Source organism: Bradyrhizobium sp. (genome assembly GCF_030654605.1).
Classification (GTDB): Bacteria; Pseudomonadota; Alphaproteobacteria; order Rhizobiales; family Xanthobacteraceae; genus Bradyrhizobium.
Window position 1 is genome coordinate 1 of the sequence record NZ_JAURXB010000123.1, and the last position, 56,286, is coordinate 56,286.

Genomic DNA, 56,286 nt, shown 5'->3' on the forward strand with positions numbered 1-56,286 from the left:
CCTCCACCGAGGCGCTCGGCGCCACCGCCTTGCACAGTCCGTATTCGGCGGCGAAGGCCGGCGTTGCCGGCCTGACCCGATCGCTCGCGGTGGAACTCGGCCGCGACGGCATCACCGTGAACTGCATCTGTCCCGGCCCGAACAGGACCGCGATCACGGAGCGGATATCGGAGGAGCACAAGACCATCTACGCCAAGCGCCGCACCGCGCTCGGCCGCTACGGCGATCCCGAAGAAGTCGCGCACATGACGCTGAGCCTGTGCCTGCCGGCGGCGTCGTTCCTGACCGGCGCCGTGATCCCGGTGGACGGCGGCCTGATGGCCCGCAACGCCTGAGGGCGGGCATGCGCTCGATAACGTTGACATCGTCCGGTCCGGGAGTAGCTTTTTGCCCAAACAGGGCGGAATAACCGCTCGCCCCGATCAGGAGAAACGTGCCATGGCCATCACGATCCGGCAGATTCACCCGCATTTTTTCGGCGAGGTTTCGGGCGTCGATCTGCGCAAGCCGCTGACGCCGCAGGAGGCCCGGGAGATCGAGGCCGGCATGGACAAATATGCCGTGCTGCTGTTCCGCAACCAGGACATCACGGACGAGCAACAGCTGGCGTTCGCGCTGAATTTCGGCGAGCGCGAGAACGCGCGCGGCGGCACCGTCACCAGGAAGGAAGATTATCGGCTGACCTCCGGACTGAACGACGTCTCCAACCTCGGCAAGGACGGCAAACCGCTGCCGAAGGATCACCGCACCCATCTGTTCAATCTCGGCAACAGCCTGTGGCATTCCGACAGCTCGTTCCGCCCGATTCCGGCGAAATTTTCGCTGCTTTCGGCGCGGGTGGTCAACCCGAAGGGCGGCAACACCGAATTCGCCGACATGCGCGCGGCCTATGACGCGCTCGACGACGACACCAAGGCCGAGATCGAGGACATGATCTGCGAGCACTCGCTGATGTATTCGCGCGGCTCGCTCGGCTTCCTCGATTACACCGATGAAGAGAAAGAACTGTTCAAGCCGGTGCTGCAGCGGCTGGTGCGCACCCATCCGGTGCACGGCCGCAAGTCGCTGTATCTGTCGTCGCATGCCGGCGCCATCAAGGGCATGACGGTGCCGGAAGCGCGGCTATTGCTGCGCGACCTCACCGAGCACGCCACGCAGCGCGAATTCGTCCACGTCCACAAATGGACGCTGCATGATCTCGTGATGTGGGACAACCGCCAGACCATGCACCGCGTCCGCCGCTACGACCAGTCGCAGCCCCGCGACATGCGCCGCGCCACGGTAGCCGGCACCGAGCCCACGGTGACGCAGCAGGCGGCGGAGTAGTTGCCTCGTCGTCCCTGCGAACGCAGGGACCCATACGCCGTGCCATCTCTTGTGGAACGAGACCGTCGATAAAACACGATGGATCACCATCGTGCTCACGATAGTGTACCGGGAGTATGGGTCCCTGCGTTCGCAGGGACGACAGCTGTGGCATGTCAGACTTCGGCGTAAAATCGCCTAAGCATGCCCGGCTTCGTTCGACAGCATGCCGGGATCGATGCCGATCTTGCGCAGCGCGCGCAGGTATTTTTCCTCGACGTCGCGGCCGAAGATCAGGTCCGGATCGGCGTCGCAATGCAGCCAGCCATTGTCCTGAATTTCGGTTTCCAGCTGTCCCGGCGCCCAGCCGGCATAGCCGAGCGCGAGGATCGCGTGCTTCGGGCCGGCACCCCTGGCGATCGCCTTGAGAATGTCGACGGTCGCGGTCAGGCAAATACCCTCATCGATCTGCAGCGTCGCATCCTTGATGAAGAAATCGCTGGAATGCAGCACGAAGCCCCGGCCGGTCTCGACCGGGCCGCCTTTCAGCACCTTCATGCTCTCGGCATTTTCGGGCAGCTTGATCTGATCGGCCTTCTTGATGATGTCGAGCTGCACCAGCAATTCCGGGAAGTCGATGCTGCCGGCCGGGCGGTTGACGATGATGCCCATGGCGCCTTCGGACGAATGCGCGCAGAGATAGATCACCGACCGCTCGAAGCGGGGGTCGCCCATCACCGGCATTGCGATCAGCAACTGACCGTCGAGATAGCCCTGATTGGACAAATTGTCGCCAGCGCCGGCGGCAGCTTGACGGCGAGCAGTCCTCGTTCTTTTGCCTTCAGGGTCCATCCGCAAAGGACTCTCGTGTTGATGTCCATCCTGATATTGGGTGGCCGATCTGTCAATCAAGCATCGCGCCGTATTTCGTCCCGCATCACAAGCAATTCAATGGTTTACCGCCCCGGCAGCCTGTAAAGACGGTCTCATGACCGTCATAGTTCCCCTGCCGGCCGCACTCCGCCTGGCCGTTGCCGTAGTTGCGTCATCCCTGGCGATCGAGGTCCATGCCGGGGATTCGTCGCCATGGCAGCGGGACGGCCACTCCGCGGTGCGGTTGCTGGCGGGTTCGCGCAGCGGCGCGGTGCTGCTCGGCGGCATCGCGTTTCAGCTGCAGCCAGGCTGGAAAACCTACTGGCGGACGCCCGGCGATTCCGGGGTACCGCCGCGCTTCGATTTCTCGAAATCGGACAATGTCGAAGCCGTCACGGTGCTGTGGCCGGCCCCGATGAAGTTCGATGACGGCGCCGGCGGTCAATCCCTGGGCTACAAGAGCCAGGTGGTGCTGCCGTTGCGGATCGTCGCCAAAAATGCCGACAAGCCGGTAACGCTGCGCGCCGATATCAGTTACGCGGTCTGCGAAAAGCTCTGCATTCCCGTCGAAGCCAGGGCCGAGCTCGCCTTCACCAGCGTGGCCAGCACCGAGGACAGCGCGCTGTCCGCCGCCCTCGACACCGTGCCGAAGCCCGCCACTATCGGCGATCCCAATCCGCTGACCATCCGCGACGTCAGGCGCGACGGAAAGGCGAACGTGCTGGTCGATGTGGCCGTGCCCGACGCGCGCGAGGTCAGCCTGTTTGTCGAAGGACCGACGCCGGACTGGGCGCTGCCGGTTCCGAAGCTGATCGAGGGCGGGTACCCCGGGGTCAAGCGTTTCGGCTTCGAACTCGACGGCCTGCCGCCCGACGCCAAGCCGGAAGGCGCCGCGCTGAAGTTCACGCTGGTCGGCGGCGACAAAGCCTATGAGTTCAATGTCAATTTGAACTGACCCGTGTCGTCCCCGCGAACGCGGGACCCATGCGCTGCGGCGGATCCGTTTGGCCTCAGGTGTTCAACACCTTCCCAACCAATAAACCCCTGTGGTTATGGGTCCCTGCGTTCGCAGGGACGACGAGGAAGCCACTGATTCTTAACGAATAGTTGATAGGTCCTGACATCGCCGCGCCTTGCGCGGCTTCAGGGATTTCCGCTGTGGCCGTGATGGACACTGATTCCGCACCCGCCTTGCCCGCAGGCCCGATCGCGCGGCTGCGGTCGATGCTCGGCCGTCTGCTCGGCGGCACCAGCGAGGCCTCCGTCACCAGGCGCCTCGCCGGCACGGTGTTCATCATTCGCGTCGTCAGCGCGGCGATGGCATATCTGTCGCAGATCCTGCTGGCGCGCTGGATGGGCGGCTCGGATTACGGCGTCTACGTCTATGTCTGGACCTGGGTGCTGCTGCTCGGCAGCATGATGGATTTCGGCATTTCGGCGTCGGCGCAGAAAATCATCCCGGAATATCGCGCCAGCGGCGACGCCGCTTTGCTGCGCGGCTTCCTCTCCGGCAGCCGCTGGATGACGTTTGCCGTGTCCGCCCTCGTCTCGGCATTGCTGGCGGGTATTGTAAGAATGCTGTCGCCGTGGCTCGATCCCAATTCGGTGGTGCCGCTGTACATCGGCTGCATCACGCTGCCGGCCTTCGTGGTCGCCAATACCCAGGACGGCATCGCCCGCTCGCATGACTGGATGCGGCTCGGCCTGATGCCGCAATTCATCGTGCGGCAATCGCTGATCATCGGGTTTACGGCGGGCGCCTTCGCGCTCGGCTTCAAGCTCGGCGCCACCGCCGCGATGCTGGCCAGCGCCGCCGCGGTGTGGATCGCCATGATCGGGCAGATGTTCGTGCTGAACCGCCGGCTCGGCGGCCATGTCGATCCCGGCCCCAAGGCCTACGATTTCCGCGGCTGGCTCGCGGTCTCGCTGCCGATCCTGCTGGTGGAGAGCTTTTATTTGTTGTTGTCCTACACCGACGTGCTGGTGCTGCAGCAGTTCCGCTCCTCGGAAGAGGTCGGCGTCTATTTCGCCGTGGTGAAGACGCTGGCGTTGGTGTCCTTCATTCACTACGCGATGTCGGCGACGACGGCGCACCGCTTTGCCGAATATCACGCGCTCGGCGACAGAGCGCGGCTGTCGGCCTACGTCGCCCACGCGATCAAATGGACGTTCTGGCCGTCGCTCGCCGCAACCATCGTGCTGCTGGCATTGGGCAAGCCGCTGTTGTGGCTGTTCGGGCCGCAATTCGTGGTTGGCTACGACATCATGTTCATCGCCGCCATCGGCCTCGTGGTGCGTTCGGCGATCGGCCCGGTCGAGCGGCTGCTCAACATGCTCGGCCACCAGATGATCTGCGCGCTGGCCTATGCGCTGGCATTCGTGGCGAACCTGGCGCTCTGCATCCTGCTGGTGCCGAAATTCGGCGGCCACGGCGCGGCAGCGGCGACCTCGATCGCGCTGGCGTTCGAGACCGTGCTGCTGTTCTGGATCGTGCGGAAGCGGCTCGGGCTCCACGTGCTGGCGTTCGGGAACAGGAAGTAGCCTCTCCGCGTCATGCCCGGCCTTGTGCCGGGCATCCACGTCTTTCTTCCTTACCACAAGCAAGACGTGGATGGCCGGGACAAGCCCGGCCATGACGAATGAATGTCGGACGCGACGCCCCCGCCTACCCCGCGGTCCAGCCGCCGTCGATCGACAGGTTGGCGCCGGTGATCTGCGCCGCGTCGTCGCCGCAGAGGAACAGCGCCAGCGCCGCCACCTGCTCTGACGTGACGAACTCCTTGGTCGGCTGCGCCTCCAGCAGCACGTCGCGGATGACCTGCTCCTTGGTCAGGTTGCGCGCCTTCATGGTGTCGGGAATCTGCTTCTCGACCAGCGGCGTCCAGACGTAGCCGGGGCTGATGCAGTTGCAGGTGATCTTGTGGGTGGCGAGCTCCAGCGCCACGGTCTTGGTGAGGCCGGCGATGCCGTGCTTGGCCGACACATAGGCCGACTTGAACGGCGAGGCGACCAGCGAATGCGCCGAGGCGGTGTTGATGATGCGGCCCCAGCCGCGCTTCTTCATGCCGGGCACCGCGGCGCGAATGCCGTGAAACGCCGAGGACAGGTTGATCGCAATGATGGCGTCCCACTTCTCGATCGGGAAGTCCTCGACCGGCGACACGAACTGGATGCCGGCATTGTTGACGAGGACGTCGACCGAACCGAAGGTGCTTTCGCCCAGCGCAACCATGCCGGCGATCTCGGTGGGTTTGGTCATGTCGGCGGGCGAATGCACCGCCTTGACCTTGAAATCGGTCTCGATGGCCGAGCGTTCCTTCTCGATGTCGGCGGCAGCACCCATGCCGTTGAGAACGATATTGGCGCCGGCGCCGGCGAAGGCGCGCGCATATGCCAGTCCGATGCCGCTGGTCGAGCCGGTCACAACAGCGGTCTTGCCCGTCAAAATACCCATTCGATTCACTCCTTGTTGCCATTGAGGGTACCGTCCCTCGCCAGATCGTAAGTCATCATGGTTTCGCCGGATTGCGGCCGCTCCAGCATATCCCTGTGGCGCATCGACAAATGAACGTCGCGCTCGCCCGAGCCCCAATGCTCGACCATCCCGACGCGCGAAAAATCGTAATCCTTCGAAGACGATTCGTAGTTCTTGCTGCGGTAGATCAGGTGCACCACCGTGACGGTGCTTTCCCTGGTGGCTTCACACAGGATTTCGACCGACGGATCGTTCCTGAGATAGTCCGGCAACTTGCCGATCAATTCGCGCAACGCCTTGCGGGTGTTGTGAACCTGCTTGTTCTTGTCGGTATTCATGCGGGTGCGGCTGGAGAAGCGGATGTCCTTCTCGCGCTCGGCCGCCTCGAGCAATGATACCGGCAGCTCACCACGCGCGCTGAACAGGTCGACCTGGAAGATCAGGAGATCGCGGTCGGTTTCCTCATCCAGCACGTAATCGAGCGGCGTATTGGAGGCGATGCCGCCGTCCCAGAAATGCTCGCCGTCGATCTCGACCGACGGGAAGCCCGGCGGCAGGGCGCCGGATGCCATGATGTGCTCCGGTCCGATCTTCTTGCCGAGCTTCTTCATCTCGTAATTGTCGAAATACTTGAAGTTGCCGGACGCCACGCCGACGGCGCCGATGCTGAGCCGGGTTTTCAGGTCGTTGATGCGGTCGAAATCGACCAGCCGCTCCAGCGTCTGCTTCAGTGGCGCGGTGTCGTAATAGCTCAGCGACTGCGGGCTGCCCTGCGGCCACAACGGCGCCGGCGGGACGCGCGGCCTGAAGAAACCGGGAACGCCGAAGGTGGCGATCAACGCGGCGCTGGTCTCGTTGAACAGCGATCGGCCCCGATCGCTCGTGGTGACGGGTTTCCATGGCACCGGCGAGGAAACCATCTCCCAGAATTCCTTCAGTCGCTCTACCCGCTTTTCGCGCGGATTGCCGGCGATGATCGCGGCGTTTATGGCGCCGATCGAGATGCCGGCAATCCATTCCGGCTCGAAATCATGGTGGCACAGCGCCTGATAGGCGCCGGCCTGATAGGATCCCAGCGCGCCGCCGCCCTGCAGGACGAGCACGCGCTGCGCCTTTGCGGGCGTGTGGTCGGGTGCGGGATGGGGATTGTCCGTCATGATCCTCGGTCGAACATCAGAAAAGCGATTGCACCGTGGCGTCAGTTGGCGACGGCGTCAATCAGCCAGGCCGCAGGTGCGGATCACGCCGTGGTTATCGCTTTTCCGATGATGCCAGAATGAGCGTCCAGAACACCTTGTATTTGGTGTTCGGAGCATAGGTCGCCGCGATGCCTAAATTTGTGACACCGTTCTTCAGCATATTGGCCTTGTGGGGCGGCGAGTCGCGCCAGCCCGAAAAGGCTTCCGCCATGGTGTGATAGCCGGCGGAGACGTTTTCAACCGCCACCGTCGCGGGATAGCCCGACGCATTCAGGCGTTTCGCCAGTGGTCCCTTGACGTCGTGGTCGAGCTTGTTGCGGGCGGCCATCGCCTGCGACTGCTGCTCGGCGAGCTTCATCAAGTCGGGATCGACCGCCACGGCGCCGAGGCCGTTGTTCTGCCGGTAGAGCGAGATCATCGAGGCCGCGGCCTGCGGATCGAGCCTGGCGCTGCCATTGGCCATGCTGAGATACATGGTGGGTTGCTCGGTCACGGGTGCGTCCGCCGCACAGCCGCCCAGCGCCAGCAGCCCTGTTATCGCGACCGTCGCGCGCGTGATTCGAAGGTTCCCCATGGCTGCGGTTGTTGCACAGGAACCGTGGCTGAATGGTGAACGAGGGGGACGATTTTTACTCCGCCGTCGTCACCCGCGAAGGCGGGTGACCCAGTACGCCGGGAAGGCAAAGTTTGAGGGCGGTGATTACTGGATCCCCGCCTTCGCGGGGATGACGGCCGGGATGGTTGCGCGACTGTGCTTCCGAATGACGGGCCTAATCCTGCCCCGCAAAAATCCGGTAGCGGCGGGGGTGCAGGCTGACGATATCGCCGGGCTGCAGCTCGCGGTCCCGGGGCGCGTCGATCTCGATCACGGTGGTGCCCTCTCCCGCCGAGAGTGCCACTTCGGCGCGCTGGATCGGGCCGAAGGTGCGGACATGCCGCACCGCGCCCTCGAACGCGCCGCTGCCGGCCGGCCCAACCGCCATGTCGTGGCGGCGGACGAACAGTTTTGATGCCCCGGAGGTGACGCCATCCGCTGATATATTCAACGGCTTGCCGCCGAGTTCGACGCAACCGTCGCGCACCTCGACCGGCAGCACGATGGATTCGCCGATGAAGCTGTGCACGAACGCGGTCGCCGGATTGTCGTAGACGTCGCCGGGCGTGCCGATCTGCACGATGCGGCCCTTGTCCATCACCACCACCCGGTTGGCGACTTCCAGCGCTTCTTCCTGGTCGTGAGTGACGAAAATCGAGGTCACGTTGATCTCGTGATGCAGCGAGCGCAGCCATTGCCGCAGCTCCTTGCGCACCTTGGCGTCGAGCGCGCCGAACGGCTCGTCGAGCAGCAGGATGCGCGGCTCGATCGCGAGCGCCCGGGCGAGCGCAATGCGCTGACGCTGGCCGCCGGACAGCTGGCTCGGGTAGCGGCTGGAAAGCCAGTCGAGCTGCACCAGATCCAGCAATTCCTTGACCCGCGCGCGGATGGCGGCCTCGTCCTTGCGAACCGCGCGCGGCTGCACCCGCAGGCCGAACGCGACATTCTCGAACACCGTCATGTGGCGGAACAGGGCATAGTGCTGGAACACGAATCCGACGTGACGCTCGCTGGCGCCGTGCGCCAGCGCGTTCTCGCCGTCGATCGAAACCTCGCCGGCGTCGGGCCAGTCCAGCCCGGCGATGATCCGCAGCAGCGTGGTCTTGCCCGAGCCCGACGGCCCGAGCAGCGCCACCAGCTCGCCATTGGCGACCTTCAGGTCGACATGGTCGAGCGCGGCAAACGCGCCGAATTTCTTCACGATATTCTTGACTTCAATCACCAGGTAGCTGTCCTTCGTCCAGATGCCGCTCGAGAATGGTCTTCGCCACCAGCGTGATCAGCGCCAGCATGGCCAGCAGGGAAGCGATCGCGAACGCCGCCACGAATTGATACTCGTTATAGAGGATTTCGACCAATAGCGGCATGGTGTTGGTCTCGCCGCGAATATGCCCTGACACCACCGAGACCGCGCCGAACTCGCCCATCGCCCGCGCATTGCACAATAGCACGCCGTATAGCACGCCCCATTTGATATTGGGCAAAGTGACGCGGAAGAAGGTCTGCAGGCCCGAGGCGCCGAGCGAGATCGCGGCCTCTTCCTCCTGGGTGCCCTGCTCCTGCATCAGCGGTATCAGCGCCCGCGCAACGAACGGGAAGGTCACGAAAATGGTGGCCAGCGCAATGCCCGGCACCGCGAACAGGATATGAACGTCATTGGCCTGCAGCCACGGCCCCCAAAAGCCCTGCGCGCCGAACAGCAGCACGAAGACCAGGCCCGAGATTACGGGGCTCACCGAGAACGGCAGATCGATCAGCGAGATCAGGAAGGTCTTGCCGCGAAAGTCGAATTTCGCGATGGCCCAGGCCGCGATCACGCCAAACACCAGATTGAGACCGACCGAAATCGCCGCCACCATCAGCGTCAGTTTGATGGCGGACAGCGCTTCCGGATCCGACAGGGCTGAAAAGTAGGCAAAAACCCCCTTGGAGAACGCTTGCGCGAATACCACGACCAGCGGCAGCACCACGAACACGGTGAGGAAGGTCACGGCCATCGCGATGAGGACGACGCGAATGATCCTGGGCTCGGTCCGCAGATCTTCCCGTGCCGAAGTAATTAAAATTTGCGGCTGATTCATTTTATCAGCCTCCAATGCGCCGGGATGCGGGTTTGCGCCCAGCGCTGTAGACGATTGACCGCGAAGATGATCAGGAACGACGCCACCAGCATGACGACGGCGATCGCGGTGGCGTCGGCATAGCGGAATTCCGAGAGCCGGATCACGATCAGCAGCGGGGCGATTTCGGAGACGTTCGGCAGATTGCCGGCAATGAAGATCACCGAGCCGTACTCGCCGACCGCGCGCGCGAAGGCCAGCGCGAACCCGGTCAGCAGCGCCGGAACGAGGCTGGGCAGGATCACCTTGGAGACGGTATGCCAGCGGTTGGCGCCGAGGCTGGCAGCAGCCTCCTCGATTTCGGCGTCGAGGTCGATCAGCACCGGCTGCACCGTCCGCACCACGAAGGGAATGCCGATGAAGATCATCGCGACGAAGATTCCAAGCGGCGTGAACGCCACCTTGATGCCGAGTTCGGCCAGCGGTGCGCCGAGCCAGCCTTTTTGCGCGAACAGCGAGGTCAAGGCGACGCCGGCCACCGCGGTTGGCAGCGCAAAGAGAATGTCGACGATGGCGTCGAACAGCCGGCGGCCCGGAAAACGGTACCGCACCAGCGCCCAGACGATGATCATTCCCATCACCAGATTGACGATGGCGGCGGCGAAGGCGAGGCCGAACGAAATCTTCAGCGCACTCAAGGTGCGACGGCTGGTGAGAATGCCCCAGAACTGGTCGAGGCTGAGCTCAAAGCTCTTGAGGAACAGGCCCGCGAGCGGGATCAGAATGATGACGGAGAGCCATGTCAGCGTCAGTCCCATGGTGAGACCGAACCCCGGCAGACTGCTGTGTCGTCCCGCGCCTCCGTTGCTCACAATGCCCCCTGCCCCCGGCCAGATCAGTTCTTGTAGATCTGGTCGAAAATGCCGCCTTCGGCGAAGTGTTCCTTCTGCGCCCTGGTCCAGCCACCGAACAATTCGTCGATGGTGAACAATTCAACCTTGGCGAAAGATTTCTCGTATTCCTTCGCGATCTCGGCATCGCGCGGACGATAGGAATTGCGTGCTGCAATTTCCTGACCTTCTTTGGTATACCAGTATTTGAGGTAGGCCTCGGCCGCGGCGCGGGTGCCTTTCTTGTCGGCGACCCTGTCGACCACGGAGATCGGCGGCTCCGCCAGGATCGACAATGGCGGCGACACCATCTCGAACTTGTCCTTGCCGAATTCGCGCTGGGCCAGAAACGCCTCGTTCTCCCAGGCCAGCAGCACGTCGCCGACGCCGCGCTCGACGAAGGTGACGGTCGAGCCGCGCGCGCCGGTATCCAGCACCGGCACGTTCCTGAAGAGGTCGCCGACGAACTGCCTCGCCTTGTCGGCCGAGCCGGTTTTCTTCAGCGCGTAGCCCCAGGCGGCCAGATAATTCCAGCGTGCGCCGCCTGAAGTCTTCGGGTTCGGCGTGATGACGCCAACCCCGGGCTTGATCAAATCGTCCCAGTCCTTGATGCCCTTGGGATTGCCTTTGCGCACCAGGAACACGATCGTCGAAGTGTAGGGTGACGCATTTTGCGGCAAGCGCTTCTGCCAGGCGGCAGGAAGGAAACCCTTGGCCGCAATCGCATCGATATCGTAGGCGAGCGCCAGCGTGACCACGTCGGCCTGCAGGCCGTCGATCACGGCGCGAGCCTGCGAACCGGAGCCGCCATGCGACTGCTTGATATCGATGCTCTTGCCGGTTTCTTTCTGGTAGGCACGCGCAAACGCCTTGTTGAATTCCGCATAGAGCTCGCGCGTCGGATCGTAGGACACGTTGAGCAGCGACACATCGGCGGCCAGCGCAGAACCCGCCCAAAGCAGTCCCGCGACGAGCGGCAGAACACGACGGACCATCTCGATCTCCATTCGCACCGACGACGGCTTTGTCATCGAGAAGCACGCGCACATAACTCGCGATGAATGGCCTTTAAGTCAACGAAACCGCGTTTCAATGTTTGCGGCGTCGCAGCGTCATTGTTCTATGAAGTCTTGACCGTATGGATGCCGCATTCTGTCTTGGCTCTACCGCGCCAGCGGCCGGCACGCGCATCCTCGTCCGCCGAGGTCCGGCTGCTGCAGGGCATGCAGCCGACCGAGAGATAGCCCGATGCCGCGAGCGGATGCGGCGGCAGCCTGGCAAGCCGGTAGATTGCCTCGATCCCCTCGCGCGAGACATTGGCGAACGGATTGAACTTCAGCCTGACGCCGTCGTCCTCGACCACGGCAATGTCGGCGCGCAGCCCGCCCTGGAAACGCTTGCGTCCGTTGATCCATGCCGAGAACGGCGCCAGTGCGCGGGCCAGCGGCTCCACCTTGCGGATCCGGCAGCAGGCGTCGGGATCGGAGAACCACAATTCGCGGTCGGGATCCTCGCGCGACAGCGCTTGTTCCAGCGGCTTGATCGAACGGACGTCGCGCAGCCCCAGCGTCGCGACCAGCGTGTCGCGATAGGCCAGCGTCTCATCGAACAGCCAGCCGGTATCGAGAAACACCACGGGTATCGCCGGATCGACGTCGGCCATCACCTTGAGCAGCGCCGCCGATTCGGTCCCGAACGACGACACCACGGCGAGGCGTTCGCGACCGACTGTTTGCAAGGCCGCGGCGATCACTTCCGCGGGCGATGCGTTGCGCAACGCAAGATCAAGCTCCGGCGCCGGCGGCAAGCCGCCTGCTTTCAATGCCGGCTGCACCTGATCTGCGCGCGCGTTCATTGGCCGGCGCTCTCGGAATGGCGCAGCTGCATGCGCCGGTGCAGCGCCGTGATGCGGCCGTCGCCGGTCGGCTGGTAGAACACCGAATAACGCTTCACCGTGGCGGCAAACGCTTCCGCGTCGCTTTCCTTGTTGACCTGGAAGGCGTCGAAGCCGGCGCGCAGCATGAACACGAACTGGTCGCGCAGCACCTGTCCGGTGGCGCGCAACTCACCGCGATAGCCATGCCGCTCTCGCAACACGCGGGCCTGGCTGTAGGCGCGGCCATCGCGGAAGTTCGGGAACACCAGCGCGACCACGGCGAGCCGGTCGAGCCAGGGCACGAGATCGTCGATATCGCGGTTGTTCGGCCAGATCACGCCGGTCTTGCCGGCCCGGCCCGACAGGGCCTCCGCATCGGCGAGAAAACGCGCGGCGGAAATCAGGATCCCGCCATCATCCGGAATCCCGGCATCGTCGGCCACATGGACCAGTGCGTCGGCGGCGATTTTTCCGCCCTTAACGAGTGGCATAGACCCGCTCCCTGAAAGGTTCGACGCCCAGCCGCTTCACCGCATCGATGAAAAGTTCGTCGGGGCGCGCGCGCAGCGCAAGATAGGCTTCGACGATATCCTCGATCACATCGGCGACATCGCCATAGGGCACGGCGGGCCCGATCAGCGTTCCGACCTCGGCCTTCTCGTCGGCGCGGCCGCCGATCGTGATCTGATAGAATTCCTCGCCGTTCTTCTCGACGCCGAGAATACCGATATGGCCGACGTGATGATGGCCGCAGGCATTGATACAGCCCGAAATATTGATATGCAGCCGCCCAATCAGATTGGCGGTGTCGTGATTGGCGAAGCGCCGGGTCAATTCCTGCGCGATCGGGATCGAGCGGGCGTTGGCGAGCGAACAGTAATCCAGCCCCGGGCAGGCGATGATGTCGGAGACCAGATTGACGTTCGGCGTGGCGACGCCGATCCTGTCGAGCGCCTTCCACAGCGCCGGCAGATCGCGCCTCGCGACATGGGGCAGCGCGAGGTTCTGCTCGTGGCCGACGCGGATCTCACCGAAGGAATATCTGTCCGCGAGATCGGCGATGGCATCCATCTGGTCGGCGGTGGCGTCGCCGGGCGGACCGCCCACCGGCTTCAGCGACAGCACTGCGATCGCGTAGCCCGGCACCTTGTGCGGGAAGGTCGAATTCTTGCGCCAGGCTTCGAAATGCGGATCATGCGCCGCCTTCTTCAGCTCGTCCGGCATGTGCGGCAGCTTTTCGTAGGTCGGATAACTGAAGCGCGAACGGATGTCCTCGATCACGGAATCGTCGATCTGAAGCGCGCTGTCGCGCATCTGCAGCCATTCCTCCTCGACCTCCCTGGCGAATTTCTCGATGCCGAGTTCGTGCACCAGGATCTTGATGCGCGCCTTGTAGATGTTGTCGCGGCGACCGTACTGGTTGTAGACGCGCAGGATGGCTTCGACATAGCTCAGGAGATCGTGGCCATGCACGAACGGCTTTATCGTCTTGCCGATGAAGGGGGTGCGGCCGAGGCCGCCGCCGACCAGCACCTCGAAGCCGGTTTCGCCGGCCGCATTCCTGTAAAGCCGCAGACCAATATCGTGCACCTTGATCGCGGCGCGGTCGTGATCGGAGGCCGTGATCGCGAATTTGAACTTGCGCGGCAGGAAGGAGAATTCCGGATGCAGCGTGGTGTACTGCCGCAGCAGCTCGGACCAGATGCGGGGATCCTCGATCTCGCCCGGCGCGACGCCGGCCCACTGGTCCGAGGTGACGTTGCGGGTGTTGTTGCCCGAGGTCTGCATGGCGTGAATGCCGACGTCGGCAAGATCGGCCAGCGCATCCGGCAGTTCGGCAAGCTTGATCCAGTTGAACTGGATGTTCTGCCTCGTGGTGAAATGGCCGTAGCCGCGATCGTATTTGCGCGCGACATGCGCCATGCGCCGCAACTGCTCCGACGACAGCGTGCCGTAGGGGATCGCGACCCGGAACATGTAGGCGTGCAATTGCAGATAGACGCCGTTCTGCAGCCGCAGCATCTTGAATTCGTCCTCGGTGAGTTCGCCGGACAGCCGGCGCTTCACCTGATCGCGAAATTCCGAAACGCGTTCGTTGATCAGCGTGCGATCGAGTTCGTCATATGCATACATGGCTGATGGCCTTACGCCGGGACCGGGAGGTCGATGGTGACCCCCGCCGAGCGGATGTGTTCGCGCAGATTGCCGGGTTTGATCTTGCCGGAATCCCTGATCTCGACCGGCGCGATATAGGCACCGATCGCACCGACATCGTCGGCGACGGATTCGGCCAGCAGCGCCCGGGCCTCATCGGCGGTGCGAACGATCGCCGCGTCCGACAATTCGGCCGACCAGCCCTTGGCGGCGGTGCGCCAGATCACGATGCCATCCCAGGTACGGTTGGCGGTGATGACGGACGGTCCTGATATCTTGATCTTTTGTTGCAGCGGAGAGGTCATGCGGCGGTTTCCAGCAGTTTGGAGAGCACTCGATTGGGATCGGCTTCGCGCCATGGCGCGGAATGCGCGACGACGTCGCCGATGATGAGAATGGCGGGGCCGCCGTCGATCTTCTCGACCAGGTCGGGCAGATCCTGCAAAATTCCGACCGCGGCCTGTGCATCCGGGCGCGTGACCCGCGCGAACACGCCGACCGGGGTTTGCGGCGAACGTCCGGCGGCCAGCAGGCCCGATCGGACCGATGGCGCCGCGGTCATTCCCATGTAGACGACGACCGTCATCTTCTCGTCGGTCAAGGTTGACCAGTCGACGGTTTCAGCATCCGTGGCCTTGTGCGCGGTGAGAAACGTAATCCGCAGCGCCTCGTGCCGGAAGGTCAGCGGCACTTCGAATTGCGCGGCGGCGCCGAGCCCTGCGGTAATTCCCGGCACCACCGAATAGGCGACGCCGGCCGCGCGCAGCGCTTCGACTTCCTCGCCGCCACGGCCGAACACGAAGCCATCGCCGCCCTTCAGGCGCACCGTGCGCTGGCCCGATGTCGCGGACTCGATCAACAGTCTGTTGATGGCGTCCTGGCCGATGCCGGGCTTGCCGACGCGACGGCCGACCGGCACGCGCGACGCATCGCGACGCACCCGATCGAGAATCTCCGGTGAGACCAGCTCGTCGTAAAATACCACGTCGGCGTCCTGCAGCGCGCGCAGCGCCTTGATGGTCAGAAGGTCCGGATCGCCGGGGCCGGCGCCGACCAGCGTCACCCTGCCCTCGGCCTTTCCCGACTCGAGCGCGCCGGCAAAGGCGGAAGCGTCGGGAATATCGTTCAGCGCGGCTTCTGCCTCATCCTTGCGGCCGGCGAGCACCAGCGCACCGATCGGGCCATCGAACACGCGCTCCCAGAAGCGGCGGCGCAGCGCAAGTTCGGGAATGCGACCGTTGATGGTCTTGCGCCAGCGGCCGATGAACGTGGCGAGATCGCCGATTCGCGCCGGCAGCACCGCTTCGATGTGCTCGCGCACGCGGCGCGCCACCACGGGCGAAGTGCCGCCGGTGCCTACGGCAATGACGACGTCGCCGCGATCGACGATGGCGGGAAAGATGAAAGTCGAATGGGCGAGGTCGTCCATCACATTGACGGGAAGGCCGACCGCTTTGGCTCGCGCCGACATCGCAACCCCGATGTCGCCGGCGCCCGCGCACAGGATGGCGATGATGCCGTTCAGATCCGAGGTCAGCGGATCACCCTGCGCCAGTTCGATCCGCGCCGCCTCGTCAGGCTCAAGCCCGCTCACATCGTGCTGGCCATCGGTCGCGAAGTAGCGGACACGCGCGCCCGCCGCGGCCAGCAGGCGCAATTTCGCCCGCGCCAGATCGCCGGCGCCAACAAGCAGCACCGGTCCGGTTTGCAGATCGAGAAAGACTGGCAGGAATCGCATGCGACACTCGCTGCCCCAACTTGCGGGGTTGACTAGAATTATTTTCTATATATGTCTCGTTCAATGCCCGCAAAGAGAAAATTTCTTCTTCTCTATTGCGATGCAACTTTAGAATTTTCCCCTACAAAGGCCAAGGGCCAGAGATGCATCTTCTCGACAACGATTCCCCGGTCGCCCGGCTGCGTCGCGCAGACCCGCCCAACGGATCTTCGGCCCTGCCAATGTCATCGCAAATTTCACCCGATGGACGGCTGCCTCCCCCCGGCATGGACCACCTCGATGCGCTCGAGGCGCAGAGCATCTATATTTTCAGGGAAGCCTTCGCGCGGCTGAAGAAGCTGGCGCTGCTGTGGTCGCTCGGCAAGGATTCCAACGTCATGATCTGGCTGGCGCGCAAGGCCTTCTTCGGCCGCATGCCGTTCCCGGCCCTGCATGTCGACACCGGCAAGAAATTTGCCGAGATGTACGCGTTTCGCGATCGCTACGGCAAGGAATGGGAGCTCGACCTGAAGATCGAACCCTGCCCGCCGCTGGAGACCATCGACCCGACCCTGCCGCCCGCGGCACGATCCGCCGCGCGCAAGACCGACGGCTTGAAGCTCGCGCTGGCCAAACATGGATTTGACGGATTGATCGCCGGCATTCGCCGCGACGAGGAGGCCACCCGCGCCAAGGAGCGGGTGTTCTCGCCGCGCGGCACCGAAGGCGGATGGGACGTGCGCGACCAGCCGCCGGAATTCTGGGACCAGTTCAATGCCTCGCCGCCGCCGGGCGCGCATTTACGCATTCACCCGATCCTGCATTGGACCGAGGCCGATATCTGGGCCTACACCCAACGCGAGAACATTCCGATCATCCCGCTGTACCTGGCCAGGGACGGCAAGCGCTATCGCTCGCTGGGCGATCAGGACATCACCAACCCCGTGGCTTCGACCGCCTCGAATATCGAGGAAATCCTGATCGAGCTCGACGGCACGAGGGTGCCGGAGCGGGCGGGCCGCGCGCTGGATCATGAAACCGAAGACGCCTTCGAGCGGCTGCGCGTCGCCGGCTATCTCTGACGGATATCGAATTGAGCGCGCCCATGAACATGATCATCCCCACCGCGACACTGGCCACGCCGAACGGCACCACGCGCCCGCAAGTGCGCATCGTCATCGTCGGCCATGTCGATCACGGCAAGTCGACGCTGGTGGGACGCCTGCTGCACGAAACCGGCAGCCTGCCCGAGGGCAAGCTCGAAATGCTGAAAGCGGTCAGCGCCCGGCGCGGCATGCCGTTCGAATGGTCGTTTCTGCTGGATGCGCTGCAGACCGAGCGCGACCAGGGCATCACCATCGACACCACCCAGATCAGGTTCCGCACCCGCTCGCGCGACGTGGTGCTGATCGACGCGCCCGGCCACGCCGAATTCCTGCGCAACATGATCACCGGCGCCTCGCAGGCGGACGGCGCGGTCCTGATCATCGACGCGCTGGAAGGCGTGCGCGACCAGACCCGGCGTCACGGCTATCTGCTGCATCTTCTCGGCGTCAAACAGGTCGCGGTCGTCGTCAACAAGATGGACCGGGTCGATTTCAGCGCCGAGCGCTTCACAGAAATCAGCGACGAGATATCGACGCATCTGATCGGCCTCGGCGTGACGCCGTCGGCGGTGATTCCGATTTCGGCGCGCGACGGCGACGGCGTTGCCGAACGTACGCCGCGGATCGAATGGTATGATGGCCCCACCGTGGTCGAGGCGCTGGATGCGCTCGAACCGGCTCGGCCGCTGGAAACGCTGGCGCTGCGGCTGCCGGTGCAGGCGATCTACAAGTTCGACGACCGCCGTATTGTCGCGGGCCGCATCGAAGCCGGCAGCCTTGCCGCCGGCGACGAGATCGTCATCATGCCCGCCGGCAAAATCGCCAGGATCAAGTCCGTCGAGAGCTGGCCGGTGACCCCGGTGCAGGGAAGCCAGGGCGCCGGGCGCTCGGTCGGCATCACGCTCGACCGCGAACTGTTCGTCGAGCGTGGCGACGTCATCGCCCATGTCGGCAGCGCGCCGCGCGACACCCGCCGGATCCGCGCGCGGATTTTCTGGCTGCACGACAAGCCGCTGGTGGAAGGCGCCTCGATTCTGGTCCGGCTCGGCACGCGGGAAACCCGCGCCAATGTGGTCGCCATTGAAAAGGCGGTCGACCCCGGCGAACTCTCCAGCGTCGAGACCAAGGCGATCGCGCGCAACCATGTCGGCGAGATCGACATTTCGCTGGCGCAGCCGATCGCCGCCGATCCCTACACCGACAATCCGCGCACCGGACGCCTCGTCATCGAGGTCAATGGCCGCATTGCCGGCGGCGGGCTGGCGCTGTCGGTCGCTTCAGGCCAACGCGCCATCCCCGTCGATATCGTGCCGGTGGAATCCGCGTTGCGGGCCGACGAGCGTTCGGCGCGCTATCGCCACGGCGGCGCGGTGGTGTGGCTGACGGGATTGCCGGGCTCCGGCAAGTCGACGCTGGCGCGCGCGCTGGAACGCCGGCTGTTCAGCGCCGGCGGCTCGCCGGTGCTGCTGGACGGCGACACGCTGCGCGCCGGGCTCAACAGCGATCTCGGTTTCTCCGCACAGGACCGCAGCGAAAACATTCGCCGGCTTGCAGAGGTCGCGGTTCATCTGGCGCGCAACGGCCACATCGCCATCGTCGCCGCGGTGTCGCCATCGCGCGAAGATCGCGCCGCGGCGCGCCGCATCGCCGACACCGAGTTCCGCGAGATCTATGTCGCGACCCCGGTCGAGGTGTGCGAGAGCCGCGATCCCAAGGGCCATTACGCCAAGGCGCGCGCCGGCGCCTTGCACGGGTTTACGGGCACCGGCAACGACTACCAGCCGCCGGCCGGTTGCGAGTTGACGATCGACACCTCGAGGCGCTCGGTCCCCGACGCCACCGACGAGATCGAGCGGATGCTGACGAGGACGGGCATTCTGTTCGACGAACTGGTCGATCTCGCCGCCAATATCTGAGACTTTCGGAGGCCTCTTTGGGGCCTTCTCATCGACCCGGCTTTATGGCTAAAAGGGCCCCAGAAATTGCCCTTTGGCGCGCTTTTTGCTGTGTTCACCCCAGAAAACAGCCTGTAGCCGCCGTTTCCCGCCGAGAAAGCCCGCAATGAATCGTATCGATGCCCATGGACTGAAGATCGCCCCCGTTTTGTTCGATTTCATCGCCACGGAGGCGACCCCCAAGACCGGGATTTCGCCCGACGCGTTCTGGGCGGGGCTGGCGGCCATCCTCCAGAATCTCGCGCCGAAAAACCGCGAATTGCTCGCCTTCCGCGACGCCCTGCAGGCGAAGATCGACGGCTGGCATCGTGCCAACAAGGGCAAGCCGTTCGACATGAATGCCTATACGGCATTTCTGAAGGAGATCGGCTATCTGCTGCCGGAGCCTGCGACCCACACGGTCGAAACGGCCAACGTCGACGAAGAGATCGGAAAAATCTGCGGGCCGCAGCTGGTGGTGCCGCTCACCAACGCACGCTACGCCCTGAACGCCGCCAATGCGCGCTGGGGCAGCCTGTACGATGCCTTCTACGGCACCGACGCGATCCCGCATGATCCCGGCGAAGGCGGCAAGAGCTACAACAAGGCGCGCGGCGACAAGGTCATCGCGAAGGCAAAGGCCTTTCTCGATGCCGCCGTGCCGCTGGCGACCGGAAGCCACACCGATGTGATTTCCTACAGCGTGACCGCGGGGCAACTCGCCGTCAAACTGAAGAGCGGCAACGCCACCGCGCTGAAAGACAGCACGCAGTTCGCCGGCTACCAGGGCGATCCCTCAGCACCGACCGCGATCCTGCTGGTCAACAACGGCATGCATATCGAAGTCGTCATCGACCGCGGCCACCTGATCGGCAAGGACGACCCGGCAGGCGTTGCCGACATGATCCTGGAATCGGCGGTCTCCACCATCCTCGACATGGAGGACAGCGTCGCGGCTGTCGATGCCGAGGACAAGGTGCTGGTCTATCGCAACACCCTCGGCCTGATGGACGGCACGCTCTCGGCCGACTTCGAGAAGGGCGGCAAGACGCTGCAGCGCGCGCTCAATCCCGACCGCGTCTACACCACGGCAGACGGCAAGCAGCTCACGCTGCACGGCCGCAGCCTGCTGTTGATGCGCAATGTCGGCCATCACATGTTTACCGACGCGGTGCTCGACGCTTCGGGCGCCGAGATTCCGGAAGGCATTCTGGACGCCGCCGTCGCCGGCCTGCTCGCGATCCACGATCTCAAGGGCAAGTCGAAGACGAAGAACAGCCGCACCGGCTCGGTCTATATCGTCAAGCCGAAGATGCACGGCCCCGATGAGGTGGCATTGACCTGCGAGCTGTTCGGCCAGGTCGAGAAGATGCTCGGTCTGCCGGAAAACACCATGAAGGTCGGCATCATGGACGAGGAGCGCCGCACCACGGTCAACCTCAAGGCCTGCATCCAGCAGGCCTCCAGGCGGATCTGCTTCATCAACACCGGCTTCCTCGATCGCACCGGCGACGAAATCCATACCTCGATGGAAGCCGGTCCGATGATCCGCAAGAACGACATGAAGGCGCAGCCCTGGATCAAGGCCTATGAGGACTGGAACGTCGACAACGGCCTGATCGACGGCCTGCCCGGCCATGCCCAGATCGGCAAGGGCATGTGGGCCGCACCCGACAAGATGGCGGACATGCTGGCGCAAAAGGTCGGCCATCCGCAGGCCGGCGCCACCACCGCCTGGGTGCCGTCGCCGACCGCCGCCACGCTGCACGCGCTGCACTATCACCAGGTCAACGTACAGGCGCGCCAGCAGGAGCTGAGCAAGGGCGGCCCGCGCGCCAGGCTGTCGGACATTCTCACCATCCCGGTGTCGCAATCGAACTGGGCGCCCGATGACGTCAAGCAGGAGATCGACAACAACTGCCAGGGCATTCTGGGTTACGTCGTGCGCTGGATCGACCAGGGCGTCGGCTGCTCGAAGGTGCCCGATATCCACGACGTCGGCCTGATGGAAGACCGCGCCACCTTGCGGATCTCGAGCCAGCATCTGGCGAACTGGCTGCATCAGGGCGTCATCAGCAGAGAGCAGGTGATGGAATCGCTGAAGCGGATGGCGGTCGTGGTGGACGGACAGAACGAGGGCGATGCCGAGTACCGGCCGATGGCGCCCGGCTTCGACGGCGTCGCCTTCAAGGCCGCCTGCGACCTGATCTTCAAGGGCCGCGAGCAGCCGAACGGCTACACCGAGTTCATCCTCACCGCACGGCGCCGGGAAGCCAAGGCGGCGGGTTGATCGCAGGATTCAGGTAAGCGGCGGGCACGCCGGTGAAATTGGAAAAGCCCCGGCCTTGGCCGGGGCTTTTTCGTTGAACCGTCGCGACCGGTCTAAAACACCGCGAGTAATTTCAGCAGCGAGATCACGCCGATGACGATGACGACGACGCGGGCGATCTGCTTGGCGCGGCCGTCCAGCGGCAGCAGGTTGATCAGATAGAGAATGAGGATAACGACGAGAAATGTGACGAGTGCGCTGATGAGCATGCGGGTCCCCTGAGGCGTCGTGAAAGCACGATTGGCTGCTCATTCAACGCCTTTGGACCTGCCGGGTTCCCGCGACGGAACCTTATATTCATTGCGAGAGATCCATGATTTCAGTGCCACTCAGTGTGTGTCACTCCCTCGCCAGCACCGGCACGCGCTGGTAGCGGGCCTGGAGCCGGTCCGAGGCGGGCGAGAAGTTGAGGGATGCGCCGCGCCTGTCGGGCCGGCCGGCGACCATCAACCCGTCCGCGGCGGCGACGATGTCGCCCCGTCGCAGGGTCGGATCGTCCTCGATCTTGACCGGGGCGAGCCCGATCTGGTCCTTGCCGTTGCAGGTGCATCCGGCGACCAGTTCCTCACGATAGCGAAACGCATTCGGCAGTTCGGAATAGGGTTTTCCGGTTTCGGTCGCCGCATGGTCGATGCTGCTGCCATAGACCAGCTTGGTGTCGCTGGCCGGGCAGAAGTTGTTGCATGCCTCGGCGCGGCTCTTATTGTCCGGCCCGTTGACCGGGAAATAGCGTCCGTCGCAGGTGCGCACGCAATAGGCCTGGCCGACACCGTAACGCGGGCGGGCCTCGCGCTGCGGGGCGACAACCGGACCGTCATCGGCCGCGAACGGCATGTGGATTTGCGGCGCCCGCGAGCGGCCGAAGCCGCCGAACAGCTGGGAGAAAAAGTCCTGCGCCTGAGCGGCCGGCGCCAGCGCCGAGGCGCACAGCAACGCCGCTGCACCCCACGCCAGCCGCTTGCCCAAATGCCGGTTCATAGCGGTCTCCCGATCAATACAGCGACGACGTCGAAAGGTTCATCGCCTGGCGGCCCGGGACGGCCGTCGTTGCGACCGGACGCTGCGCCGCGGCCGGACGAACGCTGATCGTCGTCCTGGTCGCCGGGCTGCGCGTCGCCATCAGCGGCGCGTTCTTCGGCAGCACCACCACCCTGGTGCCGATGGTGACGCGGCCGAACAGGTCGGCGACGTCTTCATTGGTCAGCCGGATGCAGCCCGACGAGACGAACTTGCCGATGGTCGAGGGATCGTTGGTGCCGTGAATCCGGTAGATGCTGGAGCCGAGATACATGGCGCGCGCGCCGAGCGGATTGCCCGGGCCGCCCGCGACGAAGCGCGGCAGATAGGGCTGGCGCGCGATCATCTCGGAAGGCGGGGTCCAATCCGGCCACTCGGCCTTCCTGGTGATGTTCTGCACGCCGGACCACGTGAAACCTTCGCGGCCGACGCCGACGCCGTAGCGAACGGCGCGACCCTGGCCGAGCACGTAATAGAGGTAGGTGTTGCCGGTATCGATCACGATGGTGCCAGGGGCTTCGTGGGTGTCGAAGGCGACGGTGGCGCGCTTCAAGCGCTCCGGCATCACGACAGCATCGTCGCCGTCATCCGCGGGCTGCGCCGGCGCGACCATCAGATTGTCCGACGGAAACGCCATCGGCGCGCTGGAGGCGTAGCCGAGCAGCTGGGCGCTCGCGCTTTCGAGCAACGCGGGCGACAGCAGCATCGCGGTGCCAAGGATCAGCGCGCCGGTCGCGCGCCACGAAAGCCTGCGAGTGCCTGCGAATGTCTGTGCCATGACCTGCCCCAATGCGATGCGCATCAATTGATGCTCTGGCCAATCAACCCGGCCGGGGCGGCAAGGTTCCGTTCGACTCGGGGCGGAACGCCCTTGTCAACCAGCCGGCGCTTCACGTTCTTGCGACGGAACTTTCGGTTCCGACGCGGGTTAAGCCGGCGTATTCGCCCGGTTCGTCAGCCGCGACCGCGACCCAAGCCAGATTCGCCGTAGCGCGGGGGAGAGCCAATTGCGTGTCCTTCCCAATGAGCGTGCGGCGCCCGCCGAACCAGCAGGCAAGCCGCTGCCCGACAGCAAGAACGAACAGCCGCCGGTGATCCGCCGCGCCGAAGTGGTGGCCTTCGCGCTGGTCGCCCTTCTCATCATCTGCATCGTCGCCGTGCTCTATGCCGCCAAGGCATTCTTCTTGCCCGTCACGATGGCGTTCGTGGTCGGCACCATGCTGGCGCCGGCGGCACGCTATCTCGAGCAGCACCGCATTCCGCGCGCGGTGTCCGCGGTCATGATCGTGGCCGCGGCCTGCACCTTGGTCGCCTTCATGGTCGGGCTGATCGCCTCCCCGGTGATCGAATGGAGCGCGCGGCTTCCCGAACTCGGCTCGCTCATGAAGGACAAGCTTCATGTGTTCGATCGTCCGCTGTGGCTGTGGCAGCAAATGCAGTTGGCGCTGGGCGGATCGGAAACCCTGCCGGGCGCCTCGTTTCAGTTGCCCAAGATCGAATGGGTGCAGCCGACCCTGGAATTCCTGTCGCCGACCTTCGCCGAATTCCTGCTGTTCCTGGTAACCCTGATCCTGTTCATCGCCAGCTGGCCGGACCTGCGCCGCGCTTTGGTCATGACATTCGGTGACCGTGAATCGCGGCTGCGAACCCTGCGCATCGTCAATGCGGTCGAGGAGCATCTCGGCGGCTATCTGCTGATGGTCACCACCATCAACCTCGGTGTCGGCGTGGCGACCGGCATCATTTGCGCGCTGACGGGGATGCCGAACCCGGCCGCGCTCGGCGCGCTGGCCGCGACCTTGAACTTCATCCCGATCATCGGACCCGTGTTCATGTTCGCGATTCTGACCGTGGTCGGCGTGGTCGCCTTTCCGACGCTGGCCGAGGGACTGCTCGGGCCCGCCTTGTTTGCCGGGATGACCTTTCTCGAAGGTCATTTCCTGACGCCGGTCATCGTTGGCCGACGCCTGCAATTGAATGCGCTCGCCGTGTTCATCGCGCTGGCGTTCTGGACCTGGCTGTGGGGACCGATGGGCGCCTTCCTGGCCTCGCCGATCCTGATCGTGGCGCTGATCATCAAGGTGCATCTGATGCCCGACGATTCGGTACAGCTGCCGGGACACTGATCACCGCGGTTTCAGCCCGGGAACTTCCTGCAAACCCGGACGTTTGTGGCTTACGCAATACCAATGCTTTGAGAAGGATGCAGCAGCCGTGAAAAACGATATTTCCGCCCTGACCGACCAGATCACCGACGTGCTCAATACGTTCGCCGGCAGCGCCGGCAAGCAGGCGCGCCGCGGCTACAAGGAAGCCCGCGCCAATGTCGACGCAGCGTACGACGATATGGCCGAACGCGGCAGCGCCATGATGGACTCCGCCTATGACGCCGCCTCCTCGCTCGAGGAATCGCTGGAAGACGTCATTACCCAGCGCCCGCTGGCGACCGTGGGTATCGCGCTCGGCATCGGCTTTCTGATCGGCGCGGCATGGCGGCGGTAGAACTGACCGGTCGAATTGGCGCCGGTAACGGCATGACGCGAAAGTCCAGACGCTGAACGGATGGCGGCGCTGACGCGCCGCCGTCGCTTTCGCTCAAATTTTTTCAAATCGAGGCAATGCATGTTCGGGCGAATGATCGACGATTTCAAGGAGAGCACCGGCACCGCCCTGCGGCTGACCTCGCTGGCCGCGGCGGCGGCTTTCGCGCTGCTGGTCGCCACATCGTTTCTGTGCGCGGCGCTGTTCGTGTTCGTCCTGCAGAAATATGGTCCGGTCGAAGCGTGCCTGGCGGGGGCCGGCGTATTCCTCCTCGTCACGCTGATTGCGGCCATCTGCTACAAGGTGCGCCAGAACCAGATCCAGGTTCGCGCCGAGGAAGCTGCCCGGGAAGCCGCACGATCGGCGAAATCGGCGGCCTCGCACATGCTGGCCGATCCGATGCTGCTGGCCGCCGGCCTCCAGCTGGTTCGCGCCATCGGTGTCAAGAAGCTGATCCCGATTCTCGCGATCGGCGGACTGGCGCTGGGCTTCATGATGAGCCGCGGCGCGAGTGAAGGCGGCGACGAGGCGGAAGCGGAAGCGCCGGCGGAGTGAGTTTGGGAAATTCAGACGCGGCGTAGGTCGCAGTTCCCGGACGCAATCTCTCAACGTCGTCCCTGCGAACGCAGGGACCCATAACCCCGGTCTTCTTTTATTGCGAAGATATCTAACACCGGCGTTCTCACCGATAAGCCGCGGCGTATGGGTCCCTGCGTTCGCAGGGACGACGGATGAGGGATTCTGCTTTCATAATGCAGATACAGCTTCGCGATCTCGCGGCGCGTTTCGCCCGAGGTTTGCCATCAACTGCCGCCCTCTTCAATCAGAGGGCGCGGGGAGGCCGGGCGCCCGATGCGCCCGATAGCCGCGTGTGCAAAGGTAGTTGGTAACAGGCACACGCGTTAGTCAGGTCACACCGGAATCACCCGGCACTCCCCGCGCAATGGTTTACGGCTTATCACGCGCTCTCCTCGGTGAGCCCTGCACTCTTGCCACCGTCGCCCGCGCGCTCTTGCGCGAACTTGACACCAGCCCTTGGGGTGTCGGGACCACACGTCTTTGCCATCCGCCTCAGGTGCTCAGGTCAGGAGCGCCATCCGCGTCCACCGCATCCCCGCCCCGCACTGGTGACCTTTGCGCAATGCCCCTCTGAGTGGGACGGGATGGCTATTGATATAGTCCGGTTTCTATTTCTGTAAAACAGAAATATTTTTTCGCGCAGGGCTTGACACCACTTCTGATAATCGGAATTGATTTGCCCGTCGGGGCAGGTTCGTTGAATCGATTAAGTAAATCGGTTTCACGCACATCCAACGAGGCTTCGTCGCCCCGGCCTCCGAGCCGGGGCCCATACGCCGTGTCCTCACCATGCGGCACGAAGGCAGACACCTCGCGAACGATGTCCGCCGGTGGCTATGGGTCCCGGCTCGGAGGCCGGGACGACAATTGTGATGGAGCTACGCCGCGCGGATGTTCGCCATGAAGCGGTCGAGTTCTTCGCGCAACCGCGCGCTTTCGCTCGACAGGGTTCTCGCCGAGTTCAGCACTTCCTCGGAAGCGGAGCCGGTTTCGGTGGCGCCGCGATTGACCTGCATGATGTCCGCGGCCGCTTGCTGGGTGCCCTGCGCGACGTTCTGGACGCTGCGCGAGATTTCCTGTGTGGCCGAGCTTTGCTGCTCCACGGCGCTGGCGATCGATGCAGCGATGTCCGAAATCTGGCCGATGGTGCCGCCGATTTCCTTGATGGCTGCAACCGATTCCTGGGTCGCGCCCTGCATGCCCAGGATGTGCGACGATATTTCGTCGGTCGCCTTGGCGGTCTGGCTGGCGAGCGATTTGACTTCGGAGGCGACGACGGCGAAGCCGCGGCCGGCATCGCCGGCGCGGGCGGCCTCGATGGTGGCGTTCAGCGCCAGCAGATTGGTCTGCTCGGCGATCGCCGTGATCAGCTTGACCACGTCGCCGATCTCCTGGGCCGCGCGTGACAATTTGCCGATGCGGCCGTCGGTCTGCTGGGCCTGGGTCACCGCCGCGTCCGCGATCTTGTTGGATTCGCGCACCCGCCGTCCGATCTCGTCGACGGAGGCGGAAAGTTCCTCGGTTGCCGTGGCGACCGATTGCATGTTGCTGGAGGCTTCTTCCGATGCGCCGGCGACCTGACTGGACAGGCTCTGGGTGGTTTCGGCGGTACGCGTCAGCGTTCCGGCTGCGGATTCGAGCTGTACCGCCGAGGCTGAAACATTCGAGACGATGGCGCCCACGGCGGTTTCGAAATCGTCCGCAAAGCGAATGAGTTCGGTGCGGCGCGCCGCACTGCTCGCCTTGTTCTGCGCATCATGGGCCGCGGCATCGCGCTCGGCCTTGGCGATGGCCTGCAGCTTGAATTCCTCCACCGCGCCCGCCATCTCGCCGAGTTCATCCTTGCGCCCGAGGCCGGGCAGCACGACGTCGAAATTGCCGCCGGCAAGTTCGCGCATGGCCTTGCACATCGCCGTCATCGGTCTGGCAATTCCCCTGCCCAGCAACAGCGCCCACACCCCGCCGAGCAGGAAGCCGCCGGCCGCCAATATCAGGATCAGGCGCTCGGTCTCGCCGATCAGCGCGTTGGTGCCGGATTCGAGTCGTTGCTGATCGGACACCAGGTCCGCCTTCAAGGTGGCTGCGCCCTGCATGATCGCCGTCGCCGACTCGGTCATCTTTGCGGCTTGTTCGCCGATCGATTTCGAATTCTCGATCAACTTGGTCAGGGCTTGCTTGTAATCGGCGAGCAACGCGGCAGCTTCCTTGAGGCCTTCGACGATCTTCTGGTTACTCGACAATATCCCACCAAGCGAGTTGTCGACGAATCTGAGCCGCGCCACCGCGCTGGCCGCGGTCGTCTGGTCGGAATTGACGACGAATGTGTTGGCGAGCGCCGTCACCGCCTGGAATTGATCGGTGACTACCTTGGCGCCGAACTGGACCGATTGCTGTTCCTCATCGTCGGCGTTGCTGGGAAGATCTTCCAGCTTGTAGCGCAGCATATTGCCGCTCCGCATCAGCTGGTTCTGCGTCAGCTGTGTGCTTTCCTGCTTGATCCTGAGAATCCCGGCGAAGACCTTGCTGAAATTCTGGAATTCCTGGCCGAGGCGCCCGATCTGATCGCGCCGCGCCGGATTGGTCGTGCCCTTCATCGACTGATCGATGGCGTCCTTCAGGCCGGCCTCGGCGGCCAGCGCCGCCTTGCCGTCGTCTTCCTTGCCGGTCAACACGAAGTAGCGCGCCAGCGACCGGTACGAGATCAGTTCGCGGTCGATGTTGCGCGCCAGGTCGGCTTCCGAGACGCTGGTGCGGTAGCCGGCGACGCCCGCTGCGACGCGCTCGAAACCGAGATAGGCGATGCCCATGCTGGCGGCCGAAATGGCGAGCGTGACGGCAAAACCGAGGATGATCTTGGCGCGAAGCCGCAAGGTCGGGAGTTTTGACGCTATCGAGGTCGATCCGGCACGTTCAGACATTCCCACCGCAAACCCCCATCGTCTCACCCAAACAGCCGGGATCGGGAGCGCGAGCCCCCGATCCCCTGCTGAAAACTAGGGCAGAATGGATAAGGGGCAGTAAATTTGGGGCGAATTGGGCATGATATCATGGCGAGGGGCGGCCCTGTTGGATGAACCAAACACCGCTGTCATCGCCCGGTTTAACCGGGCGACCCAGTATTCCAGAGGCGTTCAAGATAGACCGAAAGGCCACGGCTTACTGGATCGCCCGGTCAAGCCGGGCGACGACAGTTTTGAATGTAGCGACCGGCTTTCCGGAGTCCCGCTCTTCGTGCGGGCTACGGCATCTCGCTACGCCGCGCGGGCTTTCGGGGCTACCGGCGGCGCCAGGACCTTCCAGTCAGGGGCCAGTTGCAGCGGGGGTTCGGTCAAGGCCTGCAGCTTTTCGAGCGTCATTCCCGGAATCATTTCCAACACGACGAGGCCCTTTGGCGTCACGTCGATGACCGCGAGATTGGTATAGATGCGCTTGACGCAGTTGGCCGCCGTCAGCGGATAGGTGCATGCCTTCAGGATGCGCGGCTCACCCTTCTTGCTGGTGTGCTCCATAATGACCCGGATCGCCCTGGCGCCGACCGCCAGGTCCATCGCGCCGCCGACGCCGGGCGGGAACGCCGGGTCTTCGGTGGTCCAGTTGGCGAGATCGCCTGATGCAGACACCTCGAAGGCGCCGAGCAGGCTGACATCGAGGTGGCCGCCTCGGATCATCAGGAAGGCGTCGGCGTGATGGACGAAGCAGCCGCCGGCGACCAGCGTCGTCAGGTTCTTGCCGGCGTCGACCATATAGGGGTCTTCCTTGCCCGGCTCCGGCTTCGGACCCATGCCCAGAATGCCGTTTTCGCTGTGGAAGATCACCTCGCGCCCCGGCGGCACATAGCTCGCCGCCAGCGTCGGGATGCCGATGCCGAGGTTGACGTAATCGCCTTCCTTCAAATCCTGCGCGGCGCGCCAGGCCATTTGCTCACGATTCAAAGGCTCGTGGGACTGGGACGTCATGCCTTGCCTCCGACAACGACCACGCGGTCGACGAAAATACTGGGGGTGACGATGGTTTCCGGATTCATCTCGCCGAGTTCGACCATCTGGTCGACCTCGACCACGGTCAGATCGGCGGCCATTGCCATCACCGGATTGAAATTCCGCGCCGACTTGATGTAGCTGAGATTGCCCCAGCGGTCGGCCTTGTTGGCCTTTATCAAGGCGACATCGCCCTTCAGCGGCTTTTCAAACACGTGCAGCCGGCCGTCGATTTCGCGGGTTTCCTTGCCTTCCCCGAGCTTGGTGCCGGCCGAAACCGGCGAGAAGAAGCCGCCGAGGCCGGCGGCATGGCAGCGCATGCGCTCGGAAATGGTGCCCTGCGGCAGCAATTCCAGCTCGAGGCTTTTGGCCCGGTAGGCATGGAGGAAGGCGCTGTAATCGCCGGAACGCGGGAAGGAGCAGATCACCTTGGCCACGCGGCCGGAACTGATCAGCCGGGCCAGTCCATAATCGCCATTGCCGGAATTGTTGGCGACGATGGTGAGCTCCCGGGCGCCCTGTTCATGCAGCGCATCGAGCAGGATATCGGGAACGCCGACCGCGCCGAACCCGGCCACCAGCACCGTGGAGCCGTCGCGAACCCCGGCCACGGCGTCGGCGGTGGTTTTGACCTGTTTGTCGATCACGTCTGGGCTCCCTTGGGGTTGTTCAGGGCCAATAGAGCATCGGGCTTTTGGGAGAAAGGCACAATTATGCATGGGGATGCGCGCCACGCCCACGATGTCGTCCCTGCGAAAGCAGGGACCCATAATCCCCGGAGCCAGTTGAGACAAACGACGTCGACCGTCCCCGCCCTAATCGAGAAATCACGCGGTATGGGTCCCTGCGTTCGCAGGGACGACGGGAAACACGACATCACAATGACCGCCTCGACAAAAATCCTAGTTGCAAAGTTCCGGCTGCGTGCTTCTAATTAGAACAATTAAAAATCATCGGGAGGTATCACGCGTGTCTACCATCAAATTGACGGTGAACGGCAAGGCTGTGTCGGCTGATGTCGAGGACCGGACTCTCCTCGTCCATCTCCTGCGCGAGACCCTGAACCTGACCGGCACCCATGTCGGCTGCGACACCAGCCAGTGCGGCTCCTGCGTCGTGCACATCGACGGCAAGGCGGTCAAATCATGCACCGTGCTGGCGGGCCAGGCCGCCGGTGCCAATGTCACCACCATCGAGGGCATCGCCAAGGGCGACGAGCTGCATCCGATGCAGGCCGCATTCCGCGACAATCACGGCCTGCAATGCGGCTACTGCACGCCGGGCATGATCATGTCGTCGATCGACATCGTCAACCGCCACGGTGGCAAGCTCGACGAGGCGACGGTCCGGCACGAGCTGGAAGGCAACATCTGCCGCTGCACCGGCTACCACAATATCGTCAAATCGGTACTCGACGCCGCCGGCCGCATGAAGGTTGCGCAGGCGGCGGAATAGTCCCGCGTCCTGCACGGCCAGAACTTCGAAATTCGAAAAACCGACCGCGGCCTGCGCCCTCGCGATTTTGGCGCTGACGATGCGGTCCGACAGGGAGATATCCGATGGGTGTTGAGGGCATTGGCGCCAGCGTAGTGCGCAAGGAAGACCGGCGTTTCATCACGGGCCGCGGCCGCTACGTCGACGACATCAAGATTGTGGGCCTGACCCACGCGCATTTCGTCCGCAGCCCGCACGCGCATGCCAGGATCAAGAGCATCGACATCGCGGCTGCGAAGGGCATGCCGGGCGTGGTCGGGGTGCTGACCGGACAGGAAATCGTCGACGACAAGGTCGGCAATCTGATCTGCGGCTGGGCGATCACGTCGAAGGACGGCACCGGCATGAAGATGGGCGCTTGGCCGGCGATGGCGCCGGAAATCGTGCGCTTCGCCGGACAGGCGGTCGCGGTGGTGATTGCCGAGACCAAGAACCAGGCCCGCGATGCGGCGGAAGCCGTCGTGGTCGACTATGAGGAACTGCCGGTTGCGTCCGATATCCGCGCCGCAATCAAGCCGGGCGCGCCGCAGCTGCATCCGGAAGCCCCGGGCAACGTGATCTACGACTGGACCATCGGCGAGGAAGCCGCGACGGATGCCGCGTTCAAGGCGGCGGCCAACGTGGTTTCGCTCGACATCACCAACAACCGGCTGGTGCCGAACGCGATGGAGCCGCGCGCGGCGATCGGCGAATACAACGACGCCGAGGAGCATTTTACCCTCTACACCACGTCGCAGAATCCGCATGTCGCCCGCCTCGTGCTGTCGGCGTTCTACAACATCGCGCAGGAGCACAAGCTGCGGGTGGTGGCGCCCGATGTCGGCGGCGGCTTCGGCTCGAAGATCTTCATCTACCCCGAGGAAATGGTGGCGCTGTGGGCCTCCAAGCGGGTGCGGCGCCCGGTGAAGTGGACCGGCGATCGCTCCGAGGCGTTCCTCACCGACGCCCATGGCCGCGATCACCTGACCAAGGCCGAAATGGCGTTCGACAAGGACAACAAGGTCACCGCGCTGCGGGTGAAGACCTACGCCAACCTCGGCGCCTATATGTCGCTGTTCTCCTCCTCGGTGCCGACCTATCTCTATGCGACGCTGCTGTCGGGCCAGTACAACATCCCCAACATCTTCGCCGAGGTGATCAGCGTCTATACCAACACCACCCCGGTCGATGCCTATCGCGGCGCCGGCCGGCCCGAAGCCAGTTTTGTCGTCGAACGGCTGATGGAAACCGCGGCGCGGCAATTGAAGGTCGATCCTGCGGAATTGCGCCGCAGGAATTTCATCACGACCTTCCCGCACCAGACGCCCGTGATCATGGCCTACGACGTCGGCGATTTCGGCGCCTCGCTGGATTCGGCGATGAAGGCGATCGACTATGCCGGCTTCCCCGCCCGCAAGGCGAAAGCCAAGACCGAAGGCAAGCTGCGCGGCATCGGCATCTCCTGCTACATCGAGGCCTGCGGCATCGCGCCGTCGAAGGCGGTCGGCAGCCTGGGGGCCGGCGTCGGCCTGTGGGAATCCGCCGAGGTCCGCGTCAACCCGGTCGGCACCATCGAAATCCTCACGGGTTCGCATAGCCACGGCCAGGGCCATGAGACCACGTTTGCCCAACTGGTCGCCGGCCGGCTCGGCATTCCGATCAGCCAGGTTTCCATCGTACATGGCGACACCGACAAGGTGCAATTCGGCATGGGCACCTATGGCTCGCGCTCGGCGGCGGTCGGCATGTCCGCCATCTTCAAGGCAATGGAGAAGGTCGAGGCCAAGGCCAAGAAGATCGCGGCGCATCAGCTGGAGGCTTCCGAGGCCGACATCGTCATCGAAAATGGCGAGTTCAAGGTCACCGGCACCGACAAGTCGATCGCGCTGCCGATGGTGGCGCTGGCCGCCTATACCGCGCACAACCTGCCCGACGGCATGGAGCCCGGCCTCAAGGAGGGCGCGTTCTACGATCCCACCAACTTCACCTTCCCGGCCGGCGCCTATATCTGCGAGATGGAAGTCGACGCCGGCACCGGCAAGACCTCCTTCGTCAACTTCGTCGCGGCCGACGATTTCGGCACGCTGATCAACCCGATGATCGTCGAGGGCCAGGTCCATGGCGGCCTCGCCCAGGGCATCGGCCAGGCGCTGCTGGAAGGCGCGGTCTATGACAGCTCCGGTCAGCTCCAGACCGCGTCGTTCATGGACTACACCATGCCGCGCGCCGACGACCTGCCGTCGTTCAAGCTGTCGCACACCACGACGCTGTGTCCGGGCAATCCGCTCGGCGTCAAGGGCTGCGGCGAGGCCGGCGCGATCGGCGCATCGGCCGCCGTCATCAACGCCATCACCGACGCCATCGGCAACAACAAGCTTGAAATGCCGGCCTCACCCGATCGGGTGTGGCACGCGATTCACGGTTGAGAGGGAGAATATCATGTACGAGACCACTTATCATCGCCCCTCCTCCGTCGACGAAGCCGCGGCGCAGTTCGCCAAGGGTTCGGACTCGAAATATCTGGCCGGCGGCCATACCCTGCTTCCGGTCATGAAGCAGCGGCTGGCCTCGCCATCCGACGTGATCGATCTCGGCAAGATCAAGGATCTAATCGGCATCGAGCCAAGCGGCGACGGCATTGCGATCAAGGCGGCAACCACCCATTACGACGTGGCCAACAGCGATACGGTGAAGAAGGCGATCCCGGCGCTGGCCTACCTCGCTTCGCTGATCGGCGATCCGGCCGTGCGATATCGCGGCACGATCGGCGGCTCGATCGCCAACAACGATCCCGCGGCGGACTATCCGGCGGCGGTGCTGGCGCTCAGTGCGACGATCAAGACCAACAAGCGCTCGATCGCGGCGGACGAGTTCTTCAAGGGCCTGTTCACGACCGCGCTCGCGGATGGCGAGATCATCACCGCCGTCTCGTTCCCGGTTCAGGCCAAGGCCGGCTATTCCAAGTTCCCGAATCCGGCCTCGCGTTTTGCCCTGACGGGGGTGTTCGTCGCCAAAACCCCGGCGGGAGACGTCCGCGTCGCCGCCACCGGCGCCTCGCAGAACGGGGTAATGCGGGTGCCGGCGATCGAGGCCGCGCTGAAGGCGAACTGGTCGGCGGGCGCGCTCGACAGCGTCACGATTTCCACCGACGGGCTGCTGGCCGACATCCACGGCTCCTCGGCCTATCGCGCCAATCTGATCAAGGTGATGGCGCAGCGCGCGGTGACCGCGGCCGGCTGATCGCGTATTCCACCCAACCCATGCAAGCGGCGCGCAGCAATGCGCGCCGCTCTGCATTTGATCACATTCCAGCCAATTGGCGCTTGCCATGGGCTTCGCAAGGCGGGACAATTTAGCTAATCGACTAACTAAGAAATTCCCCGGGAGCGCGGCCCATGAAGTTCGGCATTTTCTACGAGCACCAGCTGCCGCGGCCCTGGAACGAGGGCGACGAGCACCGGCTGTTCCAGGAGGCGCTCGACCAGGTCGAACTCGCCGACAAGCTCGGCATCGACTACGCCTGGGAAGTCGAGCATCATTTCCTCGAGGAATACTCCCACTCCTCGGCGCCGGAAATCTTCCTCGCGGCGTGCTCGCAGCGCACCAAGCGGATTCGCCTCGGCCACGGCATCTGCCTGATGCCGCCGAAATACAACCACCCGGCCCGGGTCGCCGAGCGCATCGCCACGCTGGATCTGGTCTCCAACGGCCGCGTCGAATTCGGCACCGGCGAGAGCGCGTCCCTGATGGAGCTCGGCGGCTTCAACGTCGGCTTCGATGCGGCCGAGAAGCGGCGGATGTGGCAGGAGGGCGTCGAGCAGTGCACCAACATGATGGTGATGGACCCCTACCCCGGCTTCAAGGGCGAGTTCTTCGAGATGCCCTGCCGCAACGTGGTGCCGAAACCGCTGCAAAAGCCGCATCCGCCGCTGTGGGTGGCCTGCTCCAACCGCGAGACCATCAAGATGGCGGCGCGCTGCGGCATCGGCGCGCTGACCTTTGCGTTCGTCGATCCGCGCGAGGCGCGGCAATGGGTCGACGACTACTACCGGATCTTCAGGGAGGAATGCGTGCCGATCGGGCACGCGGTCAATCCCAATGTCGCGATGGTGACCGGCTTCTCGCTGCATGCCGACGAAATGGAATCGCGCCGCCGCGGCGAGGACGGCTTGCGGTTCTTCCGCTATGGCCTGGCGCATCACTACATCTTCGGCGAGCACAAGCCGGGCCGCACCGACGTCTGGGCCAATTTCGAAAAAGCTCGCCATGCGCTGCCGGCGGCCGGCGCCGATCACGGCATCGGCACGCCGGATCAGTTGCGCACCCATCTGCGCCACTTCGAGGAATCCGGCGTCGACCAGACCATTTTCATCCAGCAGGGCGGCCGCAACCGGCACAAGGACATCTGCGAGGCGCTGGAGCTGTTCGCCAGCGACGTGATGCCGGAATTCCGGGCGCGCGAGATCGAGCGCGAGAAGCGGAAGCAGGAAGAACTCGCGCCCTATATCGCCAAGGCGATGGCACGCAAGCAGGCGATGGCGCCGATGCGGGACGAGGAGATCCCGGTCTATGTCGCGCTCGGCCGCAAGATCGCCGAGGAAGGCGCCGGCACCGAACGCCAGAAGCAGAATGCCAAGCTGTGGGCCGACGCCGCCAAGGTCACCCTCAGCGATCCCGCCCGCCACGGCGGCAAGACCTCCGCAACCTCATAAATTCTCTCGCGTCTCACATAACGGAAACAACAACGTGCTCGATAAACCAGCCCCGACTTCATCCACCCGCATTTCCGGCCCGCTCGCGGGCTTCCGCATCGTCGAATTCGCCGGCATCGGTCCCGGTCCGTTCGCCTGCATGATGCTGGCCGACATGGGCGCGGAAGTGGTGACGCTCGACCGGGTCGGCGCCAGGAAGAACATGAAATCGGTGGCGGGGCGCGGACGGAAAGTGGTCGAGCTCGATCTCAAGGACAAGGCCGCCGTGGCGCAGGTGCTCGACCTGCTCGCCAATGCCGATGCGCTGATCGAGGGCTTTCGGCCCGGCGTGATGGAGCGGCTGGGGTTGGGGCCGGACGTGGTGCAGGCGCGCAACCCGCGGCTGGTCTATGGCCGCATGACCGGATGGGGCCAGGAAGGCCCGCTGGCGCAGGCCGCCGGCCATGACATCAACTACATCTCGGTGACCGGCGCGCTGTCCGCGATCGGACCGAAGGAGCGGCCGGTGCCGCCGCTCAACCTGGTCGGCGACTTCGGCGGCGGCGCGCTCTACGTCGTGGTCGGCGTGCTCGCCGCGCTGCTGGAAGCCTCGAAATCCGGCAAGGGCCAGGTGGTGGACGCCGCGATGTGCGACGGCGCGGCGTCGCTGATGTCGATGTTCTTCGACATGACGGCGATCGGGCGCTGGACCGAAGGCCGCGAACAGAATTTCCTCGACGGCGGCGCGCATTTCTACGGCGTCTATGAATGTTCCTGCGGCAATTTCGTCTCGATCGGCTCGATCGAACCGCAATTCTACGCCCTGCTGCGCCAGCATGCCGGCCTGACCGACGCCGATTTCGATGCGCAGATGGACCGCAAGGCCTGGCCGGCGCTGAAGGAAAAACTGACAAAGGTGTTCAAGAGCAAGAGCCGCGCGGAGTGGTGCGCCATCATGGAAGGCACCGACATCTGCTTTGCGCCGATCCTCACCATGGCGGAAGCGCCGAAACATCCGCACAACGTGGCGCGCAAGATTTTCGTCGAGCGCCACGGCGTGACCCAGCCGGCGCCGGCGCCACGGTTTTCCCGCACGCCCTCGGCGATCAGGGAGCCGGAGGCGGCGGATATCGGTGCGCTGACGAGCGAATGGAAGGCGGGGAGGTAATCTCCCTCGTCGTCCCGGCGAACGCCGGGACCCATACCGCGTAATCTATCGATTCAAGGGAACCGTTTGACGACCTGTCATAACCACGGGCGCCGGTGGCTATGGATCCCGGCTCAGCGCTCGCTACGCTCGCTTGGCCGGGACGACAGCTGTACTACGCCGCATCCTCCAACTTCAGCACGCCCCTTCGAATCTGATCCTCCTCGATCGATTCGAACAGCGCCTTGAAATTGCCCTCGCCGAAGCCGTCATCGCCCTTGCGCTGGATGAACTCGAAGAAGATCGGGCCGATGGCGTTGGCGGAGAAGATCTGCAGCAGCACCTTGGTCAATCCGCCCTCGACCACACCCTCGCCGTCGATCAGGATGCCGTCGCGCTTCAACCGCGCGACGTCCTCGCCATGCGCGGGCAAACGCGCGTCGATCTTCTCGAAGTAGGTTTCGGGCGGCGACGGCATGAACGGCAGGCCGGCGGCGCGCAGCGCTTCGACCGTCTGGTAGATGTCCCTGGCGCCGCAGGCGACGTGCTGGATGCCCTCGCCGCGATAGACGCTGAGGTATTCCTCGATCTGGCCGGATTGGCCGGCATCCTCGTTGATCGGAATCCGGATCTTGCCGTCCGGGCTGGTCAAGGCGCGGGAGAACAGGCCGGAGGCGCGGCCTTCGATGTCGAAGAAGCGGATCTGGCGGAAGTTGAACAGTTTTTCGTAGAACCCGGTCCAGACATCCATGCGGCCACGATGGACGTTGTGGGTGAGGTGGTCGAGATAATGCAGCCCGGCGCCCTCGGGGCGCGGGTTCCTGGCGCCCAGCCATTCGAACCCGGAATCATAGGCCGAGCCCCTGGCTCCGTAGCAATCGACGAAATACAACAGGCTGCCACCGATACCCTTGATGGCGGGGACATCGAGCGTCTTCTGCGCGGCGGGAATGTCGGCGGGCTCCGCGCCGAGCGAGATCGCCCGCGCGTAAGCCTGCTTCGCATCGACCACCCGGAACGCCATCGACGGCGCGCAGGGCCCGTGCGCGGCGACGAAGGAATGGCCGTGGGTTCCGGGCTCCTCGTTGACGAGATAATTGATGTCGCCCTGGCGATAGACCGTGATCTTCCTGGTCCTGTGGCGGGCGACCGGTGCATAGCCCATCAGCTTGAACAGCGAGTGCAGTTCTTCGGGCCTCGGGTGGGCATATTCGACAAATTCAAAACCGTCGGTGCCCATCGGGTTGTCGGCGGACACCGTGGCGGCCGGCGCGTCATGCGGAAATGGACCCATGGCCGAAAATCTCCCAGATTTGAGGCTTGAATGATCGGTCATCCCCGGCGCAATGTGCGTGCAAATGATTGGCATTATCGCCACGGCATGCACGATCCGTGCATTAATCGGGGTCTCACGCATGATACCGGTCGACGCCCTTGACCTGAAAATCCTCGCCGCGCTGCAGGAGGACGGCCGCCTCACCAACCAGCAGCTGGCCGATGTCGCGGGCCTGTCGGCCTCGCAATGCTCGCGGCGGCGGATGCGGCTGGAGGAGGAGAAGGTGATCGCGGGCTATCACGCCGACCTGGCCGGCGAAGCGCTCGGCTTCAACGTCATCGCCTTCATCCACATCACGCTGGCGACCCATTCGCCCGACAACGCCAAACGGTTTCGCGCGCTGGTCAACCGCGTCGACGATATCCAGGAGGCCTATTCCCTGACCGGCGACGCCGACTATCTGCTGAAGGCGGTGCTGCGCGACCTCAAGAGCCTGTCGGATATCGTCAACAACGTGCTGATGCCGCACCAGAGCGTGGCCCATGTGCGCTCCTCGATCGTGCTGGACCGCCTGAAGGAAAGCGGCAGGCTGCCGCTCAAGGTGTTGGCACGGTGAATTTGCGGCGCATGGCCGGAATCGAGGGAGATTCGGCATTTCGAATCGGGGCCCGGATTTGCGATGATCTGCCCGCTCCAACCGAACGGGACCACCCATGGCGCTGCAACTCCGGCCGAACTGCGAATATTGCGACAAGGACCTGCCGCCGAATTCGACGGAAGCGCGGATCTGTTCCTACGAGTGCACGTTCTGCGCGGATTGCGTCGAGACCAGACTGCATAATGTGTGCCCGAACTGCGGCGGCGGATTTGCGCCGCGGCCGATCCGGCCGGCGACCGAGCGGCGGCCGGGCGTGTGCGTGGCGAAACATCCGCCGTCGGACAAGCGTGTGCATCTCAAATACAGCATCGAGGATGTCGCGGCGCATTCGGCGAAGTTGAAGGATATTGCGCCGGAAGAGCGCTAGCACCCTCGTCGTCCCTGCGAACGCAGGGACCCATACCGCGTTGTCCTCTCGGTCAAGGCGGCATGTCCAAAACCGCACGTAACACGACGGCCGGTGGTTATGGGTCCCTGCGTTCGCAGGGACGACGCGATAGAGCGCCCTAACCCGCAGCCATGATCGTCCCTTCAACCTCGCCAAACCCGACGCGAAATCCGTCGCCCTGGCACCAGCCGCGCATCACGAGTGAGTCGCCGTCTTCGAGGAACGTCCTGCTGACGCCGCTGGCGAGTTCGACCGGCTCGCTGCCGTTCCAGCTGATTTCCAGCAAGGACCCGCGCTGATCCTTCTCCGGCCCGCTGATGGTGCCGCTCCCCAGGAGATCGCCGACATTCATGGCGCAGCCGCTCGAGGCGTGGTGCACCAGTTGCTGCACCGACGACCAGTACATGTATTTGAAATTGGTGCGGCAGATCGTGGCGGCCTCGTTCATTGTTGCTGCGCGCAAGGACACGTCGAGCTGCAGGTCGTAGTTGTGGGGCTGGGTCTGCTGCAGATACGGCAGCGGCACCGGGTCCTGCACCGGACCCGGCACGCCAAACGGCTCCAGCGCCTCGCGGGTCACGATCCACGGGCTGATCGAGGTGGCAAACGCCTTGGCCTGGAACGGACCGAGCGGCACATATTCCCATTGCTGGATATCGCGCGCGCTCCAGTCGTTCAGAATGACGAAGCCGAAGATCATCGCCTCGGCCTGCCTCTCGCTCAGCATCTCGCCCATCACCGACGGCTGGCCGATCACGACGCCCATCTCCAGCTCGAAATCGAGCCGCTTGCACGGCGCGAAGCTCGGCACCTCCGCGCCCGGCGGCTTGAGCTGGCCGCGCGGCCGGCGCACTTTCGTGCCGGACACCACGACCGTCGAGGCGCGGCCGTTATAGGCGATCGGCATGTGCAGCCAGTTCGGCTGCAGCGCGTTGTCCTTGCCGCGGAACATGACGCCGACATTGGTGGCGTGCTCTTTCGACGAATAGAAATCGGTGTAACCGGCCACCGCGATCGGCAGATGCAGGTTGACGTCCGCCCTCGGCGCCAGCGCGCCGGCGCGCAATATCTTGTTGTCGCGCAGCTGCGGATTGTCGTGGCGCAACAACTCGCTGATCCGCGCCCGCGTCCGCGACCACAGTTTCGGGCCCAGCGCCATGAAGGCATTGAGCGAGCCTTGCGCGAACACGTCGAAGGCGGGCGAAAGATCGAGCAGTCCTTCGGACTCCAGCACGGCGAGATCGAGCACGAAGTCGCCGATCGCGACCCCGACGCGGGGCGCGGGCGCGGCCGATGTCGAGAACACGCCATAGGGGAGATTCTGGATCGGGAAGTCGGAAGCGGGGTCGACCGCGATGAAGGAGCGGAGGGAGGGATCGTTGGGGTGAGGCATCGTGATTCCGATGTGCGATTTGAACGTTACCGCAGCTGCGCTTCTTCACCCTCCCCTGGAGGGGGAGGGTCGACGCGACTGCAAGGAGCGGCGGGGTGGGGTGACAGTCTCTCATCTCGAACGGTGTCCAAGCCGAGAGACTGTCACCCCACCCCGTCCCGCATTTCGCTGCGCTCAATGCGAGCCGACCCTCCCCCTCCAGGGGAGGGTAAGACTAGGGCTTGTTCGGATCGAAGCGCTTTTCCAGTCCCTTCCAGCAATCGGCGTAGTCGTCCTGCAGCGTCGCGGAGGTCGCGGCATGCGTCGTGATGCGCTGCGGGAAGCGGGTTTCGAACATGAAGGCCATGGTGCCGGTCAGCTTGACCGGCTTCAATTCGCCGTTGCTGGCGTGGTCGAAGGCCTCGCGGTCCGGGCCGTGCGGCAGCATCATATTGTGCAGGCTGATGCCGCCCGGGACAAATCCCTGCGGCTTGGCGTCGTAGACGCCGTAGATCAGGCCCATGAACTCCGACATGATGTTCATGTGATACCACGGCGGACGGAAGGTGTTGTCCGCCACCATCCAGCGCTCCGGGAAAATCACGAAGTCGATATTGGCGGTGCCGGGGGTTTCCGACGGCGCCGTCAGCACCGTGAAGATCGACGGATCGGGGTGGTCGAAACCGATGGCGCCGACCGGCGAGAAGGTGCGCAGATCGTATTTGTACGGCGCGTAATTGCCGTGCCAGGCGACGACGTCGATCGGCGAATGCGGCAGCGTGGTCTTGAACAGCTGCCCGCCCCACTTCACGAACAGCTCGGTCGGCGTGTCCTTGTCCTCATAGGCCGCGACCGGGGTGAGGAAGTCGCGCGCATTGGCGAGGCAGTTGGCGCCGATCGGCCCGCGCTCCGGCAGCGTGAAGGCGCCGCCGTAGTTCTCGCAGAGATAGCCGCGCGCCGGGCCGCCAGACAGTTCGACCCGGAACTTGACGCCGCGCGGGATCACCACGATTTCCGCGGGCTCGGCGTCGATCCTTCCGAACTCGGTGACGAAGCGCAGGCCGCCCTGCTGCGGCACGAACATCATCTCGCCGTCGGCATTGTAGAAATGCTGGTCGACCATCGACTGAGTGATCAGGAAGACATGCGCGGCCATGCCGGCTTGCGTGTTGGCGTCGCCCGCCGTGGTCATGGTCTGCACGCCCTGCAGGAAGGTCATGTCGGTCTTCGGGATCGGCGCGGGGTCCCAGCGCAACTGCTCGATCGACAATTCCTGCTCGTGGCATGGCGCGGTGCGCCACAGCCCGGCATCGACCTTGGCGAAGCGGCCGGAGTGTTTTACCGACGGCCGGATGCGATAGAGCCAGGAGCGCTCGTTGCTGCCGCGCGGAGCCGTGAACGGCGAGCCGGACAGTTGCTCGGCGTAGAGCCCGTAGGCACAGCGCTGCGGCGAGTTGCGCCCGATCGGCAATGCGCCTGATAGCGCCTCGGTCTCGAAACTGTTGCCGAAGCCGGACATGTAGCCCGGCGTGATGTTGAGGGAGCTGCGGCCGATCACATCAGGCGAAGTGTTGATATTCATGGTCATCCTCCTTGGAGCGCGGCCCACATTTCCTGGTCGCGTTTGTCGGTCCAGATCACGGGATCGTCGATCCCCGAGGCTTCGTCGAAGGCGCGCGAGACGTTGAATGGCAGGCAATGCTCGTAAATGGCAAAGCTGGAGAATTTCGGGTCCATCACCTCGCGGGTCGACGCCATCGTTTCCTTGAGATTGCGGCCCCTGGCGACCGCCGATTCGGCCGCACCATAGAGCGACGTCACGAAATCGCGCGTCATCGCGATGGCGTCGCGGCCCGTCGACACGCCCTTCAGCGCATCGCCGCGGCCCGGCGCGATGGCCTTGGGATTGAAGGAGCGGATTTCGTTCAGCGTCATGGGCCATTCGCGCAAATGCGCGTCGCCGCAATAGCAGGCCGAATGATATTCGATCAGATCGCCGGAGAACATCACCTCGGCATCCGGCACCCAGGCGACGATGTCGCCGGAGGTATGTCCCGCGCCGAGCTGCATCAGCCGCACTTCGCGTTTTCCCAGATAGAGCGACATCTCGCCCTCGAACGTCAGCGTCGGCCAGGTCAGGCCGGGAATGCTCTGCGCATCCTGGAACAGCCGCGGAAAGCGGCCGTATTCCGAATCCCAATCCTGCTGCCCGCGCTCCTCGACCAGCCGATAGGTTTCCGACGACGCGATCACGGCTTGCGCCTTGTAGGCAGAGGCACCGAGCACGCGCACCGCGTGGTAATGCGACAGCACGACATATTTGATCGGCTTGTCGGTGACCGTGCGCACCCGCTCGATCACCTTGTTCGCCATCGCCGGCGTCGCCTGGGCATCGAACACGATGCAGCCGTCGTCGCCGACGATGACAGCGGAATTGGGATCGCCCTCGGCGGTGAAAGCATAGAGATCGGTGCCGATCTCGGAGAAGGTGATCTTCTTCTCCGCCATGTCGGTCGTGGACGCGAAACCTTTGGCCATTAGTTCGATTTCCCTTTGCGAAAACTCACAGCTGTCATCGCCCGGCTTGACCGGGCGACCCAGTATTCCAGAGGCGCCAGCGATAGAGCCGAGAAGCCGCGGCGTACTGGATCGCCCGGTCAAGCCGGGCGACGACAGTTTTTGTTGTGGCAAACATCTTGCCAAACCCCGGCCTCTTCATAACAGCGGTTTTGGGCATGCTCATATCACTGTTGCTGTTGTTGCTGTTGTTGCTGTTGTTGCTGTTGTTGCTGACTGGCATCCACCATCCGCCGCTGCGCCAGCACAATCGCCTCGCGCAGCACGTCGAGATCGCCGATGTGATTGGCGAGGATCAACACCAGCGCGGCGTCGAGATCGGCGCTCTGCTCATCGCTCAAGCCGCGATGGGCCTCGACCACGGCGCGAAACGCATCGTCCGGCCTGGCGAAATTCGAACTGGTGGACAATGCCATATCGAAACCTCAGTTGTGACCGGCGGCGCGCGCCAGCGCGGCGTCGAGCGCTGCGCGGGTCGGCCGCCGGAAGCGCGCCGCGACATAGCCGTCGGGGCGCAGCAGATAGGCGGTGCCGGGCTCGGCATCGTAGCGGGCGGCGAGCAGGCCCGCGGAATCGGAAAGCCCGTCATGACCGCCGATACGGATCACGCCGACGCCATCGGGAGCCTCAACATCGGCGCCATTGGCGAATTCGAGCAGCGTGAAGCGCTTTCCTGTCCTGATGAAGGCGTCGGTCAGATAGAGGCAATCGCCTGACGGCGCAGCCACCGGCGCGTCCGGCATCGAAGCGCCCGGCCGCGGGCCCCCGCGCCACACCTCGGCATCGGATGTCGACAATGGCGTCTCGTAGACCGACGGCACCGACAGCCGTCCGCCATTGACCATGCGCTTGCCGAATTCGGTTTCCCTGGCCAGCGACAGCACGGCCTTGCGCAGCCTCGCTTCCTGGTGCGAATTGGGGGCCATGAAATCGGTCGAGCGGGTCGATTCGCGGATGTTCTCGTCGGCCGCAGCACTGCGCTCGATGTGATAGCTCTCGAGCAGCGCTTCCGGCGAAGTCTTCCTCAGCACACGATCGAGTTTCCAGGCGAGATTTTCGGCGTCCTCGAGACCCGAATTGGCGCCGCGGGCGCCGAATGGCGAAACCTGATGGGCGGCGTCACCGGCAAAGACCACGCGGCCATGGACGAATTTGTCCATCCGGCGGCACTGGAATTTGTAGATCGAGATCCATTCGAAGTCGAATGCGTCATGCCCGAGCATGCGCGCGATCCGCGGCCGCACGTTCTCCGGCTGCTTTTCGAGCGCCGGATCCGCAAACCGGCTGAGTTGCAGATCGATCCGCCAGATATCGTCCGGCTGCTTGTGCAGCAGCGCCGAGCGGCCGGCGTGGAACGGCGGGTCGAACCAGAACCAGCGTTCGGTCGGGAATGCCGCCGTCATCTTGACGTCGGCGATCAGGAACTGGTCCTCGAATACTTTTCCGGCGAATTCCGCGCCGACCATCTGCCGCAGCGACGAACGCGCGCCGTCGCAGGCGACGACGAAATCGGCCTGAATCCGGTAGGGTCCGTCCGGCGTCTCGACCGTCAGCACCGCATGATCGTTGCGCTGCTCCAGCCCGGTCACCTTGTTGCGCCAGCGCAGGTCGACGCCGGCCAATTCCTGCACCCGGTCCACCAGATAGGCTTCGGCATAGAATTGCTGCAGGTTGATGAAGGCGGGCCGCTTGTGGCCCTCCTCCGGCAGCAGGTTGAATTGATAGAGCTGCGAGGCACCATGAAAGATCTTGCCGACGCTCCAGACCACGCCCTTGTCGACCATGCGCTGGCCGATGCCGAGCCGGTCCCAATATTCCAGCGAGCGTTTCGAGAAGCAGATTGCGCGCGAGCCCTCGCCGATCCGGTCGGCATCGTCGAGCAGCACGACGGACTGGCCGCGCTGCGCCAGATCGATCGCCAGCGACAGTCCGACCGGTCCGGCGCCGACCACCACGATCGAGTGACGCGCGGCATCGCCCGCAGCCCGATCCTGATCGGAGTGACGATGGTAACCGAACTGGATTTTCGACGGCTGCGCCATGCGCTCAACTGGTTCTGGCCAATGGCCGGGATGCCGGCTATGATCGTCCCACTTGCAACCATCTAGACGTCACGCTCGTTCGCCCGTCAACTCAATTTGGAGCGATTTTTGCCAAGAGCGTTTTCAAGCGAAGTGGCTACCGGTTCGCGCGAAGAAAGCGCGTCTAAAAAAGAAGAAAACGCGTCTAAAAAAAGAGGCTCAAAACTCGACCTCTTCAGGTTCGTGCCGTTCCGGCTGAACCGGCTGGCGGCCGAGGTCTCCTCCGCGCTCTCGGTCGAGTATCAGGAGCGCTACGGGCTGGACATTCCGGAATGGCGCGTGCTGGCGACGCTCGGTTTCCGCGTTGAGCCCTGCAGCGCGCAATACATTGCGCACTGCACCCGGACCCACAAATCCACCATCAGCCGCGCCGTCACGGCGCTGATGAAGCGGCAGCTGGTCGAACGCGTCGAGAACGCCGACGATCGTCGCGAATTTGCGTTGCGCATGACGCGCAAGGGCAAGGCGCTGTACCAGGAACTGATCCCGCGGCTGCTGCGCCGGGAGCAGGAGATCCTGTCCTGTCTCTCCGTGCAGGAGCGCAAGGATTTTGCGATGCTGCTGGGCAAGATCGAGAACAGCCTCGAGCTGGTGCAGACGGCGAAGGACGCGGGCGTCAAGGACGCGTATTGAGGACGGGCGTCATGATGCGCAGGCAAGCGCCTCATCCCCCCAGTTGTCATCGCCCGGCTCGACCGGGCGACCCAGTATTCCAGAGACGTCAGCGATAGAGCCGAGAAGCCGCGGCGTACTGGATCGCCCGGTCAAGCCGGGCGATGACAACGGAGTGGGCCGAAAGGCCGCGGCACATTCGTTAAAGTGAGGACTCCCCTCACTTCGCCGCCGTCACCACGATTTCCACGATATGCGGCGGTTCGAGCTCGACGCCGAGGCAGGCGCGCATCGGCGGATTTTTGCTGTCGACCCATTCGTCCCAGGCGCGGTTCATCTCACCCTTGCGTTTCATGTCGGCGATGTAGACGATCGCCGACAGGATCTTGCTCTTGTCCGAGCCGCACAGCGCGAGGCTCTCGTCGATACGGGCCAGCGCCCTGGCGCTCTGCTCGTACATCGAGGGCGACACCGGATCGGGCGCCACCGCCACGGTCAGCACGAGGTCGTCGTGCACGACGGCGCGGCTGCGGGTCGGCGTCAGGCCGGGAAAGCGTGTGATCATGGTCAGCTCCGAATTTTTGTTTTGACGCGTTTTCTTGACGCGAACCGGTACCCACCCCGGATCAAGTCCGGGGCAGGCTTTCGCTCGAAAACGCTCTGTTTACTTCACGAACGAGCGCGATGGCGCCAGGTGCAGCGACCAGGCATCGACCTTGTCGCTGGCGCGCGGATAGATCTCGGTCACGATGGGATCGTGCCCGGGGATGACGCGGTCGGGATGGCCGGCCAGCCGGTGCGCGATGTCCCAGCCATCGAACACGTCGCCGACATTGTAGACGAGCGGAAACGGGCTGCGGCGATGCATGTTGCCGTAGTAATGCGAGGCGTCCGACGCCAGCACCACAGGGCCGCGCGCGGTCTCGACCCGCACCACCTGCAGGCCGTCGGAATGGCCGCCGACACGATGCAGGGTCACGCCCGGCGCCACCTCGCCATCGCCATTGTGGAAGGTGACGCGTTCGCTGAAGACGTGACGGACCATCAAGGTGATGTGCTCCACCGAGAACGGATGGCGCAGCGTGCCGTGGCACATGCAGCGTCCGGTGGCGTAGCTCATCTCGCGATCCTGCAGATGAAACCGCGCCCTGGGAAAGCGATCGAGGTTGCCGGCATGGTCGTAATGCAGATGAGTGACGATGACGTCCTTGATGGCGTCGGCGTCGACGCCGAAGCGCGCCAACGCATCGACCGGATTGAGCGTCAGCTTGCGGCCGCGCGCCTGCGCCTCCTCGGCGTTGAAACCGGTGTCGACCAGAATGTCGCGGCCGCCACCCCGGATCAGCCAGACGAAATAGTCGAGGTCCTGGGCCGTGGTCTCGTGCGGATCCGGCTGCAGGTAATTCATGTGGGGGGTGCGCGGCGACATCGTGGCATAGCGCAGGGCGTAGATTTCGTAGGCGTTTCCCATCGGTGCTTCTTCTTTGTTTGGATTGTCCGATTTGTTTAGATGGTCGAAGCTAAGCCACCGCCGCCCGGAAAGGTCAAACCGGACGCTTCGCCGCAGCCGCCAGACGCGCGGCAACCTTCCCTTGACCTTCCTCTGACCCTTCCTTGGGCCGCTGCGACGCAACACGCGCGGAACCCGCATTGTTCGATGGCGGAGAAGATCACCTCCGGGGTGGGATTTATTCCCCTGACACGTCGCGGTTATTTGCCGCTGCTAGGATCGGCTTCGCAAACGGTTGACAGGGCTTGCCGGCCCGGTTTGATAATGCGGTTTCCGTAGAGTAAGGTCGCCGAGGCGCAAGCTGGTGTCGGCGCCTAATTGGCTGGACTGCTGATTTATGAGAATCCGCCTTGCATTGTTGCTGATTTCGGCTTTGTCGGTGCTTCCGATGGTCCCGGCCGCCGCCGCGGGCGCCGAACGATTTGCGCTGGTTATCGGCAACGCCAAATATCCCGACGCCGAAGCGCCGCTGAAGGAGCCGATCAACGACGCCCGCGCCATCGCCGACGAGCTCAAGCGCGACGGCTTCAACGTCGAGATCGGCGAGAACCTGACCGGCGACGCGATGCGGCGCGCCTTCGACAAGCTTTACGGAAAGATCAAGCCCGGCTCGGTCGCGCTGGTTTTCTTCAGCGGGTTCGGCATCCAGTCCGGCCGCCAGAGCTACATGCTTCCGGTCGACGCCCAGATCTGGACCGAACCCGACGTTCGCCGCGATGGGTTCAGCCTGGAGACGGTGCTCGGCGAAATCAACAGCCGCGGCGCCGGCGTCAAGATCGCCCTGATCGACGCCTCCAGGCGCAACCCGTTCGAGCGCCGGTTCCGCAGCTTTTCCGCCGGCCTCGCGCCCGTCATCGCGCCGAACGGAACGCTGGTGATGTATTCGGCCGCGCTGTCTTCCGTGGTCAGCGACAATGGCGGCGACCGCAGCCTGTTCGTGAAGGAATTGCTCAAGGAAATTCGCGTTCCCGACCTGATGGCCGAGGAAACCCTGAACCGGACCCGGGTCGGCGTCACCCGTGCCTCCCGCAGCGAGCAGGTGCCGTGGATTTCATCCTCTCTGGCCGAGGATTTTTCTTTCATCCCGGGCGCGAAGCCGGCCGGCCAAGGTCAGGTGGCGGCGGTACCCCAGGTTACTCCGCCGGTGACGCCTCCCGTGACGCCGCCCCCGCCGCCCCAAGTAACGCCTCAAGTAACGCCCAAGGCCGCCCCCCAACCCCCGCCGGCCGCACGCGTCGAACCGCCGCCGCTGCCGCGTGTCGAAACGCCGGCACCGCCGAAGCCGCCCGAGATCGTCGCCACTCCGCCTGAAGCGGAAAAGACCGAGGCGCCGACGGCGCTGGCGCTGGCCGAGGATCCGACCATCAAGAGCCTGACCGCGAAGCTTGCCGCCAATCCGGACGACGGCGGCGCGCTCTACCGGCGAGGCCAGGTCTATGCCAGCAAGGGCGCCTACAGCCTTGCCATCAAGGATTTCGACAACTCGCTGCGGCTGAACCCCAAGGACGTGGAAGCCCATAACAACCGCTGCTGGGCCCGCGCCGTGATCGGCGACCTGCAGGCCGCCCTGAAGGATTGCAACGAAGCGCTGCGGCTGCGCCCGAACTTCGTCGATGCCCTCGACAGTCGCGGCCTCGTCAACCTGAAGAGTGGCCAGACCAAGAATGCAATTGCTGATTTCGACGCCGCCCTCAAGATCAATCCGCGGCTGACCTCGTCGCTGTACGGCCGCGGCCTCGCCAAGCAGCGAAACGGCTCGATCTCCGAGGGCGAACTGGACATCACCAATGCCAAGGCGATGGATCCGAATATTGTTAAGGAATTCGCGAGTTACGGGATACGCTGAGGATTATTTGAGGCGGGGACCGGCGCTGCCTGAACCCTGGAGCAGGCAGCAGAGACAAATCCAGGAAAGTTGCCGGGCCGGGCAGGCCGACGGGCCTGCGCCCGATTTTCCGGCGGCGTATTTGAGTTTGAGAATGGATTGCAACCGCGCGATGCGCGCAGGAGGGACTGGCAATGTCAAAGATCTCTGGAAGGAACAATCTCACGGCAATCCTTTCGACCGTGACGATCGGCGCCACGCTGTCTTTCGGAATGACCGCGGCGATCGCCGCCGAGGAGGTCACCGAGGATCAGATCCTGCGGGCGCTGGCGCCGCCGGCCAAGAAGCCGCTGACCCGCGGCCTGTCGGTCGGTCCGCAGCAGGCTGAACCGGCGATCTCCGCCGAGGAAGGGCGTTTCGTCCAGAAGATCCGCGGCCGGTCCAGCCGTTCGCTCTCGGCCAACGAGCGCGAGGAAATCGCCGCCCTCGCCAAGGACAAGCCGAATATCGATCTGGAGATCACCTTCGATTACAATTCGGCCGAGATCAGCGCCAAATCGCTGGCTTCGGTGCAGGCGCTCGGCAAGGCGCTGAGCAGCGCCGATCTGAAGGGCTCGACCTTCATCGTCGCCGGCCACACCGACGCCGCGGGCAGCGAGGGTTACAACCTGGACCTGTCGGAGCGGCGTGCCGACTCGATCAAGCGCTATTTGACCGACAAATACGGCATCGCCGGCGCCGACCTCGTGACCGTCGGATACGGCGAGAGCAAGCTCAAGGATCCGAGCCAGCCGCTGGCGGAAGCCAACCGCCGCGTGCAGGTCGTCAACATGGCCAACAAGACCACGGCCTCCAAGCAATAGTAGATTTTTTCATCACGGGCCTCCGTTCCGACGCGATCGGAACGGAGGCTCTGTGTTTATTTGACGCATTTTCCCCGCGCGAGCCGGTATCCACTTCGCCGGAAAACGCTATAAGGAAAACGCGATAAAGCGTCTTGATACCTCCTCCCGACAGACCTGGATCGATCCGGCGATGAAGCTCTCCGAATATCTCAAGCCTGCGATCGGAGTGGTCGTCGTGGTCGCGGTGGGGGTCTACTACTGGCTTGGGCACCGTCCCCGGCCTGAGGAAAAGGAAATTCCGACCAAGGCGATGGTCATCGTCACCAAGAGCACCAACGCCTGCTTCTCCGACCTGGTCCGGGTCACCGGCTTCATCGTGCCGCGCCGCGAAGCGGTGGTCGGCGTCGAGCACGAGGGCTCCAGGGTCTCCGAGGTGCTGGTGCGCGAAGGCGACATCGTCACCGACAATCAGGAACTGGCGCGGCTGACACCGCCGCCGCAGCAGCCCGGAACGCGGCCCGGCCCGACCGTGCTGCGCGCGCCGGCCGCCGGCCTCGTTACCGAAGTCAGGACCATCGCCGGCGCGCCCGCCTCGCCGCAGGCCGGCCCGATGTTCCGGATTTCCGTCAACAACGAGATCGAACTGGATGCCGAAGTGCCGGCGATCCATATGCTGAAGCTCAATCCCGGCGCCGGCGCGCGGATCAGCCGGGACAACGTGCCCGATTTGATCGGGCGCGTACGGCTGGTCTCGCCGCAGATCGACCGCGCCACCCAGCTCGGTCATATCCGGATCGCGCTGACCAACAACCCGTCGCTCAAGATCGGCATGTTTGCGCGCGCCAGCATCGACGCCAAGCGCAGTTGCGGCGTCGCGATTCCGCGCACCGCCATTGACCATTCGACCGTTCAGGTGGTCAAAGGAAACATCGTTGAGACGCGGAAGGTGAGGGTCGGGCTGGTGTCCGACACATCAACGGAAATCCTCGAGGGCCTCGACGTCGGCGAAATCGTCGTCGCCGACGCGGGCACCTCGCTGCATGACGGCGACCAGATCAAGACCATGTTCGCCGAGGAACTAGATCGAACGCGGGTGCGCTGATGGCTCTCAATATCTCGGCCTGGTCGATCCGAAACCCGCTTCCGTCGATCGTCTTCTCCATCATCCTTCTGGTACTGGGCTGGGTCAGCTTCACCAAGCTCGCGGTGACGCGGCTGCCCTCCGCCGACATCCCGGTGATCTCGGTCGCGGTGTCGCAGTTCGGCGCCGCCCCCGCCGAGCTCGAATCGCAAGTGACAAAAACCATCGAGGACGGCGTGTCCGGCGTCGAGGGCGTGCGGCACATTTCGTCGTCGATCACCGACGGGCTGTCGCTGACCACGATCCAGTTCGCGCTCGAGACCAACACCGACCGGGCGCTGAACGACGTCAAGGACGCCGTCACAAGGGTGCGCTCCAACCTGCCGCAGAACGTCAACGAGCCGCTGATCCAGCGCGTCGACGTGATCGGCCTGCCGATCGTCACCTATGCCGCGATCTCGCCGGGCAAGACGCCCGAGCAGCTGTCCTATTTCGTCGACGACGTCGTCAAGCGCGCGCTGCAGGGCGTGCGCGGCGTCGCCCAGGTCGAGCGCATCGGCGGCGTCGAGCGCGAAATCCTGGTGTCGCTGGATCCCGACCGGCTGCAGGCCGCGGGCCTCACCGCCGTCAATGTCAGCCAGATCCTGCGCGGCACCAATGTCGATCTCGCCGGCGGCCGCGCCGAGATCGGCAAGAACGATCAGGCGATCCGCACGCTGGCCGGCGCCAAGACCCTGAACGATCTCGCCGGCACCATGATCCCGCTGTTCGGCGGCGGCGAGGTTCGTCTCGACGATCTCGGCACCGTCACCGACACCATCGCCGACCGCCGCACCTTCGCGCGCCTGAACGGCGAGCCGGTGGTGGCGCTCGGCATCAAGCGCTCCAAGGGCGCCAGCGACGTGGTGGTCGCCGCCGCCGTGCAGAAGCGCATCGAAGCGCTGAAGACCGCCTATCCCGACGTCGACCTCAAGCTGATCGACACCTCGGTGGACTTCACCAAGGGCAATTATGAAGCCGCGATTTCGACCTTGTTCGAAGGCGCCATCCTCGCCGTCATCGTCGTGCTGCTGTTCCTGCGCGACATCCGCGCCACCATCATCGTTGCGGTCTCGCTGCCGCTGTCGATCTTCCCGGCGTTCTGGGCGATGGACATGCTCGGATTCTCGCTGAACCTGGTCAGCTTCCTCGCCATCACGCTGTCGACGGGCATCCTGGTCGACGACGCCATCGTCGAAATCGAGAACATCGTGCGCCACATGCGAATGGGCAAGTCGCCCTATCGCGCCGCACTGGAAGCCGCCGACGAGATCGGCCTCGCCGTGATCGCGATCTCGCTGACCATCATCGCGATCTTCGCGCCGGCAAGCTTCATGTCCGGCATCGCCGGGCAATTCTTCAAGCAGTTCGGCATCACGGTGTCGGTGCAGGTGTTCTTCTCGCTGCTGGCCGCGCGCTTCGTCACGCCGGTGCTGGCCGCCTACTTCCTGAAAGACCATCCGCACGAGGACCCGCCGCCGGGCCGCATCCTGAAGACCTATACCAAGCTCGTGACATGGTCGGTGAAACACTACTTCATCACCGTGCTGGCCGGCTTCGGCACCCTCGCCGTTTCGATCTGGAGCATCACGCTGCTGCCGCAGGGCTTCCTGCCGGCGCAGGACACCGCGCGCTCGCTGCTGGCGATGGAGCTGCCGCCGGGGTCGCAACTCGCCTATACCGAGAAGGTCACCGAGGAGATCGTGACGCGGCTGCGCAAGCGGCCCGAGATCAGGAGCGTGTTCGTCGACGGCGGCCGGGTGCCCCCGGGCATCTTCGAGGTGCGCCGCGCCGCGCTGATCATCAATTATACGCCGAAAGGCGACCGCAAGATTACCCAGCGCGAGCTGGAGCTGGCGATATCAGGCGATCTCGAGAACGTTCCCGACATCCGGTTCTGGTTCCTCGACGAAAACGGCCTGCGCGCGATCTCGCTGGTCGTCACCGGCGTCGACAGCAACATCGTCGGCAACGTCGCCAGCGAGCTGGCGACGCAGATGAAGCGGATTCCGATCATCTCCAACGTGATCTCGGAAACCTCGCTCGACCGGCCGGAACTTCGTATCCAGCCGCGCGCCGAGCTGGCGGCAAGGCTCGGCGTCTCCACGGAAAGCCTGTCGCAGACCATCCGCGTCGCCACCATCGGCGACGTCGGTCCTGCGCTGGCGAAATTCGACGCCGGCGGCCGGCTGGTGCCGATCCGGGTCCAGCTCGAGGACGGTGCGCGCGGCGACCTGCAGATCCTCGAGCAGTTGCGGGTGCCTTTGGGCCAGCGCGGCGAAAAGGGCGGCGTGCCGCTCTCCGTGGTCGCCGACATCAGGCTCGATCAGGGCCCGACCAGCATCAACCGCTACGACCGGGAACGTCAGGCCACCGTGGCCGCCGATCTCGTCGGCTCTGCGGCGCTCGGCGACGCCACCAGGAAAATCTACGACCTGCCGGTGATGAAGAGCCTGCCCAAGGGCGTCAAGGTCAGCCCCTCGGGCGACGCCGAGAGCCTGGCCGAACTGTCGGACGGTTTCGCCACCGCGATCACCACCGGCCTGATGATGGTCTATGCGGTGCTGGTGTTGTTGTTCGGCACCTTCCTGCAGCCGATCACCATCCTGTTCTCGCTGCCGCTATCGATCGGCGGCGCCATCGCGGCGCTGCTGTTGACCGGCAAGCAGCTGACGACGCCGGTATGGATCGGCATCCTGATGCTGATGGGCATCGTCACCAAGAACGCCATCATGCTGGTGGAATTCGCGGTCGAATCGATCCGCGAGGGCGCGCCGCGCGATCACGCGATCATCGACGCCGGCATCAAGCGCGCGCGCCCCATCGTCATGACCACCATCGCGATGGCCGCCGGCATGATGCCCTCGGCACTGGCGTTCGGCGCCGGCGGCGAATTCCGTTCGCCGATGGCGCTGGCGGTGATCGGCGGCCTGGTGTTCTCGACCTTGCTGTCGCTGGTGTTCGTGCCGGCGATGTTCATCCTGATGGACGATCTCGGCGCGCTGATCTGGCGCTTCGGCAAGAAACTGCTGGCCTCCAGCGGCGAGAACGAGCCCGGACCGGGCGATCATTCCGGCGGCCACAAGCCGCCACCGGCCATCGCGCATTCGCCCGCGGCGGAATAGCATTTGGGTGCGGGTGACATCGTGAAGACCTGCGATTGCCATGACAACTTTTCTGCCAAACCCTGATCAGGCCGTACTCGATATTCGCAAGATCGAGGACTATTGCCTCAATCCGCTACACCCGCGCGGTCGCCACAAAGCTCGAGTATTCCGTGAGGCTCTCGACCTCCAGCGCAGCGATGCTGCCTGGTTGCGGGGCATCCTGTTGGAGGCCGCCCGCTCCCATGAGGCCTCCTGGGTTGCAACGGATGAATGGGGCGCTCACTGGCGTCTGGACGCCGCAATCAGGCGACGGGATAAGCACGCTGTGATAAGAACAATCTGGATCGTGCGGACTGGTGAAAGCCAGCCGATTTTCATCACCTGCTGGGTGCTATGATGAATACGACAAACGGCGCAAAGAGCGATGGACCGTCCGTCCTGGACGTAGTGGCACTGCTGACGGATCTGCCGGCGCAGCGACTTGCACGTGGGCAAGTCGGCACCGTCGTTGAGCAGCTCGACGCCAGAACTTCGCTGGTGGAATTCAGCGACGAGCAAGGTCGCGCCTATGCTATCGCGCCTTGCCCCCGCGCGGAACTGCTCACCCTGCACTACGTCCCGGAAGCAGCCTGAACGTCGAACCCGTTCGGCACTGCGGCATAACGGTGTTCCCCCTCACACCGCCACCGTCTTCGCGATAACATCCGCCAGCTGCTGCTGCAGGAACGGCTTCGACAGCTTGGGCAGGCCTTCATCCGCGCCGGGCGGCAGCTCGGCGAATCCGGTCGCCAGGATGATCGGCAGATGGGGTTTCTCCGCCCTGATGGCGGCGGCGAGATCCGAGCCCGTCATGTGCGGCATGGCCTGGTCGGTGATCACGAGGTCGATGGTGTCGTCACGCCGGATGATGTCGAGGGCGTCCTTGCCGGAGACCGCCTCCAGCACGGTGTGGCCGAGGTCTTCCAGCATGGCCGCGGTATTGAGCAGCACCAGCGCATCGTCATCCACCGCGAGGATCAGGAGGGGACCTTCCTTTCCATTTGATGGCCTCGAGGCGGCTTCGTTCTGAACATGGTCGGGACCGTCCGCTACCGGAAGCCAGAGCTCAGCCGTGGTGCCGGCGCCCTTGCTGCTCCTGAGCATGAACTTGCCGCCGGACTGCTGGATCATGCCATGAACCATCGACAGCCCCAGTCCTGTGCCCTTGCCGATGCCCTTGGTGGTGAAGAAGGGCTCCAGCGCCCGCCGGCGCGTCGCTTCGTCCATTCCGCACCCGTTGTCGGTCACCGACAGACAGACATAAACTCCGTCCTTCAGGTCCGGCGCGCCGGCGATGGTCTCCTCCTTCGCGGTGATGACGATCAAGCCGCCTTTCGGCATCGCGTCCCGCGCATTGACGGCGAGATTGAGGATGGCCAGTTCCAGCTGGTTCGGATCGGCGAGAATCCTGTTCAGCCCGGAGGCGAACTCCATCCTGATCTGCGCGGTGGCGCCGAGCGAACTGTGCAGCAGATCGGTCATGCCGCGAACGAGCTCCGAGACGTCGAGCGCCACCGGATTGAGCTCCTGCCGGCGCGCGAAGGCCAGCATCCGCTGCGTCAATCCGGCGCCGCGCTGGGCGGCGTGCATGGCGTTGTCCACCAGACGTAACGTCTTGGGATCGTCGGGAAGACGCTTGCGCAGCAGTTCGAGGCTGCCCAGCACCGCCATCAGCAGATTGTTGAAATCATGCGCGACGCCGCCGGTGAGCTGTCCGATCGCGTCCATTTTCTGCGACTGGAACAGGGCTTCGCGGGTCTCCTGCAGCGCGCGCTCGGACTTTCTGCGCTCGGTAATGTCGCGGGTGATCTTGGCGAAGCCCAGCAATGTTCCATCGTCGGCGCGGATCGGATCGATGACGACGCTGGCCATGAATTTGCTGCCGTCCTTGCGCTGGCGCCAGCCTTCCTTTTCGAACCTGCCGTCGCGCGCAGCCGT

Annotated in this window: 52 protein-coding genes (1 of these 52 only partly in view); 24 read left to right on the forward strand and 28 right to left on the reverse strand. The window is 64.3% G+C overall.

Going from position 1 to position 56,286, the window contains the following annotated elements:
- Together Q7U29_RS12460 and Q7U29_RS12465 are read left to right on the forward strand one after the other, a co-directional pair.
- The coding region (locus tag Q7U29_RS12460; protein WP_304741808.1) for an SDR family NAD(P)-dependent oxidoreductase at nucleotides 1-335 on the forward strand (335 nt) is incomplete at its 5' end.
- A 103-nt stretch (nucleotides 336-438) separates the two neighbouring features.
- A complete protein-coding gene (locus Q7U29_RS12465; RefSeq protein WP_304741809.1) occupies nucleotides 439-1,326 on the forward strand; it encodes a TauD/TfdA family dioxygenase in 888 nt (295 codons plus the stop codon).
- Nucleotides 1,327-1,503: 177 nt separating this feature from the next.
- Here Q7U29_RS12465 and Q7U29_RS12470 read toward each other — a convergent pair whose 3' ends face one another.
- On the reverse strand, nucleotides 1,504-2,157 hold the full coding sequence (locus Q7U29_RS12470) for a YqgE/AlgH family protein (RefSeq protein ID WP_304741811.1): 654 nt from the start codon (nucleotides 2,155-2,157) through the stop codon (nucleotides 1,504-1,506).
- A 136-nt stretch (nucleotides 2,158-2,293) separates the two neighbouring features.
- Between Q7U29_RS12470 and Q7U29_RS12475 the strand changes: the two genes are divergently transcribed.
- Nucleotides 2,294-3,133: a protein-disulfide reductase DsbD domain-containing protein gene (locus Q7U29_RS12475; protein WP_304741812.1), complete on the forward strand. Its 840-nt coding sequence runs from the start codon at nucleotides 2,294-2,296 to the stop codon at nucleotides 3,131-3,133.
- Nucleotides 3,134-3,345: 212 nt separating this feature from the next.
- On the forward strand, nucleotides 3,346-4,719 hold the full coding sequence (locus tag Q7U29_RS12480) for a lipopolysaccharide biosynthesis protein (protein WP_304741814.1): 1,374 nt from the start codon (nucleotides 3,346-3,348) through the stop codon (nucleotides 4,717-4,719).
- Between the two features lie 124 nt (nucleotides 4,720-4,843).
- On the opposite strand, the gene Q7U29_RS12485 is transcribed toward Q7U29_RS12480, so the two are convergent.
- The 12 genes from Q7U29_RS12485 to cysG all read right to left on the reverse strand — a co-directional run bounded on the left by Q7U29_RS12485 (nucleotide 4,844) and on the right by cysG (nucleotide 16,165).
- Nucleotides 4,844-5,632: a 3-hydroxybutyrate dehydrogenase gene (locus Q7U29_RS12485; RefSeq protein WP_304741816.1), complete on the reverse strand. Its 789-nt coding sequence runs from the start codon at nucleotides 5,630-5,632 to the stop codon at nucleotides 4,844-4,846.
- Nucleotides 5,633-5,637: 5 nt separating this feature from the next.
- The gene (locus Q7U29_RS12490) at nucleotides 5,638-6,810 is read right to left on the reverse strand and encodes a DUF3734 domain-containing protein (RefSeq protein WP_304741818.1); all 1,173 of its coding nucleotides are present in this window, start codon (nucleotides 6,808-6,810) and stop codon (nucleotides 5,638-5,640) included.
- A gap of 94 nt (nucleotides 6,811-6,904) precedes the next feature.
- Nucleotides 6,905-7,426, reverse strand: a complete 522-nt coding sequence (locus Q7U29_RS12495; protein WP_370691743.1) for a CAP domain-containing protein — start codon at nucleotides 7,424-7,426, stop codon at nucleotides 6,905-6,907.
- Nucleotides 7,427-7,622: 196 nt separating this feature from the next.
- The gene (locus tag Q7U29_RS12500; protein ID WP_304741902.1) at nucleotides 7,623-8,672 is read right to left on the reverse strand and encodes a sulfate/molybdate ABC transporter ATP-binding protein; all 1,050 of its coding nucleotides are present in this window, start codon (nucleotides 8,670-8,672) and stop codon (nucleotides 7,623-7,625) included.
- A complete protein-coding gene (gene cysW / locus Q7U29_RS12505; protein WP_304741820.1) occupies nucleotides 8,662-9,528 on the reverse strand; it encodes a sulfate ABC transporter permease subunit CysW in 867 nt (288 codons plus the stop codon). Before cysW ends, Q7U29_RS12500 begins: the two co-directional genes overlap by 11 nt.
- Nucleotides 9,525-10,325: a sulfate ABC transporter permease subunit CysT gene (cysT, locus tag Q7U29_RS12510; RefSeq protein WP_370691747.1), complete on the reverse strand. Its 801-nt coding sequence runs from the start codon at nucleotides 10,323-10,325 to the stop codon at nucleotides 9,525-9,527. Before cysT ends, cysW begins: the two co-directional genes overlap by 4 nt.
- A 77-nt stretch (nucleotides 10,326-10,402) precedes the next feature.
- The gene (locus Q7U29_RS12515) at nucleotides 10,403-11,392 is read right to left on the reverse strand and encodes a sulfate ABC transporter substrate-binding protein (RefSeq protein WP_304741822.1); all 990 of its coding nucleotides are present in this window, start codon (nucleotides 11,390-11,392) and stop codon (nucleotides 10,403-10,405) included.
- Between the two features lie 125 nt (nucleotides 11,393-11,517).
- Complete coding sequence (locus Q7U29_RS12520) at nucleotides 11,518-12,252, reverse strand: phosphoadenylyl-sulfate reductase (protein ID WP_304741823.1); 735 nt, start codon at nucleotides 12,250-12,252, stop codon at nucleotides 11,518-11,520.
- Complete coding sequence (locus Q7U29_RS12525; protein ID WP_304741825.1) at nucleotides 12,249-12,764, reverse strand: DUF934 domain-containing protein; 516 nt, start codon at nucleotides 12,762-12,764, stop codon at nucleotides 12,249-12,251. Before Q7U29_RS12525 ends, Q7U29_RS12520 begins: the two co-directional genes overlap by 4 nt.
- On the reverse strand, nucleotides 12,751-14,406 hold the full coding sequence (locus tag Q7U29_RS12530) for a nitrite/sulfite reductase (RefSeq protein ID WP_304741827.1): 1,656 nt from the start codon (nucleotides 14,404-14,406) through the stop codon (nucleotides 12,751-12,753). Before Q7U29_RS12530 ends, Q7U29_RS12525 begins: the two co-directional genes overlap by 14 nt.
- An 11-nt stretch (nucleotides 14,407-14,417) precedes the next feature.
- A complete protein-coding gene (locus Q7U29_RS12535; protein WP_304741829.1) occupies nucleotides 14,418-14,732 on the reverse strand; it encodes a DUF2849 domain-containing protein in 315 nt (104 codons plus the stop codon).
- Complete coding sequence (cysG, locus tag Q7U29_RS12540) at nucleotides 14,729-16,165, reverse strand: siroheme synthase CysG (protein ID WP_304741831.1); 1,437 nt, start codon at nucleotides 16,163-16,165, stop codon at nucleotides 14,729-14,731. Before cysG ends, Q7U29_RS12535 begins: the two co-directional genes overlap by 4 nt.
- A gap of 221 nt (nucleotides 16,166-16,386) precedes the next feature.
- On the opposite strand from cysG, the gene cysD reads away from it, so the two are divergent.
- The 3 genes from cysD to Q7U29_RS12555 all read left to right on the forward strand — a co-directional run bounded on the left by cysD (nucleotide 16,387) and on the right by Q7U29_RS12555 (nucleotide 21,474).
- Nucleotides 16,387-17,226 (forward strand): sulfate adenylyltransferase subunit CysD, encoded by an 840-nt coding sequence (gene cysD / locus Q7U29_RS12545; protein ID WP_370691744.1) that lies wholly within the window; start codon nucleotides 16,387-16,389, stop codon nucleotides 17,224-17,226.
- A 23-nt stretch (nucleotides 17,227-17,249) separates the two neighbouring features.
- Nucleotides 17,250-19,166, forward strand: a complete 1,917-nt coding sequence (gene cysC / locus Q7U29_RS12550; RefSeq protein ID WP_304741832.1) for an adenylyl-sulfate kinase — start codon at nucleotides 17,250-17,252, stop codon at nucleotides 19,164-19,166.
- A 145-nt stretch (nucleotides 19,167-19,311) separates the two neighbouring features.
- The gene (locus Q7U29_RS12555) at nucleotides 19,312-21,474 is read left to right on the forward strand and encodes a malate synthase G (RefSeq protein WP_304741833.1); all 2,163 of its coding nucleotides are present in this window, start codon (nucleotides 19,312-19,314) and stop codon (nucleotides 21,472-21,474) included.
- A 92-nt stretch (nucleotides 21,475-21,566) separates the two neighbouring features.
- On the opposite strand, the gene Q7U29_RS12560 is transcribed toward Q7U29_RS12555, so the two are convergent.
- From Q7U29_RS12560 to Q7U29_RS12570, 3 genes are all read right to left on the reverse strand, one after another.
- Nucleotides 21,567-21,722, reverse strand: coding sequence for a Thivi_2564 family membrane protein (locus Q7U29_RS12560; protein ID WP_304741835.1), 156 nt, complete (start codon nucleotides 21,720-21,722; stop codon nucleotides 21,567-21,569).
- A gap of 130 nt (nucleotides 21,723-21,852) precedes the next feature.
- The gene (locus tag Q7U29_RS12565; RefSeq protein ID WP_304741837.1) at nucleotides 21,853-22,491 is read right to left on the reverse strand and encodes a DUF2865 domain-containing protein; all 639 of its coding nucleotides are present in this window, start codon (nucleotides 22,489-22,491) and stop codon (nucleotides 21,853-21,855) included.
- Between the two features lie 13 nt (nucleotides 22,492-22,504).
- Entirely contained in the window at nucleotides 22,505-23,308 is an 804-nt protein-coding gene (locus Q7U29_RS12570; protein WP_304741838.1) for a L,D-transpeptidase, read from the reverse strand.
- A gap of 229 nt (nucleotides 23,309-23,537) precedes the next feature.
- On the opposite strand from Q7U29_RS12570, the gene Q7U29_RS12575 reads away from it, so the two are divergent.
- The 3 genes from Q7U29_RS12575 (at nucleotide 23,538) to Q7U29_RS12585 (ending at nucleotide 25,626) form a co-directional block, all read left to right on the forward strand.
- Nucleotides 23,538-24,656 carry an AI-2E family transporter gene (locus Q7U29_RS12575; RefSeq protein WP_304741839.1) on the forward strand — a complete coding sequence of 373 codons (1,119 nt, stop codon included), beginning with the start codon at nucleotides 23,538-23,540 and terminating at the stop codon, nucleotides 24,654-24,656.
- A gap of 43 nt (nucleotides 24,657-24,699) precedes the next feature.
- Nucleotides 24,700-25,032, forward strand: coding sequence for a YqjD family protein (locus Q7U29_RS12580; protein ID WP_304741841.1), 333 nt, complete (start codon nucleotides 24,700-24,702; stop codon nucleotides 25,030-25,032).
- A 120-nt stretch (nucleotides 25,033-25,152) separates the two neighbouring features.
- Entirely contained in the window at nucleotides 25,153-25,626 is a 474-nt protein-coding gene (locus tag Q7U29_RS12585) for a hypothetical protein (RefSeq protein WP_304741842.1), read from the forward strand.
- Between the two features lie 902 nt (nucleotides 25,627-26,528).
- Here Q7U29_RS12585 and Q7U29_RS12590 read toward each other — a convergent pair.
- From Q7U29_RS12590 to Q7U29_RS12600, 3 genes are all read right to left on the reverse strand, one after another.
- A complete protein-coding gene (locus tag Q7U29_RS12590) occupies nucleotides 26,529-28,568 on the reverse strand; it encodes a methyl-accepting chemotaxis protein (protein ID WP_304741843.1) in 2,040 nt (679 codons plus the stop codon).
- Nucleotides 28,569-28,901: 333 nt separating this feature from the next.
- Entirely contained in the window at nucleotides 28,902-29,606 is a 705-nt protein-coding gene (locus Q7U29_RS12595) for a 3-oxoacid CoA-transferase subunit B (RefSeq protein ID WP_304741844.1), read from the reverse strand.
- Complete coding sequence (locus tag Q7U29_RS12600) at nucleotides 29,603-30,274, reverse strand: 3-oxoacid CoA-transferase subunit A (RefSeq protein WP_370691745.1); 672 nt, start codon at nucleotides 30,272-30,274, stop codon at nucleotides 29,603-29,605. The genes Q7U29_RS12595 and Q7U29_RS12600 overlap by 4 nt, the downstream gene beginning before the upstream one ends.
- 322 nt (nucleotides 30,275-30,596) lie before the next feature.
- Here Q7U29_RS12600 and Q7U29_RS12605 point away from each other — a divergent pair, with 322 nt between their 5' ends.
- The 5 genes from Q7U29_RS12605 to Q7U29_RS12625 all read left to right on the forward strand — a co-directional run bounded on the left by Q7U29_RS12605 (nucleotide 30,597) and on the right by Q7U29_RS12625 (nucleotide 36,959).
- Nucleotides 30,597-31,082, forward strand: a complete 486-nt coding sequence (locus Q7U29_RS12605) for a (2Fe-2S)-binding protein (protein ID WP_304741845.1) — start codon at nucleotides 30,597-30,599, stop codon at nucleotides 31,080-31,082.
- Between the two features lie 104 nt (nucleotides 31,083-31,186).
- Nucleotides 31,187-33,526, forward strand: coding sequence for a xanthine dehydrogenase family protein molybdopterin-binding subunit (locus Q7U29_RS12610; protein ID WP_304741847.1), 2,340 nt, complete (start codon nucleotides 31,187-31,189; stop codon nucleotides 33,524-33,526).
- Nucleotides 33,527-33,539: 13 nt separating this feature from the next.
- A complete protein-coding gene (locus Q7U29_RS12615; RefSeq protein ID WP_304741848.1) occupies nucleotides 33,540-34,340 on the forward strand; it encodes a xanthine dehydrogenase family protein subunit M in 801 nt (266 codons plus the stop codon).
- Between the two features lie 155 nt (nucleotides 34,341-34,495).
- On the forward strand, nucleotides 34,496-35,812 hold the full coding sequence (locus Q7U29_RS12620) for an LLM class flavin-dependent oxidoreductase (RefSeq protein WP_304741849.1): 1,317 nt from the start codon (nucleotides 34,496-34,498) through the stop codon (nucleotides 35,810-35,812).
- Between the two features lie 34 nt (nucleotides 35,813-35,846).
- Nucleotides 35,847-36,959 (forward strand): CaiB/BaiF CoA-transferase family protein, encoded by a 1,113-nt coding sequence (locus Q7U29_RS12625; RefSeq protein WP_304741850.1) that lies wholly within the window; start codon nucleotides 35,847-35,849, stop codon nucleotides 36,957-36,959.
- 154 nt (nucleotides 36,960-37,113) lie between these two features.
- Here Q7U29_RS12625 and hppD read toward each other — a convergent pair whose 3' ends face one another.
- Nucleotides 37,114-38,232, reverse strand: coding sequence for a 4-hydroxyphenylpyruvate dioxygenase (gene hppD / locus Q7U29_RS12630; protein WP_304741851.1), 1,119 nt, complete (start codon nucleotides 38,230-38,232; stop codon nucleotides 37,114-37,116).
- A gap of 121 nt (nucleotides 38,233-38,353) precedes the next feature.
- Here hppD and Q7U29_RS12635 point away from each other — a divergent pair, with 121 nt between their 5' ends.
- Nucleotides 38,354-38,830, forward strand: a complete 477-nt coding sequence (locus Q7U29_RS12635; RefSeq protein ID WP_304741852.1) for an Lrp/AsnC family transcriptional regulator — start codon at nucleotides 38,354-38,356, stop codon at nucleotides 38,828-38,830.
- A gap of 97 nt (nucleotides 38,831-38,927) precedes the next feature.
- Nucleotides 38,928-39,239 carry a DUF1272 domain-containing protein gene (locus tag Q7U29_RS12640; protein WP_304741854.1) on the forward strand — a complete coding sequence of 104 codons (312 nt, stop codon included), beginning with the start codon at nucleotides 38,928-38,930 and terminating at the stop codon, nucleotides 39,237-39,239.
- Nucleotides 39,240-39,378: 139 nt separating this feature from the next.
- On the opposite strand, the gene fahA is transcribed toward Q7U29_RS12640, so the two are convergent.
- The 5 genes from fahA to Q7U29_RS12665 form a co-directional block, all read right to left on the reverse strand.
- Nucleotides 39,379-40,653, reverse strand: a complete 1,275-nt coding sequence (gene fahA, locus Q7U29_RS12645) for a fumarylacetoacetase (protein WP_304741856.1) — start codon at nucleotides 40,651-40,653, stop codon at nucleotides 39,379-39,381.
- A gap of 214 nt (nucleotides 40,654-40,867) precedes the next feature.
- Nucleotides 40,868-42,214 carry a homogentisate 1,2-dioxygenase gene (gene hmgA, locus Q7U29_RS12650; RefSeq protein ID WP_304741858.1) on the reverse strand — a complete coding sequence of 449 codons (1,347 nt, stop codon included), beginning with the start codon at nucleotides 42,212-42,214 and terminating at the stop codon, nucleotides 40,868-40,870.
- Between the two features lie 2 nt (nucleotides 42,215-42,216).
- Nucleotides 42,217-43,170 carry an MBL fold metallo-hydrolase gene (locus Q7U29_RS12655; protein WP_304741861.1) on the reverse strand — a complete coding sequence of 318 codons (954 nt, stop codon included), beginning with the start codon at nucleotides 43,168-43,170 and terminating at the stop codon, nucleotides 42,217-42,219.
- Nucleotides 43,171-43,376: 206 nt separating this feature from the next.
- Nucleotides 43,377-43,625 (reverse strand): DUF2783 domain-containing protein, encoded by a 249-nt coding sequence (locus tag Q7U29_RS12660; protein WP_304741863.1) that lies wholly within the window; start codon nucleotides 43,623-43,625, stop codon nucleotides 43,377-43,379.
- A 9-nt stretch (nucleotides 43,626-43,634) separates the two neighbouring features.
- Nucleotides 43,635-45,251 carry an FAD-dependent oxidoreductase gene (locus Q7U29_RS12665; protein ID WP_304741864.1) on the reverse strand — a complete coding sequence of 539 codons (1,617 nt, stop codon included), beginning with the start codon at nucleotides 45,249-45,251 and terminating at the stop codon, nucleotides 43,635-43,637.
- Nucleotides 45,252-45,383: 132 nt separating this feature from the next.
- On the opposite strand from Q7U29_RS12665, the gene Q7U29_RS12670 reads away from it, so the two are divergent.
- Nucleotides 45,384-45,923, forward strand: a complete 540-nt coding sequence (locus Q7U29_RS12670) for a MarR family winged helix-turn-helix transcriptional regulator (RefSeq protein WP_370691746.1) — start codon at nucleotides 45,384-45,386, stop codon at nucleotides 45,921-45,923.
- Between the two features lie 199 nt (nucleotides 45,924-46,122).
- On the opposite strand, the gene Q7U29_RS12675 is transcribed toward Q7U29_RS12670, so the two are convergent.
- Nucleotides 46,123-46,467 carry a RidA family protein gene (locus Q7U29_RS12675; protein WP_304741868.1) on the reverse strand — a complete coding sequence of 115 codons (345 nt, stop codon included), beginning with the start codon at nucleotides 46,465-46,467 and terminating at the stop codon, nucleotides 46,123-46,125.
- A 99-nt stretch (nucleotides 46,468-46,566) separates the two neighbouring features.
- Complete coding sequence (locus tag Q7U29_RS12680) at nucleotides 46,567-47,373, reverse strand: N-acyl homoserine lactonase family protein (RefSeq protein ID WP_304741869.1); 807 nt, start codon at nucleotides 47,371-47,373, stop codon at nucleotides 46,567-46,569.
- Between the two features lie 376 nt (nucleotides 47,374-47,749).
- On the opposite strand from Q7U29_RS12680, the gene Q7U29_RS12685 reads away from it, so the two are divergent.
- The 6 genes from Q7U29_RS12685 (at nucleotide 47,750) to Q7U29_RS12710 (ending at nucleotide 54,942) form a co-directional block, all read left to right on the forward strand.
- Nucleotides 47,750-49,258, forward strand: a complete 1,509-nt coding sequence (locus tag Q7U29_RS12685; RefSeq protein WP_304741871.1) for a caspase family protein — start codon at nucleotides 47,750-47,752, stop codon at nucleotides 49,256-49,258.
- A gap of 173 nt (nucleotides 49,259-49,431) precedes the next feature.
- Complete coding sequence (locus Q7U29_RS12690) at nucleotides 49,432-50,100, forward strand: OmpA family protein (protein ID WP_304741873.1); 669 nt, start codon at nucleotides 49,432-49,434, stop codon at nucleotides 50,098-50,100.
- A 172-nt stretch (nucleotides 50,101-50,272) separates the two neighbouring features.
- Nucleotides 50,273-51,184 carry an efflux RND transporter periplasmic adaptor subunit gene (locus tag Q7U29_RS12695; RefSeq protein WP_304741875.1) on the forward strand — a complete coding sequence of 304 codons (912 nt, stop codon included), beginning with the start codon at nucleotides 50,273-50,275 and terminating at the stop codon, nucleotides 51,182-51,184.
- Nucleotides 51,184-54,327, forward strand: coding sequence for an efflux RND transporter permease subunit (locus Q7U29_RS12700; protein WP_304741877.1), 3,144 nt, complete (start codon nucleotides 51,184-51,186; stop codon nucleotides 54,325-54,327). The genes Q7U29_RS12695 and Q7U29_RS12700 overlap by 1 nt, the downstream gene beginning before the upstream one ends.
- A gap of 40 nt (nucleotides 54,328-54,367) precedes the next feature.
- On the forward strand, nucleotides 54,368-54,706 hold the full coding sequence (locus tag Q7U29_RS12705; RefSeq protein ID WP_304741878.1) for a DUF6883 domain-containing protein: 339 nt from the start codon (nucleotides 54,368-54,370) through the stop codon (nucleotides 54,704-54,706).
- Complete coding sequence (locus Q7U29_RS12710; RefSeq protein ID WP_304741880.1) at nucleotides 54,706-54,942, forward strand: DUF4926 domain-containing protein; 237 nt, start codon at nucleotides 54,706-54,708, stop codon at nucleotides 54,940-54,942. Before Q7U29_RS12705 ends, Q7U29_RS12710 begins: the two co-directional genes overlap by 1 nt.
- Before the next feature lie 42 nt (nucleotides 54,943-54,984).
- Here the strand turns inward: Q7U29_RS12710 and Q7U29_RS12715 are convergent, their stop codons facing one another.
- A protein-coding gene (locus Q7U29_RS12715; protein WP_304741881.1) for a PAS domain-containing sensor histidine kinase crosses the window boundary here: on the reverse strand, nucleotides 54,985-56,286 show its 3' portion. The gene runs 624 nt beyond the window's last position; the window shows 1,302 of its 1,926 coding nt (coding positions 625-1,926); the start codon falls outside the window, past its right edge — the gene reads right to left on this strand; its stop codon occupies nucleotides 54,985-54,987.

Excerpts from the sequence above, each read along its gene's own strand:
- Q7U29_RS12515 (WP_304741822.1), bottom strand. The coding sequence starts at position 11,392 with ATGGTCCGTCGTGTTCTGCCGCTCGTCGCGGGACTGCTTTGGGCGGGT.
- Q7U29_RS12565 (WP_304741837.1), bottom strand. The coding sequence starts at position 22,491 with ATGAACCGGCATTTGGGCAAGCGGCTGGCGTGGGGTGCAGCGGCGTTG.
- Q7U29_RS12555 (WP_304741833.1), top strand. The coding sequence starts at position 19,312 with ATGAATCGTATCGATGCCCATGGACTGAAGATCGCCCCCGTTTTGTTC.
- Q7U29_RS12530 (WP_304741827.1), bottom strand. The coding sequence starts at position 14,406 with ATGTATGCATATGACGAACTCGATCGCACGCTGATCAACGAACGCGTT.
- Q7U29_RS12635 (WP_304741852.1), top strand. The coding sequence starts at position 38,354 with ATGATACCGGTCGACGCCCTTGACCTGAAAATCCTCGCCGCGCTGCAG.
- cysD (WP_370691744.1), top strand. The coding sequence starts at position 16,387 with ATGTCATCGCAAATTTCACCCGATGGACGGCTGCCTCCCCCCGGCATG.
- Q7U29_RS12560 (WP_304741835.1), bottom strand. The coding sequence starts at position 21,722 with ATGCTCATCAGCGCACTCGTCACATTTCTCGTCGTTATCCTCATTCTC.
- Q7U29_RS12690 (WP_304741873.1), top strand. The coding sequence starts at position 49,432 with ATGTCAAAGATCTCTGGAAGGAACAATCTCACGGCAATCCTTTCGACC.
- Q7U29_RS12710 (WP_304741880.1), top strand. The coding sequence starts at position 54,706 with ATGAATACGACAAACGGCGCAAAGAGCGATGGACCGTCCGTCCTGGAC.
- Q7U29_RS12610 (WP_304741847.1), top strand. The coding sequence starts at position 31,187 with ATGGGTGTTGAGGGCATTGGCGCCAGCGTAGTGCGCAAGGAAGACCGG.
- Q7U29_RS12700 (WP_304741877.1), top strand. The coding sequence starts at position 51,184 with ATGGCTCTCAATATCTCGGCCTGGTCGATCCGAAACCCGCTTCCGTCG.
- Q7U29_RS12480 (WP_304741814.1), top strand. The coding sequence starts at position 3,346 with ATGGACACTGATTCCGCACCCGCCTTGCCCGCAGGCCCGATCGCGCGG.
- fahA (WP_304741856.1), bottom strand. The coding sequence starts at position 40,653 with ATGCCTCACCCCAACGATCCCTCCCTCCGCTCCTTCATCGCGGTCGAC.
- Q7U29_RS12680 (WP_304741869.1), bottom strand. The coding sequence starts at position 47,373 with ATGGGAAACGCCTACGAAATCTACGCCCTGCGCTATGCCACGATGTCG.
- Q7U29_RS12620 (WP_304741849.1), top strand. The coding sequence starts at position 34,496 with ATGAAGTTCGGCATTTTCTACGAGCACCAGCTGCCGCGGCCCTGGAAC.
- Q7U29_RS12675 (WP_304741868.1), bottom strand. The coding sequence starts at position 46,467 with ATGATCACACGCTTTCCCGGCCTGACGCCGACCCGCAGCCGCGCCGTC.
- Q7U29_RS12615 (WP_304741848.1), top strand. The coding sequence starts at position 33,540 with ATGTACGAGACCACTTATCATCGCCCCTCCTCCGTCGACGAAGCCGCG.
- Q7U29_RS12570 (WP_304741838.1), bottom strand. The coding sequence starts at position 23,308 with ATGGCACAGACATTCGCAGGCACTCGCAGGCTTTCGTGGCGCGCGACC.
- Q7U29_RS12525 (WP_304741825.1), bottom strand. The coding sequence starts at position 12,764 with ATGCCACTCGTTAAGGGCGGAAAAATCGCCGCCGACGCACTGGTCCAT.
- Q7U29_RS12590 (WP_304741843.1), bottom strand. The coding sequence starts at position 28,568 with ATGTCTGAACGTGCCGGATCGACCTCGATAGCGTCAAAACTCCCGACC.
- Q7U29_RS12585 (WP_304741842.1), top strand. The coding sequence starts at position 25,153 with ATGTTCGGGCGAATGATCGACGATTTCAAGGAGAGCACCGGCACCGCC.
- cysT (WP_370691747.1), bottom strand. The coding sequence starts at position 10,325 with ATGGGACTGACGCTGACATGGCTCTCCGTCATCATTCTGATCCCGCTC.
- Q7U29_RS12660 (WP_304741863.1), bottom strand. The coding sequence starts at position 43,625 with ATGGCATTGTCCACCAGTTCGAATTTCGCCAGGCCGGACGATGCGTTT.
- Q7U29_RS12485 (WP_304741816.1), bottom strand. The coding sequence starts at position 5,632 with ATGGGTATTTTGACGGGCAAGACCGCTGTTGTGACCGGCTCGACCAGC.
- Q7U29_RS12695 (WP_304741875.1), top strand. The coding sequence starts at position 50,273 with ATGAAGCTCTCCGAATATCTCAAGCCTGCGATCGGAGTGGTCGTCGTG.
- Q7U29_RS12640 (WP_304741854.1), top strand. The coding sequence starts at position 38,928 with ATGGCGCTGCAACTCCGGCCGAACTGCGAATATTGCGACAAGGACCTG.
- Q7U29_RS12535 (WP_304741829.1), bottom strand. The coding sequence starts at position 14,732 with ATGACCTCTCCGCTGCAACAAAAGATCAAGATATCAGGACCGTCCGTC.
- Q7U29_RS12685 (WP_304741871.1), top strand. The coding sequence starts at position 47,750 with ATGAGAATCCGCCTTGCATTGTTGCTGATTTCGGCTTTGTCGGTGCTT.
- hppD (WP_304741851.1), bottom strand. The coding sequence starts at position 38,232 with ATGGGTCCATTTCCGCATGACGCGCCGGCCGCCACGGTGTCCGCCGAC.
- hmgA (WP_304741858.1), bottom strand. The coding sequence starts at position 42,214 with ATGAATATCAACACTTCGCCTGATGTGATCGGCCGCAGCTCCCTCAAC.
- Q7U29_RS12470 (WP_304741811.1), bottom strand. The coding sequence starts at position 2,157 with ATGGACCCTGAAGGCAAAAGAACGAGGACTGCTCGCCGTCAAGCTGCC.
- Q7U29_RS12655 (WP_304741861.1), bottom strand. The coding sequence starts at position 43,170 with ATGGCCAAAGGTTTCGCGTCCACGACCGACATGGCGGAGAAGAAGATC.
- Q7U29_RS12475 (WP_304741812.1), top strand. The coding sequence starts at position 2,294 with ATGACCGTCATAGTTCCCCTGCCGGCCGCACTCCGCCTGGCCGTTGCC.
- Q7U29_RS12490 (WP_304741818.1), bottom strand. The coding sequence starts at position 6,810 with ATGACGGACAATCCCCATCCCGCACCCGACCACACGCCCGCAAAGGCG.
- Q7U29_RS12495 (WP_370691743.1), bottom strand. The coding sequence starts at position 7,426 with ATGGGGAACCTTCGAATCACGCGCGCGACGGTCGCGATAACAGGGCTG.
- Q7U29_RS12665 (WP_304741864.1), bottom strand. The coding sequence starts at position 45,251 with ATGGCGCAGCCGTCGAAAATCCAGTTCGGTTACCATCGTCACTCCGAT.
- Q7U29_RS12465 (WP_304741809.1), top strand. The coding sequence starts at position 439 with ATGGCCATCACGATCCGGCAGATTCACCCGCATTTTTTCGGCGAGGTT.
- cysC (WP_304741832.1), top strand. The coding sequence starts at position 17,250 with ATGAACATGATCATCCCCACCGCGACACTGGCCACGCCGAACGGCACC.
- cysG (WP_304741831.1), bottom strand. The coding sequence starts at position 16,165 with ATGCGATTCCTGCCAGTCTTTCTCGATCTGCAAACCGGACCGGTGCTG.
- cysW (WP_304741820.1), bottom strand. The coding sequence starts at position 9,528 with ATGAATCAGCCGCAAATTTTAATTACTTCGGCACGGGAAGATCTGCGG.
- Q7U29_RS12705 (WP_304741878.1), top strand. The coding sequence starts at position 54,368 with ATGACAACTTTTCTGCCAAACCCTGATCAGGCCGTACTCGATATTCGC.
- Q7U29_RS12595 (WP_304741844.1), bottom strand. The coding sequence starts at position 29,606 with ATGACGTCCCAGTCCCACGAGCCTTTGAATCGTGAGCAAATGGCCTGG.
- Q7U29_RS12520 (WP_304741823.1), bottom strand. The coding sequence starts at position 12,252 with ATGAACGCGCGCGCAGATCAGGTGCAGCCGGCATTGAAAGCAGGCGGC.